A 41,417-nucleotide genomic window follows, 5' to 3' on the forward strand; every position below is an offset into this window, starting at 1 on the left:
CTTTCCATGTTTGGGTTTACGTTTAGTGTAAACCTATTTCAGGACAAGACACCCCTATCTATCGCAAGCGTCCGCTTGTGATTTTAAAGCTTGAAAATCATCACTAAAGCTCAATTTCCAGGAATCCTTCAGTGCCAGAATAATCGCCCCTATTGCTCCAAAGATAATCTACCGGTTGGGGAACTATCCCTGCTTCTACCGGATTATTATGAAGATAATCCAATTTAGTTTCCTGCATGTGGTTGTCCCATAATTTATAGGCTGGTTATGCTGCTGCCACAATTGCCATTCCCGGTTATTGTTATTTTTCCTTCCAGCCCGCTTCATCATCCAAATTAGCCATTCCTTCCTGCGTTCCTGCGGATGATCGGCAATTTGTTCCCTGAGCTTCCGGGAAGTGAAGCTTTTAATGTCACGCATAATATCTTCCATTGGATTGGATTCTGTGCTGATAATCAGATGTACATGGCTTGGCATGATAATCCAGGCATTCAAAATCAATCCTGTATGTTGTTGGCAGTATTTCAGGCTATCAATAAGTACATAACAGTATTCCTTTCGGGTAAAGAGATCAATTCAATGTACCACTGCAAAACTTACAAATTAAGGCTAGGTTTGATCTCGAAATTCCTGGTCTTTACCGGCATTCCCACAAGCGGACGCTTGCGGGAGAGTGAGCAGGATAACAGAGGAATTGTACACGCGAGGGCTTTAGCCCTTCTATTCTAAAAGGGCTAAAGCCCTGATGCTTTCGTTGTTGGTCTCCTTTCCTCCGCCCTGAAGTACGAAGCTACTGATGCCCTGAAGGATGGGTTTGAGCCTCTGGAGAAATATTTATACTCCCTGAAAGGCAGTATAAATTCAAAACATAGTACCATTCTTCCTTATGATTCAAGCATTCCCACTTCTATCGTATCCTATCCAGAATCTCCCCGATCAACCCGGGGCCGGAAAACACGAAGCCGGTATAAAGCTGCACCAGATCAGCGCCCGAAGAGAATTTGTTCATGGCGTCCTGTGCGGTCATTACACCACCGGAGCCAATGAGGGCAAGCTTTCCCTGGGAACGTTCGCGGAGCTTGTTCAGCACAGCCGTGGATTTATTGGTGAGCGGGGCACCACTCATTCCGCCCTCACCAATGGCCGCCACGCGGTCTGGTTCCAGGCCATCCCGCTCGATGGTGGTGTTGGTCGCCACGAGGCCATCAAGCTTATTTTTCAGCGCTATTTCCACAATCTCGTCCAACTGCTCATTGGTGAGGTCTGGCGCTATTTTCAGGAATACCGGCCGCTGCCCCGGCTGCCTGTGGTTTTCGTCCTGCACAGCGCCCAGGATGCGCTGTAGTCCTTCCTTGTTTTGCAGCTCCCGAAGTCCGGGCGTATTGGGCGAGCTTAGGTTTATTACAAAATAATCAACCAGCCCGTTTAAGGCAGAAAAACAGGCTACATAATCCTTCTCCGCTTGCTCATTGGGCGTGTCCTTGTTCTTGCCAATGTTGCCGCCAATCACCATGTCGTCTGTGCGATTTTCCAGGCGCTTTGCCACAGCCGCCACACCATCGTTGTTAAAGCCCATGCGGTTTATCACCGCCTTCTGCCTGGGCAGCCGGAACAATCGTGGTTTGGCATTGCCTGCTTGTGGCCGTGGCGTTACCGTTCCTATTTCAATAAATCCAAATCCCAATGCAAATAGTTCATGGTAAAAGCGGGCATTTTTGTCCAGCCCGGCAGCCAGCCCAACCGGATTCCTGAATGTAATTCCGGCCACAGTTTTCGGTAAATTCGCGTGCTTTGCACCCAGCGCTCCCTTTATTCCCGGAAGGTGCATGGCCAGCTTCAGGGATTGCAGGCTCAGGTCGTGGGCCGCCTCGGCAGGCAGGGAAAAAAGCAACGGGCGCAGGATTGAATATAAATTCATAATGACAAAGGTAGCAAGCCACCAAACCAACATCAACGCAAACTATGGCAGAAGCCCACGATAAACGCCCACTGGCCGAGCGGATGCGGCCCCGAAACCTTGATGATTTTATTGGGCAGGAACATCTGCTTGGCAAGACTTCGGTGCTGCGCCAGGCCGTGGAAAGCGGCACTGTACCTTCCATGATTTTCTGGGGACCACCAGGCGTGGGGAAAACCACCATGGCCCACATTATCGCTGAAAATGCGGGGCTGCCTTTCTATGCACTGAGCGCCATTAGTTCGGGCGTAAAGGATCTGCGCAAAGTGATAGAAGAAGCCGAAGCAGGAGAGCAGGCGCTGCTCTTTATTGACGAAATCCACCGCTTTAACAAAGCACAACAGGATGCCCTGCTGGGGGCGGTAGAACGCGGAACCATCGTATTGATTGGCGCCACCACAGAGAACCCTTCGTTTGAGGTGATCTCTGCCCTACTCTCCCGCTGCCAGGTGTATATTTTGAAACCACACGAAAAAGATGATTTGGTGGCCATTGCCCATCGCGCCATAAAGGATGACGAAATCCTGCAACAGTGGCAGATCGAAGTAAAGGAATGGGAGGCCATGCTCCGGCTGTCGGGAGGCGATGCACGCAGGCTGCTGAATGTGCTGGAACTGGTGGTGAACAGCTTTAAGGAGAAGAAGGTGGTGATAACGGATGAGCTCGTGATGGAGCGCGTGCAACAGAAAATGGCACTTTACGACAAAACCGGAGAGCAGCACTACGACATTATTTCTGCGTTCATAAAAAGCATGCGCGGCAGCGACCCCAATGCTGCGGTGTATTGGCTGGCGCGGATGCTGGAAGGTGGGGAGGACCCCAAGTTCATCGCCCGCAGGATGCTAATCCTGGCCTCAGAAGATATTGGCAATGCAAACCCCAATGCGCTGCTACTGGCCACCAGTACTTTCCAGGCCATTGATGTAATCGGGATGCCTGAAGCGCGGATCATCCTGTCGCAATGCGCTACCTACCTTGCTTCATCCGCAAAGAGCAATGCCAGTTACGAGGCCATTGGGGCTGCCCAGAAACTGGTGAGGCAGCAAGGCGACTTGCCTGTGCCGCTCCACCTGCGCAATGCGCCAACCAAGCTGATGAAGCAAATTGGCTATGGAAAGGATTACCAGTACAGCCACGGCTTTCAGGACAATTTCTCAGCGCAGGAATATTTGCCCGAAAAGCTCAGCGGCACCAAGATTTACGACCCCGGCAAAAACCCGCGCGAAGAGCAGCTCCGCCAGTTCCTGAAGCAGCGATGGAAGGGGAAGTATGGGTATTGATGTAATTAAAGGATTGTATTCAAACATAGGCTACGGTATTATAGATTCTTGTTTGATCACAATCATTTTTATTTATAATTAATAATACGTTAATATTTATACTATTTACGGTGTCAATTCCAAATTTCCCGAAATCGTTGTCATTCCCGCAAAAAGGGGAGTCTCCGGCTGTAAAGCAACCACGTAACTTTTATAAGGGCTTTATGCGCAGGAGATACAGGATATTACGCTCGCGAAATTCAGGAATGACAGGTTTGTTTGTATTTCAGGCTCATGGGTAAAGTTTGGACATGAGCACAAGTTCATGTCCGCGAAAGCTGTTTTTTTGGACATGAGTTTAATTATCCTTTTTTTAGTAATTGATATAATTTAGTGTTTATAAATATCAATTCTTTTCCTTTTTCTTCTGATTCAAGGATTTTTAATTCTTCTAAACTTCTAAGATAATTGGAAGCTGTTTTTCGGTTCAGTCTCATTCCATTCACCAGAAACTCAATTTTACAATAAGGATGAATGAACAATTGCTCAATAAGATCTTTCGAATAAATTCGGGGAAGGCTTTTCTGAACAATTGTCTGAGTCTCAGAAAATATCTTGTTGATTTGTTTTATTTGATCAATGGTTTGCAGTGCGGTAATTTCGATGCCCTTCAATATAAACAACACCCAAGCATCCCATTTCGCCTGTGTTCGCACTTCTTGCAGCAAACGATAATAGGTCACTTTGTGGTGGATAATATAGGCACTTAAATACAATACCGGATCGTCAATTAAATTTTTTAACACCAGATACAAGATGTTGATGATTCTGCCGGTTCGACCATTGCCATCATAGAAGGGATGAATGCTTTCAAACTGATAATGCTGCACAGCCAATTTGATCAGTGGTGAAACCTCATCATCATCATCAATATTCAGATAGTCTTCAAGGTTCTTCATTAACTTATTAATGGTCTCCTGATTATCTGGGGGCGTATAAATGGTTTTATTCGTCAGATCATTTATGAGTGCTGTTCCTGGCAATTTTCTAATGCCTGCATCATTCTCCTCCAATTCCTGTTGAATGGATACAATGCCATTGGTGCTCAAAAATCCATTTTCCCTGACGAGACGAAACCCGGACAGCAATGCCTCCCGATAACGCAGGACTTCTTTAGTGGCCGGATCTGGATTAGCTGCCGTGGCTGTCAACGCTTGGTATAGTTTATCCTGGGTGGTTATCACGTTTTCGATTTCGGAGCTTGCGCGGGCTTCCTTCAGAATAACAGCGTTAAGGAGTATTTTTGGATTTGGAAGTGTCCTGGCCAAACCCTTTAGCTCTGCTAATGCTACGGCCGATTTACTCTCCTGACGAAGGATTGATAAGGTTTCAATCAGTGATTGCCGGGGAGGCAAAAATGGTAAACTGTTATAGGGTTTATCAGGATTAAAGGTCATGCTTTTTATTATATAAAGTATGTGTGCCCCGCTATGAAATTTTTCATAAAACCAATGCCAATTTTAAAAAAGGTCGGTGCTCGTTGAAGCAGGACAATTTTTGTCAAATATAGAATTTTCAGAAATGGCTATAGGTCATTTTCTTCCTTCGTTCACCAATCACGGATTTGCAGGCTCAATAACCTTCTCGTTTCTCTTACGGTTCAATAGCCGCATCTTTGCACAGGCCGTAACCAAAAAAGCCAATTATGCTTATCCATCGGGAAACATTGATTTCGGATGATGTAATCAACGAGGAGTTTGTCTGCAACATCAGCAAGTGCAAGGGTATATGCTGCGTGGAAGGGGATTTTGGCGCTCCACTGGAAAAGGATGAGATACAGCAGATAAAATCGGATTACAAGAAGAAGCCCGCCCAGCACCAGCAGCGTCTTAAAGCGCATTAAATTTTTTCCGAATATACTATTTCAGGATAATATCGTTCTGTCTTTCGTTGGACAGCAAATTACCGGTTTGCATCGCCCCGGGTTTTTTTAAACATCTGGCTTTTCCCGGAGCAAGTGGTAACTTGCCCCTCTTAAAATCAAAATTTGCCTTGATATGATTGCCTTCAAATCCCTGCCCTTACTCATTTTATTTATTGGTATTGCCTTTCAAACTTTTTCCCAGGATAAAAATCATGAGCGCCTCCCTGTGAAAATATGGGAGCGTGAATTTTCTGAGGGCACCTACGAGGGACCGAGTGAGGTTATGGATGTGGCTGGTGATTCTGCACGAAATTACTATTATACCGGCTATTTCACCAGTCCGAACGGAGGATACGATATGGCCCTCGTCAAAACCGGAGGGGACGGAAGTGTGATTTGGAAAAAGCGGATACCGGGTGAAGGAATCCACTGGAATAGCGGGCTAAAAATACAGATAGGAGCGCAGGGAAATATCTATGTGTTGGGAATGTTGTTTTTGAATAACGGCAACCATGTCACTTTGTTGAAATTTAATAATTCAGGAGAATTGATTTGGAAGACGCCCATCGAAAAAATGCGAACATACAGACCCTTAGGGTTGCGTGAGTGGAACATGCCCCAACATTTTAGGGAGGGCGACCATCATTATGTAATTTATGAAATGAATCCGAGAGATACGGTTGAAGAATTGAATTTGGTCAAAATAAATGATTCAGGAAATGTAATAAACAAAAGCAATATAGCACTCACCCCTGACCCATTGTATCCTCGAATATATTTTGATGAAGTAACCTTCCATGACGGCTTTTTCAGTACAATAATGCGTTCAATAAATCCATGGCCGAATAGACAAAGAGATCATTTGTTATTTTTTGATCTTAACGGTGTAATATTCATGACAAAAGAATACGCCACACCGTTGCCACCGATGCAACCCGAGATAATTGGTAGCACCGATTCATCTGTCTCAATTCGCTACACAGATGGTGCAACCGGTGATGTGGCAGGAATGGAGATAGGAAGGTCTGGTAATACGGCTGCCGCCATAAACTTAAGTCTTACAAATTATGATGACTTTTCAAGCAAGTTTGTGCGTCTCGATCATTATCATTATTCAGTTTTATATAATCTAATCCAACAACGCTATTATTTAGTAAAATGGGCTGACAGCCTAAAGATTGAGGATGAATTTCCATTGCCACTTCCAGAAAAGCCGCGTGGCATTCTGGCAGATGAGGACGCAGGGATATTTCTGATATACACTACGGACAGTGGGCTTACGGTCTATAACTATGATACAAATGGCAGCCTACGTTGGGTCAACTATTTTGAAGGAAGTATATGGGAACTGGATGTATGGGACGCTAAGATTGTTGGGGACCATTTGGTTTTTTGCATAAATCCTTTGCATAGATGGTCAGCAAGTGCCCAGGTACCTTTGGAGAACTTCCGGATTGTTCGCTTTAATAAAGACAATGGAGTAGTTGCTGAATATAAATATGGGGAAAGTGCCGGTTCCATCACTCAATTACACAAGCAGGAGATTGACGCTAAGGGGAATGTGATCGTACTATGTACGAATTCCCTAACTCGGAATTATTCGGAATTTGCCTTATACAAAGTAGGAGCCGATGGAAATTTAAAATGGAAGAAAACCGGGCCGGAGATTTCAGGTTACTACTTCCAATACATTTGTGGTTTTTATGTGGTGGAGGGCGATAACATTCATATTTTTCACCGGGACGAGTTTAATGTGTTTCATCGAATAATATTTGCCCCTGATGGCTCATTGAAGGAAGACAAGACGCTTCAGGCCTTCTCTTCTCCTACGGCCTTTCATCAATTCTATAAAGGAAGTAATGGATCATCATTGGGTATAGCAATTAAAGTTTATGACAGTCTTGGTGGTCCTGATGTGAGCATAGCACTTTTCGCAAACGATACAAGAATTATTGCCGAGGAAAAAATTCCATTGTACGCAAGCGTGATGGATATAAGCCATGATAAAAGAAATAACGCATTTCAAGTAGTTTTGAATTTTCCCGAAGAAACATCTGATCAGATTAGGGAGGAACTATGGCAGATACACAGTAATGGGCATATTGAAAAAAAGCTTTTGGGCTATTATCCCAGCCACTTATCATGGATAAAAAAAGTTGCCTTTGACAGGGATGGAAGTTTTAGTATAATACGTGATTTCCGTTCGCCAAATACTTCTGATCCTGAAATTCATAAGTATACGGCTGATGGTACTTTGATAAAAAAGCTAAGTTTAGATGTGTTGTCAGGCTCAATGAGGTTTGCAGCTCCAGGGACAAGATTTAGTATAGACAAGGCAGGAAACTACCTGATTAGTGGTAATGTTACCAATCCATTACTATCCGAACATCGCGCTGTATTTTATAAATTTGATGGTGATGGCAACCTGAAGTGGTCCCATCCATCCAGTGCCATTGCACAGATTTGGTATGTAAACCATGATAATGATGTGTTTCTTTATCTTTATGAAGATGGCTTGAATGATTCATTGCTGAAGATAGATGAATATGGCCAAATATTATGGAGAAAAGCTACTGATAACAATGGGCTGCAACAATTCATGGCTTTTGACAAAGGCTTTTTCTATGAGACGTGGGGATATTTTGGCAAAACCGTTCTTAGGAAATATCAGGATCCGGGCATCAACGCTGTTGAGCTGCCGTCACCGCTATTTTTCTTTGAGGCATATCCCAACCCAACTTCTGGTGATGTGACCTTCAGCTACCAGATTCATGAGCCATCGGATGCCAGTTTGTATTTCTACGACTTACAAGGGCGGTTGTTAACGTCTTTTGAGCTTGGCAACAAGGTGGCCGGCATCCACCATTTCCGATATAACTTCACACATGAATATGCCCAGGGCTTATACCTGGTAAGGCTGGTGGCCGGAGAGCAATCGGGTTCAGTAAAAGTGGTGCTGAGCAATTAAAGGTTTTGGGTATGAACCTAATGGTGAGTGGCAATTTCTGAAAGGAACAGTATATCTTCTAAAATGAAGATTGGGTTTGCCTTTCAATATTTGTATTTTAAAATCCCGATATTACCTTGAAAACATTTTTGCCAAATATAAAAGCGAAATAACCCTGTAGAATCCCATGAAAGAAAACCTGCAATTAGTTATTGTTAACTTTAAAAAACATAAGAACCAGTAAAGGGTACAGGAAAAAATTGAAAAGCAATAGTCCTATCACCATCATTCCCAGAGTTATTATCCAATCGATGTTATTCGGCCTGGTTAGCATATCTATTATGGTCAGCAGTGTAAATATAAATAATAGTAATCCAATCAGCAATGCGGTTATGGCCAAATAGCCAAAAGATTGGGAAATTGAAATCTCAGCCTCTTTTCCGGTTTCTGTTTCTATATAATCCAGGATTCCCGGAAACGCAGAGGATTGTCTGTTTTGGGAATATTTCATCAAAGGCGGGTAGGTTTTCAGCCAAAAGAAAAACAGGAAAATAGCAAATGGCATTGTCCACCAAATTTCCATAATGGAGCTGTCTATTGTGGAGATATAAAGAAATCCGGATACATAACCCAAAAGACACAGGAAATATAGCCCGCCCATTACCAGTAATGATTTTAACTTCATGGGATTTTTTTCGCGAATATTACAATTCTTCGGGCAGAAGCCCGAAGCTACATAGCCGCCCGGTATCAGGTTTCAGCTTAATGATGGAACCGTCCCGCACTATGAAACGAGTGAAGGATGCAGAAGTGGCCATAGGATTGGAAGTGATTTTAGGTAAGGCGAAGATGCGTAAACACAAAAAAACCCCGGAGAATCTTCTCCGGGGCCTCTCAACCAAAAAGCTTTAATAACCACTTAACCAAAAACAACTATAAAAAATATATAATTCTTACAACCAGCGGGATTGTCCCTTCCGGATCAAAATATCAGGACATTTTGATCCCGGCTCGTACTGCTTGTTTCTAATTTAGTTCTTTCCTTTGATGTAACGCAAAGATAATATTGCCTCTCAGTACTTATCGGGTGAGAAATGGCGAATACCTTACATACGTATTAAATTCCGAAAAAAAGAAAAGTGAACTTGATTTTCAGGGAAATATCCTTTGGCTCTGAAGCATACCCGCAAACGGTGAAGCTCCGGGAAGAGGTACTGAGAAAGCCTTTGGGCCTAGAATTCAGCCGGGAGCAGCTTGATTCAGAAGCCGGGGATTATCATTTGTGCGTGATGGCGGAGCAGGGCCCACTGGCCTGCCTGGTGCTGACGCCTCACGCTGAAGGCTGTTTAAGAATGCGACAGGTAGCCGTTTCGCCCGACCACCAGAAGAACGGGATCGGTCGTTTGCTGGTGGCTTTTTCCGAAGGATTTGCCATTGAGAAATATTGCCGGGAAATGGTTCTCCATGCCAGAGAGGAAGCCATTCCTTTCTATAAAAAACTCGGATACAAAGTATATGACGAGCCTTTTAAAGAATTGGAAATTCCGCACAGGAAAATGAAGAAAGTACTTCCCGCTCCGCGAATCTTCCGGAATTCTTACAAAAAGGGCATGGGAGGAAATTATGAAAAAAGCAATTTTGAGGACTGGGAAACCAGGCCTGGGAAATAAGCTAAAATTCTTTACTAAAACGCACGTCTTAATTTTAGTAATTTTGCAGGAAACTTTGGCGGATGTGGACTAAGGTCTCTCATTTTATTTTAAGATATCGGTTTCTTCTGCTTGGCCTTATTGCCATAGTTACCCTCGTGATGGGCTACTATGCCCTGCAGGTTAAAATGTCCTACGATTTCATCCAGGTGACGCCCTCGGATGATCCGGATTTTAAAACGTATCAAAAGTTCAAAGATCAATTTGGCGAGGACGGAAGTTCTATGTTCGTGGGATTTCAGGCCGCACAGCTTTGGAACCTGCGCTTCTTTCAGGACTATTATGACGTTACCAAAAAAGTAGAAGCCCATCCCGGCATCACTGAAGTACTGACGCTCACGAATCTCCAGAACCTGAAAAAGGACAGGGCAAGAAGAAGCCTCTATCTGGATCCGGTAATTGACAAAAGGCCCCAAACCCAGACTGGACTGGATAGCCTCAAAGAAGAGATTCTTAGCCTGCCTTTTTACAGGGATCTGCTCTATAATCCTGAAACCCATACCGTAATGATGCTGGTGCGGTTTGATAAGGATACGCTTGCATCAAAATCGCGGGGTGACCTCATCGCTCATATTGAAGATGAAATGGACAGCTTTGGCGAGCTATACAATCTGGAAATACATTACAGCGGAATGCCCCTGATCCGCACCAAGATCACGGAGAAAGTAGCCAATGAAATGAAGCTGTTTTCCACCATTTCCATTGTCATCACAGCCCTCATACTTTTGTTTTTCTTTCGTTCCTTTTCGGCAATGGTTTTCCCGCTGGTGGTCATTATCATCATCATGGTTTGGACCCTCGGAACCATAAGCCTGTTTGGGTATAAGCTTAATATTCTCTCCGGTCTCCTCCCTCCACTGATCGTCATCATCGGGGTGCCTAATTTTATTTATTTTCTTAATAAATATCACCACGAGTTTAAAAAGCACGGAAATAAAGTCCTGGCCATAAACCGAATGGTGGAGAAAATTGGGGTCATCACTTTTTTGACAAACTGCACCACAGCCATTGGGTTCGGTGTGCTTTTCCTGACGGAAAGTCCTATCCTCAAGGAGTTCGGACTTGTAGCCGCCATAAATATTATGGCGACATTCTTCATATCGGTAATCACCATTCCGGTAATATTCAGCCTGCTTCCGGAGCCCTCCAGCCGACATACCAATTATCTTAACAGCCGGTATATGAAATACGCGCTGGACACTATTGATAATTGGGTCCATAACCACCGCAAATGGGTGTATCTGGTTACAGGGTTAGTGATTATCCTCGGTATCGTAGGTGTAGCGCGCCTGAAGGTGATTGGCTATATGCTGGACGATATTCCGCACAAGGACAAGCTTTATAGCGACCTCATGTTTTTCGAGAAGCATTTTGAAGGCGTGATGCCCTTTGAAATAATTGTGGATACAAAACAAAAGAACGGATTGCTGAGGCCGGAGAACCTGCAAAAGCTGGATCAGTTGCAGGATTCCATTGAGTCGTACCCTGAATTTGCCCGGCCCATGTCAGTGGTGGAGGTGATAAAATTTACGAAGCAAGCATTTTATGATGGCCGGGAAAGCCAATACAGCCTGCCAACAGCGAGGGAAAGGAACTTTCTGCTGCCTTACCTTACCGGGATAAAAGGTGATAATCCGCTCATGCAAACCATGATTGATACCAACCGGCAGGTAGCGCGCATTTCAGCTAAAATGGAGGATGTAGGGTCGCTGAAGCTGGCAGAAATAAAAGAACGCCTGGAAAGGAACATTACCGAAATATTTGGAGATACGGATTTTCATACGGACATAACGGGAGTGAGTGTGGTGTTTATGAAGAACAATAAATACCTGATCGAGAGCCTTGTGTCCAGCCTTATCCTGGCTTTTTTGATAGTTTCCTGCATCCTGGGGCTGCTCTTTATGCAATGGCGAATGATCCTGATCTCCATCATCCCCAACTTTATACCGCTGCTGGTGACAGCCGGATTAATGGGTTTCTTTGACATCGCGCTGAAGCCATCCACAGTTTTGGTGTTCAGTATTGCCTTCGGAATATCGGTGGATGATGCATTGCACTTCCTGGCTAAATACCGGCAGGAACTGAATAATCACAACTGGGATGTGCCTAAAACTGTTTCAGTGGCGCTCGGAGAAACAGGCTTCAGCATGATATACACATCACTCATTCTGTTCTGTGGTTTCTCCATTTTTGATGCATCGTCCTTTGGCGGCACGGCCATGCTGGGTGTGCTTACCTCCATTACTTTGCTCATTGCAATGCTTACCAACCTGGTGATCCTGCCTTCATTGCTCCTGACGTTTGATACCAAATTCAGCAAGAAAAAAATAGCATTGCCAGACCCTGAATAGCTATAGGGCGGAAATGATTTTGCCGGATAATCCTTTAAGCAGCCTCCCTTTTGGAGGGATAAATTTTGGCCGGAATGGAAGAGGAATCTGATTATTATTTCAATGAGGACGGCCTGCTGGTCTTTACGCGGCATTATCATCTGAAACGCGGGTATTGCTGTGGAAAGGGCTGCCTTCACTGCCCATACAACTGGGAAAAAGTGCCGGAGCCTACCCGGTCAAACCTGCTTAAAAGGCAGAATAAGCGCGAAAATAAGTAACCCAATTCGGGATTCTGCCCTCGGTTCCCTGCTAGTTCTCGCATGCACACTGCGAACCGTCATCTTGGCTGGCCAGTTCCACACAATCATCTTCCATTGCTTTAAGATCTTCACTGGTTCCGCAACGCTCGCTGTAGAGCTTGGTAACCTGTCCATCTTCATCCTGCACCTTGCACGATGCGCAATCTCTGCATGATGTGAAAGTCATAACAATCGCCATCCCAATGGCTCCGGTTAGTATTTTTAAGTGATTCATAAACATAAATATTAGTGAAAAGATGAGTTCACGAAATTACATGGAACCGGGCAAAAATGTATTCTGCCGGCACGCATTTGCGATTTCCTTCATTTTTCACAGGGAAATGCATTTATATAAATGCACGCGGGACTGAGTGCAACAGCTACCGAAAAAACAATTATGAAAGGGAAATATCAGGGGTCAGGGCGCAGTCGCGGTGACCTCATTATTGCAAGTACACATTTTAGCAGCCCAGCCACGGCAGGGGGATGACCAATGGACAGAGCAGGATGAGGTTTACTTGATTTATTTTTTACCGGAGGAGGCCACGATAATGACCCCGCCTATCAGCAAAATGCCTCCGGCTATTACAGGCCAGCCAATTTGATCATCATCCTCCGCTCTGACTTCAAGCGGTCCCAGGTCCAGAACTTTGTCCTTGGTTGCGTAATCTATTCCGCCATAAATCAACCCGGCAAGGCCGAAGATGATCAATATCACTCCAATTGTTTTTTTATTCAAAACAGGATTTTTTTAATACACGATTAAAAGAGAAAAGACCCTCCGCTATACAGAGAGCGAAGGGTTCTTTTAGTTCAAACAATGCCTAACCTCTAATAACCCTTATGAGTACGGCTATAATGGCCAGTACCAACAGGATGTGGATGAGGTTGCCACCAACGGGGTCAGCCGGCAATAAAAAGCCCAGCAACCAGAGAATGACAAGGATGATGGCAATCCAATAAAGTAAAGCGCCCATAGGTTTAAAATTTAGTTTGTGGAAAGATTAGTTTAAGTTTTTTAAAAGATATTATTTCTGAAGGCTTTGGTCATGCACTTTGTATTGGCCATATTCCACTTTCAGTTTATTTATTTCGTTGGCAGCTTCAATGTTTATGCTGTCTTTCAGCGCGGTCTTGCGCCTGTTCAGGCGGTTCCATAGTGTATCTATCTGTGTCCAATCATCTGACGAATACTGCTCCTTGTTCATTTTTACTTCCCGCACAAACTGGTGGTAAGTTTCCACCAAATTCCCGGAGGTTATGGCTTGGGGTTCATCTTCAGGCCCTTCCAGCATACGCTCTAGTTTGTCAGGGCCAGTCTCATCTCCAAATCTGGTTTCGTATTGCCGCCTGAAATTAAAATAGCGGGTATTATTTCTCTCTACTTCAGCTATCTGCTCATCACTCATCAAATGACGTTTATTTTCCACACCTGCCCGCATGATCTCATACTCATTTCGAATGGCTTCCATTTCTTCCAAAGTAAATTCCTTTTCCGCTGTTTCAACGCTATCCATAAATGAGGCATAGGCATCAACATATACTACAACATCATCCTCCTGCGGTGTGCTGTTGCAACCTGCAGGAACTACCAGCACACACATCATGGCAATGAGTCCGGAAGTAATCCTTTTATTATTATTGTTAGCCAGCATAAACTTTTAAGCGGTGATTTTTCTAAACAAACCTTTTGACAGGTATGCCGTCACAAATATTTGTGTAAAACGCTCCTGCTTTTAAATAGTTTATGAACAGGCGATTTTAGATTTCAGGCGTTCTGGGGCTTGCCTGTGAATTCTGTTATTTGCGCTCAGTAATGACAATTTCATTTCCGGAAGTCCGGTACTTTAATGATTTTCCTGAAGGCAAATTTTTCCTGTTTTTAATATCCTTAACAGTTTTTATTGTCATTTTAATAACGGCAGGTGCCAGCACCACGAGCGCCTTTTCGCCAAGTTTTCTTAAAAAGCTCTTCCGGCTGCTATTCTTCGTTAATCTGCCAAGCAGGATCATTGTTCCTATATGTACAGCGCTGGTGCGCAACTGGTTTTTCATGCCCGGATTAGGAAGGATATTATTTGCCAATTGGTACATGACGTTGACCGGTTTCAGTGCAGTTCTCACCGTATTAAAATCCCGCTTCACGATTTGCCGCTGCAGGTCGAGCTTCAGCTCCAGCCGCTTCTTTTCTTCCTGAAGTTCCTTATAAGTCCTTATCCGCTTTCTTTCCATTTTCTGCATCCTTATTTTCAGGAAAAAAGACTGTTACCATTTTATTGAGAATAGGATTATAAATTAATTGCCTTTTAAAAATAAAAAATATGATCGTAAGTAAAAGATAAAACCCGGAAATAATGGCAAACCCAATGTAGTAATCGCCCAGCCATTTGCCCAGAAGCAGGGCTAACGCCACGCTGCTGAAAATGACAAAAAACAGGAAGAAACATGCAACAATGGCCAGACTGGCCAATGTTGAAAATGTGGACGAAAGCTTATCCAGCAATTGCAGCCTGAATAGCTCCAGCCGGGTTTCTATGTATTCAGCAAGATGGTGTACCGGTTCCTTCAGGTCCATAAGCACATATAAGCCCGTCCAGGGTTATTAATACAAAATTAAAACAGGTTCATAAAAGAAAAAAGATATGCCATATTCTGACATATCCTTTTCCTCATTTTTACAAAGAAATAAATTAGCGGGCCTTAGCCTTATCAAAATTTTCTTTTGCACCGGCCAGGTTTGATTTGATTTCATTCGTAGCAGTTTGGCTGGCTGTTTCAATTGAATCCATTGCCTGCGAAGCCTGCTGCTTCAGTTCGTCAGATAGCTTCTTTGCACTGTCCATTAGTCCGTGCCGGAAATCTTCGCCTTTTTCAGGAGCGAGGAGTAAACCTGCAACAGCTCCCACAGCCGCGCCTGCTATAAATGCGATTAATACTTTTTCAGTTGAGCCCATAGTATTGGATTTTTTAAAATTGTTGAAAAATGTGTTGGTTAAATCCTCAGTTGCTTTTTTCATAAAGTTCAAAATCATTTGGATGGAGATACGGAAGGCTGCTCATCACAGGTTACTTCCTTATTTCAAATTCAACTAATTAACCTCCAACCCTTGCTTTTGTTTACGTGAAAGTCATGGTGCGATCACTATTTTTTGTTCGAGCCGCGAAACGCCTGATTGCAGCCTGATAAGGTAGATTCCAGGCGGCAGGTTTGCGGGCCACCGGATTTCCTGCTCACGCACATCCTTCACTACCAGCCTCAACTGTTGCTTTCCGTAAGCATCTATCAGGCTGATGTGTCCGGTAAAAGGTTCGTCCAGTTGAACAATGGTTTTGCCCCTGGCAGGGTTTGGGGAAACGGAAAAAGATGGTTTGGCAGGTTCATTCATCCCGGTGCTGTGCCGGAAATTTCAATGATCATGTCATCATCCGGGCCTGGCGAGCCACGGCCATCCTTGTTGCTGGTGGCTATGAAAACGCGTCCATCAGGCGAAACGCACAAATCGCGCAGGCGGCCATAGCTGTCGTTTCCTGCGAAAAAGCTGTTTTCCTCTTCCACATCGGTGGCCGTTGCATTCAGCTTAAGCTGCACCAACCTCGAAGCTTTGAGTGTTGTCATCAAAATGCTGTTGTGCCATTCCGGAATTCCCCATCCTCCGTAGTAGTCAATTCCTGCAACTGCCAGAGTTGGGGTCCAGGCACTTACCGGCTCCACTACATCCGAGTCATTGCAAAAAATAATTTCCGCAGGCTCATTGCAAAATCCATTAACATCTGGCCATCCGTAGTTTCTTCCGCTATAAATGATGTTCAGTTCGTCATCGGAATTTGGGCCATGCTCTGAACTGTAAACCAGCCCTTTGGCCAGCACAAGTCCTTGTGCATTTCTATGGCCTTTGCTCCATAAATTATTGCCGGGAAACGGATTATTTGCGGGTATCTCGCCTTCAGCCGTCATTCGTAATACTTTACCGTTGAGGCTGCTATGGTCCTGGGGTGTCTGTGTATTGCCGGCATCGCCTGTTGTAATAAGCAGCGTATTATCAGGAAGAAATATCAGCCGGCAGCCATTATGGATGGCGCTGCCTGCAATCCCGTCCAGCAGGATCAAAGGATTGGTAAGCTGGTCGTCAGCGTAATCGTAGCGGGCTATTCTCACTTTTATTCCCTGGTCAAAATAGTTGTAAGCCACAAATACCCAGGAAGTATCCTCAAATGCCGGGTAAAGAGCCATGCCCATCAATCCCGCTTCGCTTACCTCATGCACATCGTCAATGGTCAGCAAGGGCATAACCTGTCCGTTTGCAGGATTTACCCGGCTTATGCGTCCATATCGTTCGGTCATCCAGATATGGTCATCCGGACCCCAGAGGATCTCCCAGGGAGTATCCAGACCGGTAGCCACTTCACGGGTAGTAAGCGTAGGCTGGGCTGCAGCCGCCACGCTGCAAAATGTGAAAAGCAGAAACAGAGATGCAGGCCGGAGGGCAATCATTGTTTAGAAGCTTATGAATTATCTGAAATTCTTGATTTAAAAATTCTATAACATTGAAAGAATGAGATGGTTTTTTCTCTTCCCCTTCGCTGAGCAATGCGCATTATCTGGATCCAGCTATCCACCGCCCCATTTCCTTCAGGCTGGCTTTTTTGCCATACATAAGAATGCCGGCCCGGTAAATTCGCCCGGCCAGCCATGTGGTGCCAAGAAAACCGGCCACCATAAGGCCCATTGAAAGCAGAAGCTGCCAGGCAGGAACTTCAAAGGGAATGCGTGCCATCATAATAACGGGCGAAGTGAACGGGATCATGCTCAGCCAGAATGCCAGGCCGCTATCAGGATTATTAATAAGTGCCGGAAGAGTCATAATGCTGAACAGCAACGGGACAGAAGCCGGGAACATGAATTGGTAGGTATCCGACTGGCTATCCACAGCCGCTGCAAAAGAGGCAAATAGGGAACTGTACAGGAGGTATCCAAAAAGGAAATAAAATCCGAAGCTAAACAAGAGGAGTCCGAGCGGCAACGTATCAATACTGGCCATTATATTTTGGAACATTTCCGCACCTTCGGGCCCCTGCGCCATTCCGGAATCTCCGGCCAAAGTCATTGAACCGGGATCAGGCATAAAAAGGAGGCTGGCAATTGATGTGAGGAGCACCGTCAGAATAATCCAGAAAGCAAACTGCGTAAGGCCCACCATTGCAATTCCCAGGATCTTTCCCAGCATCAATTGAAAGGGCTTTACCGAGCTTATGATGATCTCGACAATCCGGTTGGATTTTTCTTCCTGTACCCCTTTTAGTACCAGTCCACCATAGAGAAAAATAAAAAAGTAAATAAGAAAACCCCCTCCGAAAGCTGCGCCACTTGCGGCTGCCACGCTGCTCTCGCGCAAACCTGCTTCTCCCACTACCCTGCACCGGATCTTCACCCTGGCCGAAATGCTTTCAATGGTTTCCCGGCCAATTCCCAGGGCTGCCATTCTTCGCTCTTTCAGTTCATCAGAGAGTAAATCTTTTATATGGTTTGTAATTCCAATCCCAAGGTTTTTTGCGGAAATAATCTCTACGCTGTCCAGATCATTCTTCTCGAAAGGCGGAATGTGCAGGATCATTTCCGCATCGGTATTCTCCAGCAATTCCATCCGGAGATTTTCATCCATTAGCCCCTCTGCATACTGGAACGCCACCTCTCCTGAAGGATCCTGCATGCCGGCAAACTTCCCGCTCTCATCCACTACAATTACTTTATAGCGCTGCTCGCTGTCCATAGTAGCGATTAATACGGGAGCGGTAAACATCAGTACATACAGCAATGGACCAAGGAGCGTCAGGAAAATAAAGGTTTTGTTTTTGACGCGGCTCAGGTATTCACGCCTGATGATAAGCAGGATCTTTCTCATGCCGTTTTCTCTTTTACCAGCCTTATAAAAATATCATTGATGGATGGCAGTTCCTCTTCAAATCCGTGGATCTCCACACTTGCCATCAACTTTTGCAGCAATACGTTCGGGTGCTGCATTCCTTCCGAGCGGAAGGTAACGGTAGAGAATCCATCCTCGCGCAGTTTCTGGTTTTGCAAAACAAAACCCGCAGGAATGCCTTGTTCATCCAGTTCTCCACGGTAAATAACACGGTATATGTTTGCCTTAAAATTTTGCCGGATCTCATCTACCCTGCCGCCAATTACTTTCTTTGCCTTATTGATTAATACCATGAATTCACACATTTCCTCCACCTGTTCCATCCGGTGGGTTGAGAGAATGATGGTAGTTCCCTGGTTTCTGAGCCGGATCAACTCCTGCTTTATCGCCTCCGCATTTACGGGATCAAAACCGCTGAAAGGTTCATCCAGAATCAATAGCTCAGGGTTGTGAATCACGGTGGTGATAAACTGTATTTTTTGCTGCATCCCCTTACTGAGTTGCTCCACTTTCTTATCATACCAATCCATAATATCCAGTCGCTGCATCCATTGCCGTGCTTCTTCCCGCGCTTTGCTACCGGGCAATCCTTTCAATTGCGCCAGGTAGATCAATTGCTCCCCCACCTTCATTTTACGGTAGAGGCCCCGCTCCTCCGGCATGTACCCGATATTGCTGATATCGTCCCGTTTCATGGGTTGTCCTTTCAGCAGCACCTCACCGCTGTCAGCATCCAGGATCTGGTTTACGATCCTGATGAGCGTGCTCTTGCCAGCCCCGTTCGGTCCCAGCAGCCCGAAAATAGATTGCTTCGGTACCGAAAGACTCACCTGGTCCAGCGCCAGAAAGTCGCCATACCGTTTCGTTACCTCTTTAGCTTCAAGAATATTCATGCAACCCCTTTTGTAAAAATGAGCGCAAAAGTATAGCTCCCGTTACCAAAAGGAAATTGATGCGCGCTTTATATTCGGGCCTTAGCTTTGACTCATCCAAAAAAATTCCTGAAAGGCGTCTATTTAAATACACTGTGGTCATTTCTTAAAGTAACAAAGGCAGGCTATAGGGCTTAATATACAAGGTCATAAGCAATAAATTATTTCGATTGGAACATTCGGTAAAGGATTATCTTCAATTTTCCATAAGCACCAGCCAGATACTGATACACCCGATGCTTCTGATTCTGTTTCCAACATTACCCAGTCCCCTTCATACTCCTTTACTTCATAATAGTACTGTGTAAAATGAGAGTCTACAACAGGGCTATCAACATTTGGGTAGACTCTAAGTGGGTTATTGATAGGAAAGCCTAATAGCCGATCCTTCAAAAATTCTTCATATTTATAAAAACGTATGTATTTTTTTGAACCTAAAAAATCAACTTTTTTTTGTTCAAAGTATAGCTCGGTCGTTGAGTTTATTCTAAAACCTTCGATATAAAAGACACCTGCTTCAGGATCAAAAACTTTCGGCTTAATAATTTTCTCCCATGTAGAATTCGGTTCCTCCATCAAATCATATTCTTCATCCCCAAAAGATAGGGTTGTCGAATTAAGTTTTATATGGTTGCCATTTATTTTAAAAATCAATGTATCTTGTGTAGAGTTGTATAATTCATATAAATTAATTGAATACACTCCAAATTCTTTACTTTCTTGAATCGCATTATCATTGCCATGCATCTTTTTATTATTATCTCTATCATGAAATCCACACTTTATTAAAAGTGGCAATATGATAAAAAAATGAAGTTTCCTCATTTCCTGTAAATTTTTTCATTTTGATTCCCATATTCTTAACTTGAAGAATAATATAGATACGTACCGGGCAAGTTCTTCCATTCCACGTTCGCTACCATATAATGCCAAAGACCTTGATTTCCGCAACTCGGTTCGTTTGAACTCAATGTCACTGCTCCATGGTAAAAGTATCCCTACCGCCCTTAAACCGAAAATCCCTTGCAAGTTTATCAACTTACAAGGGATTGAGCGGTTGGTGGGCCCAGTAGGACTTGAACCTACGACCAACGGATTATGAGTCCGCTGCTCTAACCAACTGAGCTATGGGCCCGCTTTCCTTATGGCCTAACTTTGCACCATCTGAAAGGGGTGCAAAAATAGCGATTCCCTCGCAAATTCTACAAATAACCAAGCGCAGAAAATGATCAAAAACCTGATCCTGGATCTGGGAGGTGTAATCCTGGATATTGACTACCAGCGAACTGAAGAGGCTTTTATCGCGCTGGGAATAACGGATTTTGAAGAGATCTATTCTCAGATGCGCCAATCGCCCATTTTTGACCGGCTGGACACCGGGAAGATTGATGCAGATGAATTTCTTGATTCCCTGGCGGGGCACTGCAAAAAGCCCGTTTCCCGCGAACAGGTACGCGATGCCTGGAATCGTATGCTAATCGGACTGCCAGCAGAAAACCTTGAACTGCTCAGAGAGCTGAAACCTCATTTCCGGCTGTTTCTATTCAGCAACACCAATGCGATCCATTATCCGGAATTCAATGAATTGATCAGCAGGCAACACGGGATTGCGGATTTCTCCGGCCTTTTTGAGCGGGCTTACTACTCTCATTTGGCAAGGCTTCGTAAACCGGATGAGGCAGCTTTTAACCTGGTAGTACGCGAAAACAACCTTGCACCGCAGGAGACACTGTTCATTGATGATAGCCCTCAGCATGTTGAAGCTGCCCGGAGAACAGGTATCAGCGCTGTATTAAAGGACAAGGACGAATCGCTGAGGGAATTGCTGAAAAGATACCTGAAGTGGCCTGCTTTATAAGGATGCATAAAAAAACGGCAGGCATTGAATTAACTTCAATACCTGCCGTGTTATAAAGAATTCACCCATGAATTCTATCCTTTCGGATTACCATATATAATGCTTTCGGAACCGGAATGTTTACCAGGATATCCGTTTTTATAAATCACCTTTCCCCAGGGGTTTTTTCAGATTCGGTTAAAGTGATTGTATTTCAGCACAGAAACACTTGCCCTCCCGGTCCAAAGTTCTTGCAATGAACCCTTATCATTACCTTCGTTTCCAGCCATTAAAATCTGAATCCTATGAAGACATACTTCCTTTTGTCCCTCGCGATTTCATTTGCATGTATAGCCGCTGCCGGACCAGGTGATACCATCCGCGTCAGGAGCCACGAAAATGTGCATTGGGACTGGAACGGAAATAAAGATCGCATCGCGGTTTTTCCTCCCCCATCTCAGCAGTTCAGGCAGATACTATTGCACTACACGCTGGGCTGCCCCTCCACAGGTTGCAGCGAGTGGGACTACACCACCCAGATCCAGGTGCTCAGAAAAACCGGTAAGTGGGACTCAACCCTGGCGCTGGCTCCGGAGTTTACCGCAGACGGGCAGGAAATAGATACGTTCCACTACCGGACGGATCCTACGTACGTTCATTTTTTCAATACCAAAACAGGATTGACGGATTCCACACTTGCTGAAGACTGGAAGGTATTGCTTTACCAAGACCCACAAAACCCGCTGACACCAACCGATTCATTTATTGCATGGGAAGGAGATTTTTACAATTATGTTTTTAATATAAATGGAGATACGGTTGATTCCGTGTGGGTTCCGGCCACTTCCTCACTTTTCCTTTCTCACCATAAAATTTATACTCCGTATGAAGTGAAGGAGGCGGTGGAATTGGCCCGGGTCATCACGCCTTATGCCGGGAACTTCGACAGGAACTGGCAACATACCTGGACCTTTGACATAACGGATTACGAGCCGCTCCTCCTCGATTCAACAGAAATACGGGCCCGGTATGACGGCTGGCAGGATGGATTCACCATTACCCTGGATTTTGAGCTGATAGAAGGCATGGCCCCGCGAAAAGTACTGGCCATACAAAATTTGTGGCAAGGGGCTTTTCAATATGGGGTAGCTTCCAATCCAATAGAAAGCAGGCTGGTGGAACGGGAGGTGACCATCCCTGCAGAAGCGAAGGGCGCCAGCGTGCGCATTCTCCCCAGTGGCCACGGCTTTGGTGGCAACGAAAACTGCGCTGAGTTCTGTCCTAAAGATTATTACCTGAAAGTAAACGGGCAGCAGCGATTTTCACAACTCATCTGGAAGGACGACTGCGGTCTGAACCCGGTCTACCCCCAGGCCGGCACCTGGCTCTACGATCGCGCCAACTGGTGCCCCGGTGGAGCTGCCATTGCCTTCGATCATGAGATCACACCCTGGATGGCGCCCGGCAGCAACATGAAGCTGGACATGGACCTGGAGCCTTACAGCTACAATGGTAGCGGCAGCACGCCAGTCTACATTATCGCTGCACAACTATTTACTTATGGTGAAATAACTTATGAGAATGACGCAACCGTTTCCGCCATCATCGCCCCAACCCAGGACGAAAATCATATCCGCCAGAATCCGGTTTGTGCCAATGCGATCATCGAAATTCAGAACCTGGGATCGGCCACCCTCGAAAGCGTGGAGATTATCTACGGTCCCAAAGGTGGCCACCTCGATCTATATACGTGGACCGGCAGCCTGGCATTTGGAGAAAAAGCGGAGGTGGCGCTTCCGGGCAGGTTGTTTTATACCGCCTCTCAGGATGTGGCAACTTTTACAGCCGAGGTACGAAACCCCAATGGAAAGCCTGATGAAAATGATTTGAACAATAAAATGGAATCTCCTTTCGATGTGCCTGAGAAATTGCCTGAGACCGTGGTGCTGTGGCTGAAAACAAATTCCGCTGGAAATGAATCTTCCTACCGGGTTACAAACTATAAAGGGGAGACGCTGTATCAGCGTTCCGGCATGGCGAATAATACAATCTATAAGGACACTTTTAATTTCCCTGATGCAATAGGTTGCTATACATTGGAAATAGATGACGCGGGAAAAGACGGGCTGAGCTTCTGGGCCAATTCAGCAGGAACGGGTTATGCGCGTTTGATGAAAGGCTCCGGCTCCCTGGGCCTGTTGAAAAATTTCGATCCTGATTTTGGAACGCAGATCCGTTACAGTTTCACGGTAGGATACACAGTGGATGTGCAGGAAACGGAACGCAACACCACATTTCTACAGGTATTTCCGAATCCCACAAAAGAACGCTTGTTTATTGACCTCGTATTACCACAGAAAGCGCCAGTACATTTTGAACTTTATAATGCAGCCGGACAACTAAAAAAGCAAGCTCAGATTTTGGATTATCAAAACCAGGGTATTGATTTAAATATAGCTGATTATGAACAAGGTATTTATTTGATCCGCGTTCGTTCCGGCAACAATGTTTGGGTAAAGCGGGTGCTGAAGCACTAATTTATCAAGCCTATTGTTATGTTATTTCAAAGCCAAAAATTAAAGCTTAAAAATCCGGGAAAACGCAGCCTTATTTACAAATCACAACATGAGGACAGATAGCCGCATCTTTGCAGCTTCGGAAAATACAAAAAGCTATTCATGCTCATCCATCGTGACACCTTGATCTCTGACGAAGTAATAACCGAGGACTTTGTCTGCAACATCAGCAAATGCAAAGGCATCTGCTGCGTGGAGGGAGATTTTGGCGCTCCGCTCGAAGAGGAGGAGATAAACCACATAAAGGCTGATTACAAAAAGATAAAGCCTTACATGACTGAGGCCGGAAGGCACGTAGTGAAGGAGAAGGGATTCTATGAGCAGGATCCGGAACATGAGCTGGTGACCACGCTGGTAAAAGGCCGTGAATGTGTTTTTGCAAAAAACGAAAACGGCACCTGGCAGTGCGCTATTGAACAGGCATTCCAGGATGGAAAAACTGAATTTCGCAAACCACTTTCATGTCACCTTTATCCGGTTCGCATCAGCAAAATTGGTTCGCTGACGGCCCTGAATTATGATCGCTGGGCCATCTGTGGTGATGCCTGCAAACTGGGATCTGAATTAAAAGTGCGGGTATATAAATTCTGCAAGGATTCGCTCATCCGCAAATTTGGCGAGGAATGGTACGGGGAATTGACAGAGGTCGCAAACGATTACATTGAGGCAACTGAAATGACAAAAGAATGACCGGCTGGAAATACAATATTTTGATGATTTCGCTTTTGATGCTGTGGAGTTGCGGCCCATCCAGATCCGGCAATAAGTCCGAAACTGAGGAGGCTCCCGCCATTTCGCAGCAGGAAATGCCTCCCCAAGAAATGATCGCTTGCGACAGCGCCATAACACAGGAAGTTGACACTCCGCCCCTGTTTCCTGATGGAGATCAGGCGCTGGCCATGTATTTTTATAAAACGCTCAGGATCCCTAACCCACACCGCTCCCTCGAAAAAACCGGTACGATCTCTTTCGTGGTGGACTGCAATGGGCGCGCTAAGGATTTCAGAGCCGTCAGCAGCATCCATGCTGATGTTGACCGGATTATTGAATATGCAGTTTTAAAAATGCCGGCATGGAATGCAGCCGTCAAGGACGGCCAGGCGGTAAATCACCGGGTTTGTTTCAGAGTACAGGTGGTGCGGGGTTCCACGGCTTTTCAGCCCCAGGATTGCGATTAATCATCGTAGCCTTTTGCTTTATTTAATTTCCGGTTATTCTATTAAATATCCACTCCATACAGATCCGGTATCTTCGGATTTGTTTAAATTAAATCTACTATTACAGAACCCTGTAAACCACGGATTGCCCGCTGATCCAGGCGCTCAACAATCAGCCTGCATTCTCCGTTTTGCTATAATGTTTTATTCCCCAAAATATAAACCGGGAATAATAATTCATTAAATCATATTTTATTTTTATTAGAATTTGAATTTTAAAGCGGAAATAAATGAGTTTAAATGACTACCGGGAAAAGCGCGATTTCTCTAAAACCAGTGAACCGGAAGCCGGCAAAAAATCAGATTCCGAATCCATTTTCGTTGTGCAGCGCCATGATGCCAGAAACCTGCACTATGACTTACGGCTGGAGATGGAGGGCGTGCTGAAAAGCTGGGCAATTCCCAAAGGTCCTTCTATGAATCCTGCTGACAAACGCCTGGCTATGCAAACTGAAGATCATCCTTTCGGCTACAAAGACTTTGAAGGGGAAATACCAAAAGGTGAATATGGCGCTGGTTCGGTTGAAATATGGGACGCAGGAAAACTCACGGCTCCCGGCAACACCAATCCTGATAAAGCCGCGAAACAACTCCTGAACGGCCTGCACAATGGCCACCTGAAATTTGAATTGCACGGGGAAAAATTACAGGGTGGTTTCGCTTTAATTAAATTAAAGGATGAAAAACAAAAGAATGCCTGGCTGCTGATTAAGGAAAATGATAAATTTGCCACAGACGAGCCTTACAACAGCGAAACGCACATTAAGCCCGGCTCCAAAATTCCACCTAAAGATATAGAGCCGTCACCCCTTACGGCAGAGCAGGTGCAGGATTTGCTGAAGCCTATTCCTGCCGGAGCCAAAAAGGCTAACATACCTGAAGTGTTCCAGCCTATGCTTGCCAGCCTCATTGACCAACCTTTTTCCGACAAGGACTGGCTTTTTGAAATTAAATGGGACGGCTACCGGGCACTTGCATTTGTAGATAAAGGCACGGCAAATCTCTATTCGCGAAATAAATTATTATTCAAAAAATATATCCCGTTAAATAAAGAGTTGGAAAGGCTGCAGGCAAGTGCCGTAATTGATGGGGAAATAGTAGTGGTGGATGAAAATGGCCATGCGGATTTTCAAAAAATGCAGCACTACAGCCGGAAGTATGAAGATCGGTTGCAATACCAGGTGTTTGATTTAATTTATTTAAATGGCCATAATTTAATAAACGTGCCTCTGCTGGAACGCAAAAAACTTTTACAACGACTGGTCACGGGATTTAATCAAATTATTTATAGCGATCATATTATAGAAAAAGGCGAAGAATTTTACGCTCTTGCCGAAAGCCATGAACTGGAGGGAATTATTGGAAAGCTGGGCGCTGGCCCTTACCGGCCGGGCAAGCGCAGCCCGGATTGGGTGAAAATGAAAATACTAAAAACGCAGGAAGCTGTAGTAGGTGGATATACGTTACCAAAGAGCGGACGACAGTATTTTGGTTCGTTGCTGCTGGGGGTTTATGACGGGAAAAAGTTCCGTTTTATTGGCAGCAGTGGCGGAGGATTCGACCAGAAAATGCTGAAGGAGGTATATGGTGCTATGCAACCTCTGCGCATTGAAAATAAGCCATTTGCCAATAAAGTTCCGGTAGCAAAAAATGCGGTGTGGGTAAAGCCTGAACTGGTGTGCGAAGTTGCGTTTTCAGAATTCACGAATGATGGGATAATGCGCCACCCGGTGTTCCGGGGGATGCGGGATGACAAAAACCCACGGGAAATTGTAAGAGAAATACCGCAGCCCGGCAGTGTTGTAAAACAAGAGGCAAAGCCGGTTCAAAACCAAAATTCTAAAGCCGGAGCAGCGAAAAACAAAAGTAAAATTATAGTTGGGAAACAGGCTGTCTCCATTAGCAATACGAACAAGGTTTATTGGCCGGAAGAAGGCTATACTAAGGGAAACCTGGTGGAATATTATCATAAAATGGCGGAGTATATTGTCCCTTATTTAAAAGACCGTCCGCAGTCGCTGCACCGCCATCCTGACGGCATAAATGGGGAGGCCTTTTACCAAAAAGATATGGGCACGCTCCCACCCTCCTGGATAGCACGATACAAGGTGCCCAGAAACTCTGCAGATGCGGACATTAACTACATGCTGGTGCAGGATGCCGCTTCGCTGCTGTGGATGGTAAACCTGGGATGCATTGAGATCAATCCCTGGAGTTCACGCGTGCAGCAGCCGGATCATCCTGATTACGTAGTGATAGACATTGATCCTGCACAAAACACGTTTGAGGAGGTAATTGAAGTGGCACTGGCCGTGAAGGAGGTTTTGGATGAAGCGGCCATAGCAGGATATCCGAAAACATCCGGGGCCACAGGAATGCATATTTACATACCGCTTGGCGCGAAGCATACCTATGAGCAGGGAAAGAATTTTGCGCATTTGATTGCCTACCTGACCCACAGGAAACTTCCAAAACTCACCAGCATAGCCCGGATGACGAAACTCCGGACAAAGCAGGTGTACCTTGATTATCTGCAAAACAACAAGGGCCAAACCCTCGCTTCCGTATACAGTGTTCGCCCGCGACCAGGCGCCACCGTTTCCACCCCGCTGAAGTGGGAGGAGGTAAAGAGCGGCCTGCATCCTTCACAGTTCACCATGAAAAACCTGCCCGCCCGTATTGAAAAAACCGGAGACCTTTTTAAGGGCGCCATCGAAAAAGGAATAGACCTGGCCAAAACGCTGGCAAGACTGGAAAAGAAATAAGCGGCCTGGGATAAGATTATGTGCTATCCGCAATTGCCGTTATTTCCTTTGCCCCAGGCCCCGTTTTGAAAATCTAAAAAGGAATTTTACCTGCTTTTGGCAGGCTCCGAGAAATTGCATTACAGAAATATTTTGACCATATTGTCCCCCAAAACGAAGTTCAGTTGTCATAGAGATAATAACAATAATGATCAACTTCAAAAAGTAAAAAAATGAAAGAGTATTTAGTGCTGATCCGGGAAAACCTGGATAACTATGGGAAAATGACCCCACAGGAAATGCAGGACGATATTGCAAAACATGTAAAATGGGTAGAAAAACTCGTTCAAAACGGAAATTTTAAAGGTGGAAATCCTTTAACTCCGGCAGGTAAACACCTAAAGGGCAATGACAAAATTCTCACAGACGGGCCTTACATTGAAGCCAAAGAGGGAGTGAGCGGTTTTTATTTTTTGCTTGCCACCTCATTGGAAGAAGCCACACAAATTGCCAAAGGTTGTCCTTCTCTCAACACGGGCGGATCCGTTGAAATTCGTGAAATCATCCAGACCGAACAATAAAACAGGTTGAATAATCAAGACAATATCGATCAATTGACAGCCCATCTTTTCCGTGAAAATTCGGGAAAGATGGTTGCTGTTTTGTCCAGGATGTTTGGATTAGGTCAAATTGATATTGCCACGGACGTAGTTCAGGATACTTTTGAAACAGCACTTTCCAAGTGGCGGTTTTCGGGCATTCCAGATAACCCTTCGGGATGGCTGATGCAGGTAGCAAAAAACAAAGCGCTTAATACCTTTAAAAGAGAAAATAAAACCCAGGCATTTCCACCTTCGGTTTACCTCAATCGGTTTGACAAGAGTATTGAAAATCAGTTTGACATCTTACTTTCCCCTAAAGAAATTAAGGACAGTCAATTGCGTTTACTGTTTACATGTTGCCATCCAAGTTTCTCAACTAAAAATCAAATTATAATCACGCTTAATATTTTGTGCGGATTTGGTATTCCTGAAATTGCGAATGCCTTGCTGATGAATGAAGAAGCCGTAAAAAAGGCATTGACAAGAGGAAAGGCTTCGCTTAGAAAACTGGATAATATCCTGCAAACAAACATCATTGCTCAAGCGGACGAGCGGATAAAAACGGTTCGGACCATCCTTTACCTGATGTTTAATGAAGGATACAAAACCACTCGCAGCAAAGAGGCGATTAATAATGATTTGTGCTATGAAGCGATACGTCTCGCCAAACTTTTGGAAAATGATGGCTGTGCAGTAAACAGCGAAACTAATGCGTTGATCGCCTTAATGTTCTTCAATGTTTCCCGTTTCCCTGCAAGGCTTGGCACAAGCGATGAATGGCTTACATTGGAAGAACAAAATCGCAGTTTATGGAATAGTATATTTATTGAGGAAGGTTGTCATTATCTCAATAAAGCGACTCAGTCGGAAACGCTTACACGTTTTCATATTGAAGCAATTATTGCCTCTATACATTGTACCGCCACAACATTTAAAGAAACCAATTGGCAGAAAATTGCTTATTTGTATCATCAATTGGAGCAATTAGAACCCTCGCCCGTTGTAACGCTCAACAGAATTATTGCCGAAAGCTACCTTAGCTGTTCAGACAGCATACGAGCGCTTGATGAATTAGAGATCAAAGCAGATTTAAAAAAGAACTTTCTTGTATCGGCCACAAAGGGAGATATTTACAAACGAAAAGGCGAGTTTAAAAATGCACAAATATATTATGCGCAGGCGCTGAGCTTATCCGCTTCACCTGCTGACAGAGAATTTTTGCGAAAGAAAATCCTGCAATGCCAGATAAATAAAAACTAAAAGAAGAAAATTATGACTTACTTCAATACCTCATTTTTGAAATTCTTCAAAGAACTTTCAAAAAACAACAACAAGGCTTGGTTTGATGAAAATCGTAAAACCTACGAAAAGGAAGTTAAAAAACCATTTTCAGATTTTGTTGAAGAAATGATCAAACGAATTCAAGAACATGAGCCTGAGGTAAAAATTAAAGCCTCTGAAGCCATCATGAGAATCAACAAAGACATTCGCTTTTCAAAAGACAAAACTCCATACAACACGCATGTATCAGCGAATATTTCTGTGTATGGTAAAAAAGACAAATCTTATCCAGGATTTTACTTTCAGTTATCGCCTGAAGGTATAATGATTTACGGTGGAGCTTATATGGTTGACAGCACAACTCTTGAAGCAATTAGAAATCACATTTCAGCTAATTTAACTGAATTTTCCAGTGTAAATAATGATAAATCATTTAAAGAAAAATACGGTAAATTACAAGGTGAACAAAACAAACGTATTCCAAAAGAGTTTCAAGAAATTGCTGAAAAAGAACCATTAATTGCAAACAAACAGTTTTTCTATTCTGCTGAATTAAAGCCGGAATTGATCACATCGGAGCAGCTTCTTGATGAATTGATGAAATATTATCTTGCGGGAAAGAAAATGAATGATTTTTTGAAAAAGGCATTTAAAAAGTAAACTAACACAAATAAACTTGGAGTTATGAAAGTACCGGAAATGGATTGGACTATTTTTCGTAAGCGAATCACAATTGAAAAGCCAATGGAAGAAGTTTATTCTGCCTGGGCTACCAAAGATGGAATGGAGTCGTGGTTTTTAGAAAAAGCTGACTATCGTGATGCAACTGATAAGTTCAGAAAATCAAATGAATTAGTAAAAAAAGGAGACGCCTTCACGTGGAAATGGCATAACTGGGATTTTGAAGAAAATGGCATAATACTGAAAGAAAACGGTATTGATTTAATTTCCTTCACATTTGGTTCCGGTGGTAACGTTATTGTTAATTTAGAACCTTCTGAATTGAGAACCGAAATCATTCTTACACAAGAGAATATTCCTTCTGATGATAAGGCTAAAAAGGACTTTTTTGTAGGCTGCTCTAACGGATGGACGTTTTGGCTGACCAATTTAAAAGCATGGATGGAATATGGAATAACACTAAACGCTAAAGGGTTGAAACAAGAAGAAACACGTGATTTGGTAAACAGTTGATGGTACAAGCTAAATTTATAGTTTGACTATAAATATATGGAGTAATAATTATCATAGTGTTGCTTGTTGCATTTTGCTTGGATTTTCATTAACGGAAACTTCAGACTCAGAAACTAAAGATCAAATAGAAACCAAATAATAAAACGGATGATTTGGAATACGATAAAATGTGAGAAGTCGGAGAAAATAATCTCTGCAATTGGTATTTCGATATCTGAATACGCCCTTTCTCTGCCTCAACAAGCTACCACTGCACCGGCATAATGCTCCCGCACCTCTTCCAAAATTTCAAGAATCATCGCAGGATCATCTTCGGTCACCAGCCGCATACGGAAGGACTTGAAATCGAAGAATCCTTTGAAGTAGCTGTGATAATGCCTGCGCATTTCCACCACGCCCAGGCGGTTTCCTTTCCATTCCAGCGATTTGGTGAAATGCTGGCGGCAGACTTTCACGCGCTCATCCAGGGTGGGAGGTGCGGCTTCCTCGCCTGTGGCAATAAAATGCTTTATCTCACGGAAAATCCAGGGGTAGCCGATTGACGCGCGGCCCAGCATCACGCCATCCACACCATAGCGATGCTTCATTTCCAGTGCCTTTTGCGGGGTATCCACATCGCCATTACCGAAAACGGGTATGCGCATGCGGTGGTTTTCCCGCACCTGTCCTATTAGTGTCCAGTCGGCTTCGCCCTTGTACATTTGCTTGCGTGTGCGGCCGTGTATGGAAATGGCCTGGATGCCAACATCCTGTAGCCGCTCCGCCACCTCCACGATGTATTTTGTGCTCTCGTCCCAGCCCAGGCGGGTTTTTACCGTTACCGGAAGTTTGGTGGCTTTAACGATCTCAGCCGTCATCCTAACCATTTTGGGAATATCCTGGAGAATGCCTGCTCCGGCACCTTTGCAGGCCACTTTCTTCACAGGGCAGCCGTAGTTAATGTCAATCAGGTCGGGATGCACCTGCTCGGCAATGCGGGTAGCCTCTATCATGCTGTCTATCTCAGAGCCGAATATCTGGATACCAACCGGGCGCTCCTTCTCAAAGATGTCCAGCTTCTGCAGGCTTTTGGCGGCATCGCGGATCAACCCTTCGGACGAGATGAACTCGGTATACATCAAATCTGCGCCCTGCTCTTTACAAACGGCACGGAATGGTGGATCGCTCACGTCCTCCATTGGGGCAAGCAGCAGCGGGAATGGCCCCAGCGCTATGTCTCCTATCTTTACCAACGGTATCTTTTATCTTTGTGCAAAGTTAAACGCCAATTATGACTAACACCTTTGCGGGTGGGGAAAAACAGCCATTTGTACTTATTATCGGCCAATGCTTTCTGTATGCCGGGATCACCATCACCAGCCTGTTCGTCTTCGCAATAACCGGGAGCTTATTTGCTTCCCTCATTTTTAATCTCCCTTTCGATGCCTTCATGGGCATAGATTATGACAATATTTCTATGCAGATGGTGCAGGCTCTTAAGGTAGTTCAGCTTTTCTCGCCTGTGCTGGCATTCCTGGTTTCTGCCTGGCTCATCAGCCGCATCCACAGCGGGAAGCCCTGGCGGTTTATGGGCGCTGACAAATATGCTGCCCCGTGGCTCTATTTCGTTGTTGGCGGGTTGTGGCTCGCATTCTATCCGCTGCTTGCCTGGATGATTGAGGTGAACCAACAGATGCAATTGCCACAAAGCTTCTCTGCTATTGAAGAATGGATGCAGAAAAGCGAAATATCCCTGGAGAAACTGACAGAAAAACTGCTTGCCGGATCAGGCGTGGGTACTTTCTTGTCGAATGTGCTCATCATTGCAGTGGCCCCGGCAATATCCGAAGAATTGTTTTTTAGAGGCACCATACAGCGCCTTTTCCGCCACTGGACACTTAATCCGCATATTGCCATTTTTGTGGCCGGTTTTCTCTTTAGCTTTATTCATTTCCAGTTTTATGGATTCCTGCCCCGGATGGCAATGGGCGTATTATTCGGCTATCTGCTATACTGGAGCGGCAGCATCTGGGTTCCGGTTTTTGCACATTTTCTAAATAATTTCCTGGCCGTTCTGGGCATTTACCTTTATAATAACGGCATCATTGATATTAATATTGAGGAGGAAGAAAGTTTCCCGTGGTGGCTCACGCTTATCAGTGTTTTTTCCACCGTTATTATTTTATTTCTTATATATCAAAAATTAAAAACCAAAAATAAATCTTCATTATATGTTTCAGAAAAAGGACTGGAAGGAAATCTGGAAATTAAACCTGAAGAAAAGGAACCTAACTGGATAAAGATATACAGTGTAAACCAGGTTTATGAAGCAGAGATCCTGGTGGGAGCATTGGAGAACGAAGGAATAAAAGCCATCGTTGTAAATAAAAAAGATTCATCATACCAATTTGGCGATGCTGAAATATATTGCCATGAGGAGGATGCAGACAAGGCGTTGGGAATTATCAGGAACAACATTTTATGAATAATCTGCAGATCCGGGCTATTACAGGTGCTGTCTATTTGCTGATGATCATATCCTCTATCCTCATTGGCATCTGGGCATTTCTGCTGGTTATATTGCTTTTTTCCGTACTGGGAATTTATGAATTTTATAATCTTTACAAATCCTATAACTACGATCCGCAGATCATCTTTGGATCCATTACAGGAGCTTTCGTTACTGCGGCTATTCCACTTTTGCATTGGGGATATATTTCTTTTAATATATTATTACTGGTAATCCCAGCATTTATCATAATGTGCATCGCAGAGCTTTACCGAAAAAAGGAAAATCCTATTATCAATTTGTCCATTACGCTCATGGGCATCGTGTATATTTCGCTTTCATTAGGCCTTCTTGGGGCAATGCTCACGATGGACGGCTACTGGATAGTGCTGGGAATATTCCTGCTCATCTGGAGCAATGATACGTTTGCTTACCTGATCGGATCCCGCATAGGTCGTAAACGCTTGTTCAGCCGCATTTCACCCAAAAAATCCGTGGAAGGCAGCATAGGCGGATTTGTGATGACCCTGGGAGTTGCTGCGCTTATCGGCCTCTTCAGCCAGTCGCTGCTCATGATCCATTGGGTAACGCTGGGTATTATTATCGTGCTTACCGCTACTTTTGGAGATCTCTTCGAATCCATGATGAAGCGCAGCCTGGGAATAAAAGACACCGGCAACATCCTGCCCGGCCATGGCGGAATACTGGACCGCTTTGATTCTGTTTTGATGACGGCTCCGGTGGTTTATGTTTATGTGCGAATGGTTTTACAGTGATCAGTTATCAGTTATCAGTGAACAGTGAGAGAGTGATCAGTGAACAGTGAGGGAGTGATCAGTGAATGAGGGATGGGTTATTCTGACATTTAGTTATTGTTTAATTCAGGGTTGGTTTTGTTTTTTTAATTGTTGTCTTAAAATCTTGACAATACCACAGGTTTTATTATGAAAAGAGTATTTAAGAAGTTTTTTATTACAACCGGGGTGCTTCTGCTCCTGTTAATTATTGCGATTATGGCATTCGTTTCTTTTGCGCCTCAATTTGGGGCTGCACCAACCGGGGAACACCTGGAGCGGATTAAGTCCTCACCGAATTACGCTGACGGCAATTTTATTAATCTTATTGAAACCGAACTGAGTTTCAGCCCGCGGGCCGTAGTGCAAATGGTCTATAATTTTGCTACAGCAAAAAATACGGCACCTAAGGATTCAATACCGGTTAAGTTTGACGAAAGCGGGAAAACCGGGGAAGAAGCCAACCCTGACAATGCAACTTATATTACCTGGTATGGCCACTCTGCAGTCCTGGTGGAGATGGACGGTATGAAGTTGCTGATTGATCCTATGCTGGGCACTACATCATCACCGGTAGCTTTTTTCGGCCGGAGGTTCCCTTATGAGGAGCCCATTAATATTTCCGACCTGAAGTCAATTGACGCGGTGCTGATCTCTCATGACCATTACGACCACCTCGATTATCCTTCAATCAAAGATTTGCACAAATTGACAGGCCATTTTTATGTGCCCCTGGGCGTGGGTTCCCATCTGAAGCATTGGGGCGTACCGCCAGAAAAAATTACCGAGATGGACTGGTGGGATTCTGCTACGTTCGGTACGCTGACTTTTACCGCTACACCTGCCCGTCATTTCTCGGGCCGCGGCTTGGGCGACAGGAACAAAACCCTGTGGGCTTCCTGGGCAATTAAAGGAAAAAACGACAGGATCTACTTTAGCGGAGACAGTGGTTACGGGCCCCACTTTAGGGAGGTAGCAGAAAAGCTCGGCCCGTTTGATTTTGCCATGATTGAATGCGGCCAGTACAACGAGCTGTGGGAGGACATCCATATGCTGCCGGACCAAAGCGTGAATGCAGCATTGGACATCAACAGCAAAGTTGTTATGCCGATCCACTGGGGCGCATTTTCACTCGCCCCTCATACCTGGCAGGAGCCAGCAGAGAAGTTTACTGCCGGTGTCTTATCCGCAGGGCTAAATGTGGTAACGCCCTATATTGGGGAGCGTATTAAGGTGGGACATCCTTACCCGCAGAATGAGTGGTGGCAGGGAGTGCGCTGAGCCACTCCTCCAGGATGCGGCATATAGCACTCTGAAATTTCCCTGAAAACAGTGAGACAAAGCAGGTTATATGTTTATAGATTTGCGATCACGCTTCCCTGAGCCAAGCCGAAAGGAAGTACCGTCTTTTCCTGACTTTTCAACCATTCCTTTACTATGAAATGCACGATCAGAAGCCTGTTGCTATTGCTTCTCCTCATTTTCCTCACTCCAGACCTCGCTCATACCCAGACCTGCTCAGGCACGTACACCGTAAGTGCCAGCCAGCCAAGATGCGTAAACTCATCCATTTCTTTTATTATTACAGACACCTCCTCCAGGTCCTATATCTACACCTGGAAGTGGTGGGATGGCAGCAGCCCAAATACCAGCACCAGTAAATGGCAAGGCATGGTGGCGGTTGTGCCGATACAATCCTGTTGAATGATATTGTGGTGCATCCTACGCCAACAGCCGGATTTGACTTTTTTCAGGCTGATAAACCTCCGCATGGCCAAATGATCTTTACCAATACCTCAAGCGGAGCCGATAAATACCTGTGGCATTTTGGGGACGGGGACAGCACAGATGTAGAGCATCCCTACCACAACTATGGGCGGCTGGGGGAATACCTTGTGAAGCTACGGGCAATAACGAATGAAGGTTGTGAGCATGAAGTACACCGGATCGTGCCCCTCGTTGACCTCTTCAATTTCCATATTCCCACAGCCTTCAGCCCTAACGAAGATGGCTACAACGAAGAATTTGCACCTGTGCTGCTGAACCCGGATGATCAATTTGCCTGGAAGATCTATAACCGGTGGGGCGAAGTAGTATTTGAAAGTACCACAAGCCAGACCTGGGATGGCCGCAACCAGGCAGGAAACCTCGCCCCTGATGGCGTCTACGTGTATGTACTCACCATTATCAGCTCTGCGGATGGCTGGAAAACCAGCGCTACCGGCCAGGTGACACTTGTGAGGTAGAGATTTTTTGAAGGATAAACGGCTAAAGGCAGGTTCATAGTTAAACCCGGGTCTGGTCTGTTCTCAGTGAATCTTTGGAGGCTCTTCTTATTTCTTTTTCTATAATAACCGGGAAATGCTTCATTTCCAACTTGTGAATTTTGGCGGCAATATCTACTGCTGAATCTTTTGCATCTACAGCGGCCTTTGCCTGAAAGATGATCTGGCCGCGGTCATACGCTTCATCAATGTAGTGAATAGTTATTCCTGTTTCGATTTCTCCGGCTGCCTTTACCACTTTATGAACGTTCATCCCATACATGCCTTTACCGCCAAACTTCGGTAGCAGTGCCGGATGTATATTGATAATGCGCTGCGGAAACGCGTTCACAAGGTGAGGCGGAATTCGCCAGAGAAAGCCGGCAAGGACGACCCAATTCACCTTCTTTTGCTGCAACAGGTGCAATATAGTCTTATCCTTTAGTTCCTGATTATTAAATATGTGCGTTTCCACCAGCAGGCGTCTGGCCCGGTCCAGTACTCCGGCCTGAGCGTTGTTGCAAAGCACCAGCACCACTTCCACATCCGGATTTTTGGAAAAGTAACGGATTATATTTTCGGCATTGGTACCACTGCCTGAAGCAAAAATAGCCAGATTCGTTTTTGCCATGCTCACAATCCGAATTCGTCAACAAAGAGTCTTTGAAAAAACTGCTGCATATTTCCGTTGCCGTCCAGGTTGTGCAGTTCCAGCGATGAAATGATAAAGTTGGATTGGCCGCTGGCCGGTCGTTTGGCCATGATGGTGGAGTGGCCGGGCCAGATATTAGCGCCTGAACTGCTGCTCTGAGTAATCTCGGCTGTATAAATAGCGGTTGTATTTGCTGCCTCATAAAACGGCCTGGCACTGCTCAGGATCTGTACTGACTTTAACTCCGGCCATCCGGTCAACACCGGAATGATCCGGGCATCATTCGCCAGCCGGAACTGCGAACCTGCCGGAGGCTCTACCAAAGAATCAATGGGTGTAAAATCAAGAAAATTTGCCTGTTCTTCAATGGCTGAAGAATAGTTGGTGGCAATGAACATTTTGCCCCCGGCATTGAAAAATTGATCCGTGGTTCGTTGTGCCATCGGCAGCGATGTGGTGGCTTCACTCCCAAACCAGATCAGCACATCAAACAGGGCGAAGATCATCTCCTGCGTAGGATTGTCAGCAGCAAGGGACGTGTAATTGCCGGCCACTACTTCGCTTACCCGCAGCGTATCAACATTTGATATTCCTGTTGCACCGAGATGGTTTAAATAAAAATCTTCCCGTTGCTGAAGGTTCGTGGAATATGCATTTACCAGCAAAACTTTAGAAACCACGCGTTTCACATAAATACTATAGGATGAAATTAGCGGAGAAGTTGCGCCCACCTGGTCAACGGCACGGATGTAAAGAACATTCGAATCATTGGTGCGCAGGCCGGGCATGGTCCCTGGCTCAGGAATGAGGCTGCTTCCTGTAAGTACCTCAACATCCGTCAGTGCAGCTTCCGGGTTTACTGCCTTTAACGTGGCCGAACTGAATACGGCATCAATAATAAAAGGCGCACTGGTAGTATCATTCAGGTACAACTCAAAATGATCAATATTGGCAAAGCCATCAGGGTCCGTGGCTTCCCAGAAGTATTTTATAACCGGGAAGGTTTTTACCGGATTTCGGGCCGGGCTGCCCCCGGAATATTGGAAGGCGACCAACGGGGCAGAATTTTTTACGGGGTATGCAATAATAGCCGGTGTAGGGTCCTGAACTCCATCATTATCAATGGCGCGAACGTGAAGAATGAAATCGAAAGTGTCTTGCCCTGGCGGAATTTCGACCAGGAAAACCGAATCCTGCCGGGTAGTAAAGCTCCAGGGGCCGCCATCCTGAGAAATCTCAAAACCCGCCAGGTAACCATCAGGATCATCGCCCCACCAGCGGACAGTGATCCTGGAAGTAAACCGGTCGGATCCCACCCGTACAATAGTGTCCGCAACAGTATATGTTTCCGGAGGAATATTGGCCGTTGGCGAGCCTGCAATATCGTCTTTGCAAGAAGAAAATATTCCTATTAAGAGAAGGATCAACAGAAAATTCCCGGCTTGTTTCAAATCGTTATTTTAAGATGCAAAATTAATTAAAGCCCTGCTGACGGATGATAAGGTTCTGTTTCGGTAAACAAGAAGAAGTACCGGTTCCCCGAGCCGGGAAGCGATATCCGCAAGTTATTTCCAGGGTCTTCAGGAATTGCTGTGAAAGACCAAACCGGGTTCGCCCTGCATGAGCTGTAGCCGGCATCAAAAAATTGGCAGTCTCCATCTATCTTCTTTCTCATCTATAATAATTAATTTAAAAAATGCGCTGTATCAAAAAGTTTGTCTGTTTGCTGTTAACAGGGAATAATGCAAAAACGGAGATGCCCACCCAATTTTTCGCAGGCCACTATGGGATCTGTGCGTGCCTTATCTTACATCCGAAAGCAATGCATCGCTTCTGGTTTTTACAGCTATCTGACGCAGCAGATATTTGTGTTATCAAAAATGGCCGCGACAAAAGCGATCGTTTTACAGAAAAAATAAAAAGAGACATTTCATAGGTTTGTTTTTTGGGTTGGTTGGGGAAATAGCTGCACTGGATTGACGGTGCAGCTATTTTTTATTGTGCTCTTCACAACCAGTCTCCAGCAATCCCAGTTGCTGAATTAGATAGAGATCAAATTTCGGAATTTACATACCCTTCGGCCACGGTTTGGTATTTCAGGTTTTTTGCAGGTGGCCAGCCGTCTCTTCCAGTAAATCAAGTGTCAGATCAATATGCTCCAGGTGCGTCCTGAATGAAAGTACCGCGATCCGAATCCAGAAGATGCCGTTAATGGTGGTAGAGGAAAGGAACACACGGCCATCTCTCACGATCCCGCGAACTAGCCGTTTATTGAAGTCGTTTGCGTTGCCCGATTCCGGAACATACCGGAATATGACAATACTCAGGTCGGGTTCGGGACCTGCTTCGAACCCTTTGCGTTTCCGGATCTCCTGGTGGAAGTAGCGCGCCAGCAGCAATTTTTCTCGGAGAGCCGCCCGAAAAGGTGCAATGCCATGCAGGAACAAGGGCAGCCACATACGCGGGCCGCGAAAATGCCGGGAAAGCTCGGCTGATAGTTCGGCTGGTGATAACTCGTCCTGGCTATCTGCGGTATCCTGGAGGTAAGCCGCCTGAAACCGGTGCGCATCCCGAAGTTTTTTTCCGTCTCGTACCAGCACAGCTCCGCTGCCGTAGGGCAAGAACAACCCTTTGTGCGGGTCCAGCACAATGGAGTTACAGCATTCGATGCCGCGCAAAGCCTTTTGGCCATGTTCTGTCAGCACGAAGAAGCCGCCAAAAGCCGCATCCACATGGAACCAGGAATGATATTTCTGCGCAATGGCGGCAATTTTTTCCAGCGGATCAGCAGCGCCTGTGTCAGTCGTGCCCGCTGAGGCGATTATCAGGAACGGCCGAAAGCTGGCGGCCACATCGTTCACCACCATTGCCTCCAATTTTGCTGTGTCCATCCTGAAATTGTCGTCAGCCGGAACAATGCGGACTTGCGCCTCTGCAAGCCCTGCGATATTCAGTGCTTTTTGTACAGAATGATGGGTGTGGGCAGAATAATATACCACCGCATTCTCAACATCCCGCGCCTTGAGGTTCATGGCTTCGCGGGCCGTTACAATCGCATTGAGGTTGGCAATGGAGCCTCCGCTGGTAAGATTGCCTACAGCCGATTCAGGATAACCCATGATTTCTGCCATCCACCGCACCAGCATGTGCTCAAGCCGCACCGCCCCCGGAGAGGCATAGAACACACCGGCAAACTTGTTCGTAACGGCTGCAAGGACATCCCCCATTGCGGAAGCATATATGCCCCCACCGGGAATATAGGCCAGGTGTCCGCCAGAGGCCGGATTCAGCCCCGGCTCGTTTACATGCTCCTGGAAAATTTTCAGGGCCTCATTTATTGAATGTCCGTCTTCGCTCAGGGGATGTTCGTAAATGCCACTGCCCTTTCTATCCTCTACATGATAGGCCAATGTATCGGGTAGTTTTTCAACAAAATCGTCTGCAAAATCAAGAACGGCTTTGGATAAGGTCGTGCGTTCTTCTTGTGTGGGTTCCAAAGCTGCAGATTCTTGGTGCCACTTCTTAATTTCTTCTTTCATGCATTGGCAAATGTAAGATGGAGAGGAAACTTCATGGCCATGGTTCTTTGATCGGTGGAGAGAGCTTATAGCCTGTTGTGGACGCTGGAAAGGCACGCGTTACAGACGCGAGCTGTGGGATGCAGACCAACCTATGGCCAAGCAAAAGCTGGTGAAGAAGAAAGACTAATTTGTTCGGGAAAAACAAGGCTTTAAAATCAGGAAGTTTTGCAGGTATTGTTGGAGACAACAATACCTATAGATAATTTCTCAATAATTGCTTCGTCCAAAGAATGAAAGAACAGTGGCGATTTGATTTATAAATAATTGTACATAACTATGAAATATTGGACATACTTTATTAGTTCGTTTGTGTTGTTGGCATTTTCATCATGTAAGAAATGCAAAACTTGCCAGTCCTGGCAAAATGGCGTGGTTACCGAAGAAAAGAATTGTGCCTACGGTGGGGGATCAAGCAACCAAACCCTTGAGAACTGGGAGCTGTACCTTGTGGAAGAAGCTGGATATGATTCAGTTAGTTGCGTAACGGAATAGGTTCTATAACCTTGTAATTACTTCGGGATTTTCCGCTCTCGTTTCGCCTTTTCTAATCCTGAAGGGCACAGCCATTTATTCGACCACAACCACTACAAATAGTCCTGGAGAATTTGTCTTTCAGGAAGTGATCTGTATGACGCTTGTTATAGTTTATCTCCACATTCCAATAATGAGTCCCATGACAATAAAGCTAATGGTAACATAACCACCGTGAATAAGCATATATTTCGTGGATTTTCTTTCAAACTGTCCAATAATGAATAAGGACATAGCTACCCATCCAAATCCTGCTAAGAATCCTGCAGTAGCTCCCCAGGACAGAGTTGTACTTTCATCAATTAAAAACATAGCCAGATTAATTCTACTTTAACACATTTATCATCCAGATAACCAGGCATCTATATCATTCTG

General features: G+C 45.0%; 43 protein-coding genes and 1 tRNA gene. 21 read left to right on the plus strand and 23 right to left on the minus strand.

All coding sequences use genetic code 11. The annotated features are described in order from the left end of the window. Positions 1-195: 195 nt before the first annotated feature. Positions 196-477, minus strand: coding sequence for a transposase (locus tag WD077_03035; protein ID MEX0966185.1), 282 nt, complete (start codon positions 475-477; stop codon positions 196-198). A 430-nt stretch (positions 478-907) separates the two neighbouring features. Continuing rightward, the gene (locus WD077_03040) at positions 908-1,918 is read right to left on the minus strand and encodes a quinone-dependent dihydroorotate dehydrogenase (protein ID MEX0966186.1); all 1,011 of its coding nucleotides are present in this window, start codon (positions 1,916-1,918) and stop codon (positions 908-910) included. Positions 1,919-1,962: 44 nt separating this feature from the next. On the opposite strand from WD077_03040, the gene WD077_03045 reads away from it, so the two are divergent. Next, complete coding sequence (locus WD077_03045) at positions 1,963-3,237, plus strand: replication-associated recombination protein A (protein MEX0966187.1); 1,275 nt, start codon at positions 1,963-1,965, stop codon at positions 3,235-3,237. A 341-nt stretch (positions 3,238-3,578) separates the two neighbouring features. Here the strand turns inward: WD077_03045 and WD077_03050 are convergent, their stop codons facing one another. Further along, positions 3,579-4,673: a Fic/DOC family N-terminal domain-containing protein gene (locus tag WD077_03050; GenBank protein ID MEX0966188.1), complete on the minus strand. Its 1,095-nt coding sequence runs from the start codon at positions 4,671-4,673 to the stop codon at positions 3,579-3,581. 248 nt (positions 4,674-4,921) lie between these two features. Here WD077_03050 and WD077_03055 point away from each other — a divergent pair, with 248 nt between their 5' ends. Beyond that, the gene (locus WD077_03055) at positions 4,922-5,119 is read left to right on the plus strand and encodes a DUF3109 family protein (protein MEX0966189.1); all 198 of its coding nucleotides are present in this window, start codon (positions 4,922-4,924) and stop codon (positions 5,117-5,119) included. Between the two features lie 154 nt (positions 5,120-5,273). Continuing rightward, the gene (locus tag WD077_03060; GenBank protein ID MEX0966190.1) at positions 5,274-8,108 is read left to right on the plus strand and encodes a T9SS type A sorting domain-containing protein; all 2,835 of its coding nucleotides are present in this window, start codon (positions 5,274-5,276) and stop codon (positions 8,106-8,108) included. Positions 8,109-8,292: 184 nt separating this feature from the next. Here the strand turns inward: WD077_03060 and WD077_03065 are convergent, their stop codons facing one another. Then, positions 8,293-8,772, minus strand: coding sequence for a hypothetical protein (locus WD077_03065; protein ID MEX0966191.1), 480 nt, complete (start codon positions 8,770-8,772; stop codon positions 8,293-8,295). Positions 8,773-9,226: 454 nt separating this feature from the next. Between WD077_03065 and WD077_03070 the strand changes: the two genes are divergently transcribed. From WD077_03070 to WD077_03080, 3 genes are all read left to right on the plus strand, one after another. Next, on the plus strand, positions 9,227-9,757 hold the full coding sequence (locus tag WD077_03070) for a GNAT family N-acetyltransferase (protein MEX0966192.1): 531 nt from the start codon (positions 9,227-9,229) through the stop codon (positions 9,755-9,757). Between the two features lie 62 nt (positions 9,758-9,819). Then, positions 9,820-12,147 (plus strand): MMPL family transporter, encoded by a 2,328-nt coding sequence (locus WD077_03075; protein MEX0966193.1) that lies wholly within the window; start codon positions 9,820-9,822, stop codon positions 12,145-12,147. Positions 12,148-12,221: 74 nt separating this feature from the next. Further along, positions 12,222-12,407, plus strand: coding sequence for a DUF5522 domain-containing protein (locus WD077_03080; GenBank protein ID MEX0966194.1), 186 nt, complete (start codon positions 12,222-12,224; stop codon positions 12,405-12,407). Positions 12,408-12,438: 31 nt separating this feature from the next. Here the strand turns inward: WD077_03080 and WD077_03085 are convergent, their stop codons facing one another. The 13 genes from WD077_03085 to WD077_03145 all read right to left on the minus strand — a co-directional run bounded on the left by WD077_03085 (position 12,439) and on the right by WD077_03145 (position 20,416). Next, positions 12,439-12,663, minus strand: a complete 225-nt coding sequence (locus tag WD077_03085; GenBank protein MEX0966195.1) for a hypothetical protein — start codon at positions 12,661-12,663, stop codon at positions 12,439-12,441. A 288-nt stretch (positions 12,664-12,951) separates the two neighbouring features. Continuing rightward, positions 12,952-13,167, minus strand: a complete 216-nt coding sequence (locus WD077_03090; GenBank protein MEX0966196.1) for a hypothetical protein — start codon at positions 13,165-13,167, stop codon at positions 12,952-12,954. Positions 13,168-13,252: 85 nt separating this feature from the next. After that, complete coding sequence (locus tag WD077_03095) at positions 13,253-13,405, minus strand: lmo0937 family membrane protein (protein MEX0966197.1); 153 nt, start codon at positions 13,403-13,405, stop codon at positions 13,253-13,255. Positions 13,406-13,456: 51 nt separating this feature from the next. Beyond that, the gene (locus tag WD077_03100; protein MEX0966198.1) at positions 13,457-14,083 is read right to left on the minus strand and encodes a hypothetical protein; all 627 of its coding nucleotides are present in this window, start codon (positions 14,081-14,083) and stop codon (positions 13,457-13,459) included. Between the two features lie 145 nt (positions 14,084-14,228). Next, complete coding sequence (locus tag WD077_03105; protein MEX0966199.1) at positions 14,229-14,660, minus strand: hypothetical protein; 432 nt, start codon at positions 14,658-14,660, stop codon at positions 14,229-14,231. Then, positions 14,632-15,003: a phage holin family protein gene (locus tag WD077_03110; protein ID MEX0966200.1), complete on the minus strand. Its 372-nt coding sequence runs from the start codon at positions 15,001-15,003 to the stop codon at positions 14,632-14,634. Before WD077_03110 ends, WD077_03105 begins: the two co-directional genes overlap by 29 nt. A gap of 115 nt (positions 15,004-15,118) precedes the next feature. Further along, the gene (locus WD077_03115; protein MEX0966201.1) at positions 15,119-15,445 is read right to left on the minus strand and encodes a YtxH domain-containing protein; all 327 of its coding nucleotides are present in this window, start codon (positions 15,443-15,445) and stop codon (positions 15,119-15,121) included. Positions 15,446-15,556: 111 nt separating this feature from the next. Further along, positions 15,557-15,814 (minus strand): T9SS type A sorting domain-containing protein, encoded by a 258-nt coding sequence (locus tag WD077_03120; protein MEX0966202.1) that lies wholly within the window; start codon positions 15,812-15,814, stop codon positions 15,557-15,559. Next, positions 15,811-16,920 (minus strand): PQQ-dependent sugar dehydrogenase, encoded by a 1,110-nt coding sequence (locus tag WD077_03125; protein ID MEX0966203.1) that lies wholly within the window; start codon positions 16,918-16,920, stop codon positions 15,811-15,813. Before WD077_03125 ends, WD077_03120 begins: the two co-directional genes overlap by 4 nt. A 103-nt stretch (positions 16,921-17,023) precedes the next feature. Then, positions 17,024-18,328 (minus strand): ABC transporter permease, encoded by a 1,305-nt coding sequence (locus WD077_03130; protein ID MEX0966204.1) that lies wholly within the window; start codon positions 18,326-18,328, stop codon positions 17,024-17,026. Continuing rightward, positions 18,325-19,242: an ATP-binding cassette domain-containing protein gene (locus WD077_03135; protein ID MEX0966205.1), complete on the minus strand. Its 918-nt coding sequence runs from the start codon at positions 19,240-19,242 to the stop codon at positions 18,325-18,327. The genes WD077_03130 and WD077_03135 overlap by 4 nt, the downstream gene beginning before the upstream one ends. A 186-nt stretch (positions 19,243-19,428) precedes the next feature. Then, a complete protein-coding gene (locus tag WD077_03140) occupies positions 19,429-20,106 on the minus strand; it encodes a hypothetical protein (protein MEX0966206.1) in 678 nt (225 codons plus the stop codon). Between the two features lie 233 nt (positions 20,107-20,339). Then, positions 20,340-20,416: transfer RNA gene (locus WD077_03145), tRNA-Ile, on the minus strand. 90 nt (positions 20,417-20,506) lie between these two features. Between WD077_03145 and WD077_03150 the strand changes: the two genes are divergently transcribed. From WD077_03150 to WD077_03190, 9 genes are all read left to right on the plus strand, one after another. Next, the gene (locus tag WD077_03150; protein MEX0966207.1) at positions 20,507-21,139 is read left to right on the plus strand and encodes an HAD family phosphatase; all 633 of its coding nucleotides are present in this window, start codon (positions 20,507-20,509) and stop codon (positions 21,137-21,139) included. A 284-nt stretch (positions 21,140-21,423) separates the two neighbouring features. Further along, entirely contained in the window at positions 21,424-23,655 is a 2,232-nt protein-coding gene (locus WD077_03155; GenBank protein ID MEX0966208.1) for a peptide-N-glycosidase F-related protein, read from the plus strand. A gap of 141 nt (positions 23,656-23,796) precedes the next feature. After that, entirely contained in the window at positions 23,797-24,384 is a 588-nt protein-coding gene (locus WD077_03160) for a DUF3109 family protein (protein ID MEX0966209.1), read from the plus strand. Continuing rightward, on the plus strand, positions 24,381-24,872 hold the full coding sequence (locus WD077_03165) for a hypothetical protein (GenBank protein ID MEX0966210.1): 492 nt from the start codon (positions 24,381-24,383) through the stop codon (positions 24,870-24,872). Before WD077_03160 ends, WD077_03165 begins: the two co-directional genes overlap by 4 nt. Before the next feature lie 269 nt (positions 24,873-25,141). Continuing rightward, positions 25,142-27,676 (plus strand): DNA ligase D, encoded by a 2,535-nt coding sequence (ligD, locus tag WD077_03170; protein ID MEX0966211.1) that lies wholly within the window; start codon positions 25,142-25,144, stop codon positions 27,674-27,676. 212 nt (positions 27,677-27,888) lie between these two features. Further along, positions 27,889-28,236: a YciI family protein gene (locus WD077_03175; GenBank protein MEX0966212.1), complete on the plus strand. Its 348-nt coding sequence runs from the start codon at positions 27,889-27,891 to the stop codon at positions 28,234-28,236. 6 nt (positions 28,237-28,242) lie between these two features. Further along, positions 28,243-29,517, plus strand: a complete 1,275-nt coding sequence (locus WD077_03180) for a sigma-70 family RNA polymerase sigma factor (protein MEX0966213.1) — start codon at positions 28,243-28,245, stop codon at positions 29,515-29,517. 12 nt (positions 29,518-29,529) lie between these two features. Beyond that, on the plus strand, positions 29,530-30,198 hold the full coding sequence (locus WD077_03185; protein ID MEX0966214.1) for a DUF2461 domain-containing protein: 669 nt from the start codon (positions 29,530-29,532) through the stop codon (positions 30,196-30,198). A gap of 24 nt (positions 30,199-30,222) precedes the next feature. Further along, the gene (locus WD077_03190) at positions 30,223-30,732 is read left to right on the plus strand and encodes an SRPBCC domain-containing protein (protein MEX0966215.1); all 510 of its coding nucleotides are present in this window, start codon (positions 30,223-30,225) and stop codon (positions 30,730-30,732) included. 236 nt (positions 30,733-30,968) lie between these two features. Here the strand turns inward: WD077_03190 and dusB are convergent, their stop codons facing one another. After that, positions 30,969-31,964, minus strand: coding sequence for a tRNA dihydrouridine synthase DusB (gene dusB, locus WD077_03195; protein ID MEX0966216.1), 996 nt, complete (start codon positions 31,962-31,964; stop codon positions 30,969-30,971). A gap of 38 nt (positions 31,965-32,002) precedes the next feature. Here dusB and WD077_03200 point away from each other — a divergent pair, with 38 nt between their 5' ends. The 5 genes from WD077_03200 to WD077_03220 all read left to right on the plus strand — a co-directional run bounded on the left by WD077_03200 (position 32,003) and on the right by WD077_03220 (position 36,260). Further along, positions 32,003-33,196, plus strand: coding sequence for a CPBP family glutamic-type intramembrane protease (locus tag WD077_03200; GenBank protein ID MEX0966217.1), 1,194 nt, complete (start codon positions 32,003-32,005; stop codon positions 33,194-33,196). Next, positions 33,193-33,996: a phosphatidate cytidylyltransferase gene (locus WD077_03205; protein ID MEX0966218.1), complete on the plus strand. Its 804-nt coding sequence runs from the start codon at positions 33,193-33,195 to the stop codon at positions 33,994-33,996. The genes WD077_03200 and WD077_03205 overlap by 4 nt, the downstream gene beginning before the upstream one ends. Positions 33,997-34,164: 168 nt before the next feature. After that, a complete protein-coding gene (locus WD077_03210) occupies positions 34,165-35,295 on the plus strand; it encodes an MBL fold metallo-hydrolase (protein MEX0966219.1) in 1,131 nt (376 codons plus the stop codon). 156 nt (positions 35,296-35,451) lie between these two features. Next, complete coding sequence (locus tag WD077_03215; protein ID MEX0966220.1) at positions 35,452-35,718, plus strand: hypothetical protein; 267 nt, start codon at positions 35,452-35,454, stop codon at positions 35,716-35,718. Continuing rightward, entirely contained in the window at positions 35,676-36,260 is a 585-nt protein-coding gene (locus tag WD077_03220; protein ID MEX0966221.1) for a gliding motility-associated C-terminal domain-containing protein, read from the plus strand. The genes WD077_03215 and WD077_03220 overlap by 43 nt, the downstream gene beginning before the upstream one ends. A gap of 40 nt (positions 36,261-36,300) precedes the next feature. On the opposite strand, the gene WD077_03225 is transcribed toward WD077_03220, so the two are convergent. From WD077_03225 to WD077_03240, 4 genes are all read right to left on the minus strand, one after another. Beyond that, on the minus strand, positions 36,301-36,909 hold the full coding sequence (locus WD077_03225; protein MEX0966222.1) for a phosphoribosylglycinamide formyltransferase: 609 nt from the start codon (positions 36,907-36,909) through the stop codon (positions 36,301-36,303). Positions 36,910-36,911: 2 nt separating this feature from the next. Next, the gene (locus tag WD077_03230; GenBank protein ID MEX0966223.1) at positions 36,912-38,381 is read right to left on the minus strand and encodes a hypothetical protein; all 1,470 of its coding nucleotides are present in this window, start codon (positions 38,379-38,381) and stop codon (positions 36,912-36,914) included. Between the two features lie 26 nt (positions 38,382-38,407). Beyond that, positions 38,408-38,605 (minus strand): hypothetical protein, encoded by a 198-nt coding sequence (locus WD077_03235; protein MEX0966224.1) that lies wholly within the window; start codon positions 38,603-38,605, stop codon positions 38,408-38,410. Positions 38,606-39,026: 421 nt separating this feature from the next. Next, positions 39,027-40,469: an aminotransferase class V-fold PLP-dependent enzyme gene (locus WD077_03240; GenBank protein MEX0966225.1), complete on the minus strand. Its 1,443-nt coding sequence runs from the start codon at positions 40,467-40,469 to the stop codon at positions 39,027-39,029. Between the two features lie 318 nt (positions 40,470-40,787). Here WD077_03240 and WD077_03245 point away from each other — a divergent pair, with 318 nt between their 5' ends. Next, the gene (locus tag WD077_03245) at positions 40,788-41,003 is read left to right on the plus strand and encodes a hypothetical protein (protein ID MEX0966226.1); all 216 of its coding nucleotides are present in this window, start codon (positions 40,788-40,790) and stop codon (positions 41,001-41,003) included. A 153-nt stretch (positions 41,004-41,156) separates the two neighbouring features. On the opposite strand, the gene WD077_03250 is transcribed toward WD077_03245, so the two are convergent. After that, positions 41,157-41,354, minus strand: a complete 198-nt coding sequence (locus tag WD077_03250) for a DUF1761 domain-containing protein (GenBank protein MEX0966227.1) — start codon at positions 41,352-41,354, stop codon at positions 41,157-41,159. Between the last annotated feature and the right edge of the window lie 63 nt (positions 41,355-41,417).

The sequence above is a fragment of the Bacteroidia bacterium genome (assembly GCA_040880525.1).
Classification (GTDB): domain Bacteria; phylum Bacteroidota; class Bacteroidia; order CAILMK01; family JBBDIG01; genus JBBDIG01.

Bases quoted from the DNA above. Each gene is read 5' to 3' on its own strand.
- WD077_03130 (MEX0966204.1), bottom strand. From the start codon at position 18,328: ATGAGAAAGATCCTGCTTATCATCAGGCGTGAATACCTGAGCCGCGTC.
- WD077_03250 (MEX0966227.1), bottom strand. From the start codon at position 41,354: ATGTTTTTAATTGATGAAAGTACAACTCTGTCCTGGGGAGCTACTGCA.
- WD077_03050 (MEX0966188.1), bottom strand. From the start codon at position 4,673: ATGACCTTTAATCCTGATAAACCCTATAACAGTTTACCATTTTTGCCT.
- WD077_03120 (MEX0966202.1), bottom strand. From the start codon at position 15,814: ATGAATGAACCTGCCAAACCATCTTTTTCCGTTTCCCCAAACCCTGCC.
- WD077_03245 (MEX0966226.1), top strand. From the start codon at position 40,788: ATGAAATATTGGACATACTTTATTAGTTCGTTTGTGTTGTTGGCATTT.
- WD077_03235 (MEX0966224.1), bottom strand. From the start codon at position 38,605: ATGAGAAAGAAGATAGATGGAGACTGCCAATTTTTTGATGCCGGCTAC.
- WD077_03105 (MEX0966199.1), bottom strand. From the start codon at position 14,660: ATGGAAAGAAAGCGGATAAGGACTTATAAGGAACTTCAGGAAGAAAAG.
- WD077_03200 (MEX0966217.1), top strand. From the start codon at position 32,003: ATGACTAACACCTTTGCGGGTGGGGAAAAACAGCCATTTGTACTTATT.
- WD077_03045 (MEX0966187.1), top strand. From the start codon at position 1,963: ATGGCAGAAGCCCACGATAAACGCCCACTGGCCGAGCGGATGCGGCCC.
- WD077_03085 (MEX0966195.1), bottom strand. From the start codon at position 12,663: ATGAATCACTTAAAAATACTAACCGGAGCCATTGGGATGGCGATTGTT.
- WD077_03155 (MEX0966208.1), top strand. From the start codon at position 21,424: ATGAAGACATACTTCCTTTTGTCCCTCGCGATTTCATTTGCATGTATA.
- WD077_03160 (MEX0966209.1), top strand. From the start codon at position 23,797: ATGCTCATCCATCGTGACACCTTGATCTCTGACGAAGTAATAACCGAG.
- WD077_03220 (MEX0966221.1), top strand. From the start codon at position 35,676: ATGGCAAGGCATGGTGGCGGTTGTGCCGATACAATCCTGTTGAATGAT.
- WD077_03190 (MEX0966215.1), top strand. From the start codon at position 30,223: ATGAAAGTACCGGAAATGGATTGGACTATTTTTCGTAAGCGAATCACA.
- WD077_03080 (MEX0966194.1), top strand. From the start codon at position 12,222: ATGGAAGAGGAATCTGATTATTATTTCAATGAGGACGGCCTGCTGGTC.
- WD077_03215 (MEX0966220.1), top strand. From the start codon at position 35,452: ATGAAATGCACGATCAGAAGCCTGTTGCTATTGCTTCTCCTCATTTTC.
- WD077_03055 (MEX0966189.1), top strand. From the start codon at position 4,922: ATGCTTATCCATCGGGAAACATTGATTTCGGATGATGTAATCAACGAG.
- WD077_03110 (MEX0966200.1), bottom strand. From the start codon at position 15,003: ATGGACCTGAAGGAACCGGTACACCATCTTGCTGAATACATAGAAACC.
- WD077_03165 (MEX0966210.1), top strand. From the start codon at position 24,381: ATGACCGGCTGGAAATACAATATTTTGATGATTTCGCTTTTGATGCTG.
- WD077_03100 (MEX0966198.1), bottom strand. From the start codon at position 14,083: ATGCTGGCTAACAATAATAATAAAAGGATTACTTCCGGACTCATTGCC.
- ligD (MEX0966211.1), top strand. From the start codon at position 25,142: ATGAGTTTAAATGACTACCGGGAAAAGCGCGATTTCTCTAAAACCAGT.
- WD077_03135 (MEX0966205.1), bottom strand. From the start codon at position 19,242: ATGAATATTCTTGAAGCTAAAGAGGTAACGAAACGGTATGGCGACTTT.
- WD077_03140 (MEX0966206.1), bottom strand. From the start codon at position 20,106: ATGAGGAAACTTCATTTTTTTATCATATTGCCACTTTTAATAAAGTGT.
- WD077_03065 (MEX0966191.1), bottom strand. From the start codon at position 8,772: ATGAAGTTAAAATCATTACTGGTAATGGGCGGGCTATATTTCCTGTGT.
- WD077_03240 (MEX0966225.1), bottom strand. From the start codon at position 40,469: ATGAAAGAAGAAATTAAGAAGTGGCACCAAGAATCTGCAGCTTTGGAA.
- WD077_03060 (MEX0966190.1), top strand. From the start codon at position 5,274: ATGATTGCCTTCAAATCCCTGCCCTTACTCATTTTATTTATTGGTATT.
- WD077_03210 (MEX0966219.1), top strand. From the start codon at position 34,165: ATGAAAAGAGTATTTAAGAAGTTTTTTATTACAACCGGGGTGCTTCTG.
- WD077_03035 (MEX0966185.1), bottom strand. From the start codon at position 477: ATGCCAAGCCATGTACATCTGATTATCAGCACAGAATCCAATCCAATG.
- WD077_03095 (MEX0966197.1), bottom strand. From the start codon at position 13,405: ATGGGCGCTTTACTTTATTGGATTGCCATCATCCTTGTCATTCTCTGG.
- WD077_03040 (MEX0966186.1), bottom strand. From the start codon at position 1,918: ATGAATTTATATTCAATCCTGCGCCCGTTGCTTTTTTCCCTGCCTGCC.
- WD077_03075 (MEX0966193.1), top strand. From the start codon at position 9,820: ATGTGGACTAAGGTCTCTCATTTTATTTTAAGATATCGGTTTCTTCTG.
- WD077_03125 (MEX0966203.1), bottom strand. From the start codon at position 16,920: ATGATTGCCCTCCGGCCTGCATCTCTGTTTCTGCTTTTCACATTTTGC.
- WD077_03175 (MEX0966212.1), top strand. From the start codon at position 27,889: ATGAAAGAGTATTTAGTGCTGATCCGGGAAAACCTGGATAACTATGGG.
- WD077_03185 (MEX0966214.1), top strand. From the start codon at position 29,530: ATGACTTACTTCAATACCTCATTTTTGAAATTCTTCAAAGAACTTTCA.
- WD077_03205 (MEX0966218.1), top strand. From the start codon at position 33,193: ATGAATAATCTGCAGATCCGGGCTATTACAGGTGCTGTCTATTTGCTG.
- WD077_03225 (MEX0966222.1), bottom strand. From the start codon at position 36,909: ATGGCAAAAACGAATCTGGCTATTTTTGCTTCAGGCAGTGGTACCAAT.
- WD077_03150 (MEX0966207.1), top strand. From the start codon at position 20,507: ATGATCAAAAACCTGATCCTGGATCTGGGAGGTGTAATCCTGGATATT.
- WD077_03115 (MEX0966201.1), bottom strand. From the start codon at position 15,445: ATGAAAAAAGCAACTGAGGATTTAACCAACACATTTTTCAACAATTTT.